54 protein-coding genes and 1 pseudogene (2 of these 55 only partly in view) are annotated in these 55,345 nt (G+C 73.6%); 22 read left to right on the top strand and 33 right to left on the bottom strand.

From position 1 onward, the window contains the following. On the top strand, positions 1-344 hold the 3' end of the coding sequence (locus AB0K17_RS08820; protein ID WP_365968194.1) for a PP2C family protein-serine/threonine phosphatase. Its footprint begins 712 nt before the window's first position; 344 of the gene's 1,056 nt are visible here — the last part of the coding sequence; its start codon lies off the left edge, out of view; its stop codon occupies positions 342-344. A gap of 13 nt (positions 345-357) precedes the next feature. Here AB0K17_RS08820 and AB0K17_RS08815 read toward each other — a convergent pair whose 3' ends face one another. Next, a complete protein-coding gene (locus AB0K17_RS08815) occupies positions 358-546 on the bottom strand; it encodes a hypothetical protein (RefSeq protein WP_365968197.1) in 189 nt (62 codons plus the stop codon). A gap of 142 nt (positions 547-688) precedes the next feature. Beyond that, positions 689-1,079 (bottom strand): annotated as a pseudogene (locus AB0K17_RS08810) (protein kinase); the annotation flags it as partial. 221 nt (positions 1,080-1,300) lie between these two features. Here AB0K17_RS08810 and AB0K17_RS08805 point away from each other — a divergent pair. Further along, positions 1,301-2,608: a phosphatase PAP2 family protein gene (locus AB0K17_RS08805; protein ID WP_365982582.1), complete on the top strand. Its 1,308-nt coding sequence runs from the start codon at positions 1,301-1,303 to the stop codon at positions 2,606-2,608. A gap of 13 nt (positions 2,609-2,621) precedes the next feature. Then, positions 2,622-2,843 carry a hypothetical protein gene (locus tag AB0K17_RS08800; protein WP_365982581.1) on the top strand — a complete coding sequence of 74 codons (222 nt, stop codon included), beginning with the start codon at positions 2,622-2,624 and terminating at the stop codon, positions 2,841-2,843. A gap of 185 nt (positions 2,844-3,028) precedes the next feature. Here the strand turns inward: AB0K17_RS08800 and AB0K17_RS08795 are convergent, their stop codons facing one another. From AB0K17_RS08795 to AB0K17_RS08745, 11 genes are all read right to left on the bottom strand, one after another. Next, complete coding sequence (locus AB0K17_RS08795; RefSeq protein WP_365982580.1) at positions 3,029-4,654, bottom strand: carboxylesterase family protein; 1,626 nt, start codon at positions 4,652-4,654, stop codon at positions 3,029-3,031. Positions 4,655-4,737: 83 nt separating this feature from the next. After that, entirely contained in the window at positions 4,738-6,762 is a 2,025-nt protein-coding gene (locus tag AB0K17_RS08790; RefSeq protein WP_365967861.1) for a histidine kinase, read from the bottom strand. Between the two features lie 11 nt (positions 6,763-6,773). After that, on the bottom strand, positions 6,774-7,421 hold the full coding sequence (locus tag AB0K17_RS08785; protein WP_365967936.1) for a response regulator transcription factor: 648 nt from the start codon (positions 7,419-7,421) through the stop codon (positions 6,774-6,776). Between the two features lie 97 nt (positions 7,422-7,518). Continuing rightward, positions 7,519-8,445 carry a VOC family protein gene (locus AB0K17_RS08780; protein WP_365967862.1) on the bottom strand — a complete coding sequence of 309 codons (927 nt, stop codon included), beginning with the start codon at positions 8,443-8,445 and terminating at the stop codon, positions 7,519-7,521. A gap of 20 nt (positions 8,446-8,465) precedes the next feature. Further along, positions 8,466-10,022, bottom strand: a complete 1,557-nt coding sequence (locus AB0K17_RS08775) for a GMC family oxidoreductase (protein WP_365967863.1) — start codon at positions 10,020-10,022, stop codon at positions 8,466-8,468. Continuing rightward, positions 10,019-10,597 (bottom strand): VOC family protein, encoded by a 579-nt coding sequence (locus AB0K17_RS08770; protein ID WP_365967864.1) that lies wholly within the window; start codon positions 10,595-10,597, stop codon positions 10,019-10,021. The genes AB0K17_RS08775 and AB0K17_RS08770 overlap by 4 nt, the downstream gene beginning before the upstream one ends. Then, positions 10,594-10,995, bottom strand: coding sequence for a hypothetical protein (locus AB0K17_RS08765; protein WP_365967865.1), 402 nt, complete (start codon positions 10,993-10,995; stop codon positions 10,594-10,596). The genes AB0K17_RS08770 and AB0K17_RS08765 overlap by 4 nt, the downstream gene beginning before the upstream one ends. Further along, on the bottom strand, positions 10,992-11,708 hold the full coding sequence (locus AB0K17_RS08760) for a cupin domain-containing protein (protein WP_365967866.1): 717 nt from the start codon (positions 11,706-11,708) through the stop codon (positions 10,992-10,994). Before AB0K17_RS08760 ends, AB0K17_RS08765 begins: the two co-directional genes overlap by 4 nt. Next, positions 11,701-12,903: a sedoheptulose 7-phosphate cyclase gene (locus AB0K17_RS08755; RefSeq protein WP_365967867.1), complete on the bottom strand. Its 1,203-nt coding sequence runs from the start codon at positions 12,901-12,903 to the stop codon at positions 11,701-11,703. Before AB0K17_RS08755 ends, AB0K17_RS08760 begins: the two co-directional genes overlap by 8 nt. A gap of 55 nt (positions 12,904-12,958) precedes the next feature. After that, positions 12,959-14,056 (bottom strand): hypothetical protein, encoded by a 1,098-nt coding sequence (locus AB0K17_RS08750; RefSeq protein WP_365967868.1) that lies wholly within the window; start codon positions 14,054-14,056, stop codon positions 12,959-12,961. Positions 14,057-14,249: 193 nt separating this feature from the next. After that, a complete protein-coding gene (locus tag AB0K17_RS08745) occupies positions 14,250-14,522 on the bottom strand; it encodes a hypothetical protein (RefSeq protein WP_365967869.1) in 273 nt (90 codons plus the stop codon). 351 nt (positions 14,523-14,873) lie between these two features. Here AB0K17_RS08745 and AB0K17_RS08740 point away from each other — a divergent pair, with 351 nt between their 5' ends. Then, on the top strand, positions 14,874-16,742 hold the full coding sequence (locus tag AB0K17_RS08740) for a hypothetical protein (protein ID WP_365967870.1): 1,869 nt from the start codon (positions 14,874-14,876) through the stop codon (positions 16,740-16,742). Between the two features lie 60 nt (positions 16,743-16,802). On the opposite strand, the gene AB0K17_RS08735 is transcribed toward AB0K17_RS08740, so the two are convergent. Further along, positions 16,803-17,942, bottom strand: coding sequence for an alpha/beta hydrolase-fold protein (locus tag AB0K17_RS08735; protein WP_365967871.1), 1,140 nt, complete (start codon positions 17,940-17,942; stop codon positions 16,803-16,805). Between the two features lie 111 nt (positions 17,943-18,053). Continuing rightward, entirely contained in the window at positions 18,054-18,740 is a 687-nt protein-coding gene (locus tag AB0K17_RS08730) for an HD domain-containing protein (RefSeq protein WP_365967872.1), read from the bottom strand. Between the two features lie 99 nt (positions 18,741-18,839). On the opposite strand from AB0K17_RS08730, the gene AB0K17_RS08725 reads away from it, so the two are divergent. Continuing rightward, positions 18,840-19,787 carry a helix-turn-helix domain-containing protein gene (locus AB0K17_RS08725; protein WP_365982579.1) on the top strand — a complete coding sequence of 316 codons (948 nt, stop codon included), beginning with the start codon at positions 18,840-18,842 and terminating at the stop codon, positions 19,785-19,787. Positions 19,788-19,806: 19 nt separating this feature from the next. Here the strand turns inward: AB0K17_RS08725 and AB0K17_RS08720 are convergent, their stop codons facing one another. From AB0K17_RS08720 to AB0K17_RS08705, 4 genes are all read right to left on the bottom strand, one after another. Further along, entirely contained in the window at positions 19,807-20,214 is a 408-nt protein-coding gene (locus AB0K17_RS08720; RefSeq protein WP_365982578.1) for a hypothetical protein, read from the bottom strand. Between the two features lie 90 nt (positions 20,215-20,304). Continuing rightward, positions 20,305-21,642 carry a hypothetical protein gene (locus AB0K17_RS08715; protein ID WP_365982577.1) on the bottom strand — a complete coding sequence of 446 codons (1,338 nt, stop codon included), beginning with the start codon at positions 21,640-21,642 and terminating at the stop codon, positions 20,305-20,307. A gap of 173 nt (positions 21,643-21,815) precedes the next feature. Beyond that, the gene (locus AB0K17_RS08710; RefSeq protein ID WP_365967876.1) at positions 21,816-22,016 is read right to left on the bottom strand and encodes a hypothetical protein; all 201 of its coding nucleotides are present in this window, start codon (positions 22,014-22,016) and stop codon (positions 21,816-21,818) included. A 111-nt stretch (positions 22,017-22,127) separates the two neighbouring features. Beyond that, positions 22,128-24,800, bottom strand: a complete 2,673-nt coding sequence (locus AB0K17_RS08705) for a LuxR C-terminal-related transcriptional regulator (RefSeq protein ID WP_365982576.1) — start codon at positions 24,798-24,800, stop codon at positions 22,128-22,130. 248 nt (positions 24,801-25,048) lie between these two features. Here AB0K17_RS08705 and AB0K17_RS08700 point away from each other — a divergent pair, with 248 nt between their 5' ends. Continuing rightward, entirely contained in the window at positions 25,049-26,635 is a 1,587-nt protein-coding gene (locus tag AB0K17_RS08700; protein ID WP_365982575.1) for an MFS transporter, read from the top strand. Next, positions 26,632-27,123, top strand: a complete 492-nt coding sequence (locus AB0K17_RS08695; protein ID WP_365982574.1) for an ion channel — start codon at positions 26,632-26,634, stop codon at positions 27,121-27,123. The genes AB0K17_RS08700 and AB0K17_RS08695 overlap by 4 nt, the downstream gene beginning before the upstream one ends. Here the strand turns inward: AB0K17_RS08695 and AB0K17_RS08690 are convergent. Further along, a complete protein-coding gene (locus AB0K17_RS08690) occupies positions 27,088-28,431 on the bottom strand; it encodes a diacylglycerol kinase family protein (RefSeq protein WP_365982573.1) in 1,344 nt (447 codons plus the stop codon). The genes AB0K17_RS08695 and AB0K17_RS08690 overlap by 36 nt on opposite strands. Positions 28,432-28,547: 116 nt before the next feature. Between AB0K17_RS08690 and AB0K17_RS08685 the strand changes: the two genes are divergently transcribed. After that, positions 28,548-29,474, top strand: coding sequence for a hypothetical protein (locus tag AB0K17_RS08685; protein ID WP_365967881.1), 927 nt, complete (start codon positions 28,548-28,550; stop codon positions 29,472-29,474). A 247-nt stretch (positions 29,475-29,721) separates the two neighbouring features. Here the strand turns inward: AB0K17_RS08685 and AB0K17_RS08680 are convergent, their stop codons facing one another. Beyond that, positions 29,722-30,288 carry a heme-binding protein gene (locus AB0K17_RS08680; protein WP_365982572.1) on the bottom strand — a complete coding sequence of 189 codons (567 nt, stop codon included), beginning with the start codon at positions 30,286-30,288 and terminating at the stop codon, positions 29,722-29,724. 156 nt (positions 30,289-30,444) lie between these two features. Between AB0K17_RS08680 and AB0K17_RS08675 the strand changes: the two genes are divergently transcribed. The 5 genes from AB0K17_RS08675 to AB0K17_RS08655 all read left to right on the top strand — a co-directional run bounded on the left by AB0K17_RS08675 (position 30,445) and on the right by AB0K17_RS08655 (position 35,322). Further along, positions 30,445-31,713 (top strand): histidine kinase, encoded by a 1,269-nt coding sequence (locus AB0K17_RS08675; RefSeq protein WP_365982571.1) that lies wholly within the window; start codon positions 30,445-30,447, stop codon positions 31,711-31,713. Then, a complete protein-coding gene (locus AB0K17_RS08670) occupies positions 31,710-32,339 on the top strand; it encodes a response regulator transcription factor (RefSeq protein WP_365967884.1) in 630 nt (209 codons plus the stop codon). The genes AB0K17_RS08675 and AB0K17_RS08670 overlap by 4 nt, the downstream gene beginning before the upstream one ends. A 76-nt stretch (positions 32,340-32,415) precedes the next feature. Continuing rightward, entirely contained in the window at positions 32,416-32,955 is a 540-nt protein-coding gene (locus AB0K17_RS08665; protein WP_365982570.1) for a DUF2231 domain-containing protein, read from the top strand. Positions 32,956-32,963: 8 nt separating this feature from the next. Further along, the gene (locus tag AB0K17_RS08660; RefSeq protein ID WP_365982569.1) at positions 32,964-34,058 is read left to right on the top strand and encodes a hypothetical protein; all 1,095 of its coding nucleotides are present in this window, start codon (positions 32,964-32,966) and stop codon (positions 34,056-34,058) included. 190 nt (positions 34,059-34,248) lie between these two features. Then, positions 34,249-35,322, top strand: a complete 1,074-nt coding sequence (locus AB0K17_RS08655) for an NAD-dependent epimerase/dehydratase family protein (RefSeq protein ID WP_365982568.1) — start codon at positions 34,249-34,251, stop codon at positions 35,320-35,322. 114 nt (positions 35,323-35,436) lie between these two features. On the opposite strand, the gene AB0K17_RS08650 is transcribed toward AB0K17_RS08655, so the two are convergent. Together AB0K17_RS08650 and AB0K17_RS08645 are read right to left on the bottom strand one after the other, a co-directional pair. Next, a complete protein-coding gene (locus AB0K17_RS08650; RefSeq protein ID WP_365982567.1) occupies positions 35,437-36,141 on the bottom strand; it encodes a response regulator transcription factor in 705 nt (234 codons plus the stop codon). Continuing rightward, positions 36,138-36,965 carry a histidine kinase gene (locus tag AB0K17_RS08645; RefSeq protein WP_365982566.1) on the bottom strand — a complete coding sequence of 276 codons (828 nt, stop codon included), beginning with the start codon at positions 36,963-36,965 and terminating at the stop codon, positions 36,138-36,140. The genes AB0K17_RS08650 and AB0K17_RS08645 overlap by 4 nt, the downstream gene beginning before the upstream one ends. A gap of 152 nt (positions 36,966-37,117) precedes the next feature. Here AB0K17_RS08645 and AB0K17_RS08640 point away from each other — a divergent pair, with 152 nt between their 5' ends. The 6 genes from AB0K17_RS08640 (at position 37,118) to AB0K17_RS08615 (ending at position 43,317) form a co-directional block, all read left to right on the top strand. Further along, positions 37,118-37,828, top strand: coding sequence for an ABC transporter ATP-binding protein (locus AB0K17_RS08640; RefSeq protein ID WP_365982565.1), 711 nt, complete (start codon positions 37,118-37,120; stop codon positions 37,826-37,828). Continuing rightward, on the top strand, positions 37,825-40,131 hold the full coding sequence (locus AB0K17_RS08635) for an ABC transporter permease (RefSeq protein ID WP_365982564.1): 2,307 nt from the start codon (positions 37,825-37,827) through the stop codon (positions 40,129-40,131). Before AB0K17_RS08640 ends, AB0K17_RS08635 begins: the two co-directional genes overlap by 4 nt. A gap of 217 nt (positions 40,132-40,348) precedes the next feature. Continuing rightward, positions 40,349-41,152, top strand: a complete 804-nt coding sequence (locus tag AB0K17_RS08630; RefSeq protein ID WP_365982563.1) for a hypothetical protein — start codon at positions 40,349-40,351, stop codon at positions 41,150-41,152. A gap of 26 nt (positions 41,153-41,178) precedes the next feature. Continuing rightward, positions 41,179-41,961, top strand: a complete 783-nt coding sequence (locus AB0K17_RS08625) for a hypothetical protein (RefSeq protein WP_365967893.1) — start codon at positions 41,179-41,181, stop codon at positions 41,959-41,961. A 63-nt stretch (positions 41,962-42,024) separates the two neighbouring features. After that, entirely contained in the window at positions 42,025-42,444 is a 420-nt protein-coding gene (locus AB0K17_RS08620) for a YciI family protein (RefSeq protein WP_365967894.1), read from the top strand. A 252-nt stretch (positions 42,445-42,696) separates the two neighbouring features. Continuing rightward, on the top strand, positions 42,697-43,317 hold the full coding sequence (locus tag AB0K17_RS08615; RefSeq protein WP_365967895.1) for a hypothetical protein: 621 nt from the start codon (positions 42,697-42,699) through the stop codon (positions 43,315-43,317). 558 nt (positions 43,318-43,875) lie between these two features. On the opposite strand, the gene AB0K17_RS08610 is transcribed toward AB0K17_RS08615, so the two are convergent. The 8 genes from AB0K17_RS08610 to AB0K17_RS08575 all read right to left on the bottom strand — a co-directional run bounded on the left by AB0K17_RS08610 (position 43,876) and on the right by AB0K17_RS08575 (position 50,941). Then, positions 43,876-45,219, bottom strand: a complete 1,344-nt coding sequence (locus AB0K17_RS08610) for a cytochrome P450 (RefSeq protein WP_365982562.1) — start codon at positions 45,217-45,219, stop codon at positions 43,876-43,878. Between the two features lie 19 nt (positions 45,220-45,238). Beyond that, positions 45,239-46,051, bottom strand: a complete 813-nt coding sequence (locus tag AB0K17_RS08605) for an alpha/beta hydrolase (protein ID WP_365982561.1) — start codon at positions 46,049-46,051, stop codon at positions 45,239-45,241. A 43-nt stretch (positions 46,052-46,094) separates the two neighbouring features. Then, entirely contained in the window at positions 46,095-47,690 is a 1,596-nt protein-coding gene (locus AB0K17_RS08600) for an FAD-binding protein (protein WP_365982560.1), read from the bottom strand. A gap of 186 nt (positions 47,691-47,876) precedes the next feature. Next, positions 47,877-48,374, bottom strand: coding sequence for an HD domain-containing protein (locus AB0K17_RS08595; protein ID WP_365982559.1), 498 nt, complete (start codon positions 48,372-48,374; stop codon positions 47,877-47,879). 7 nt (positions 48,375-48,381) lie between these two features. Continuing rightward, positions 48,382-48,939, bottom strand: a complete 558-nt coding sequence (locus AB0K17_RS08590) for a hypothetical protein (protein ID WP_365982558.1) — start codon at positions 48,937-48,939, stop codon at positions 48,382-48,384. A gap of 5 nt (positions 48,940-48,944) precedes the next feature. Continuing rightward, a complete protein-coding gene (locus AB0K17_RS08585) occupies positions 48,945-49,661 on the bottom strand; it encodes a 2OG-Fe(II) oxygenase (RefSeq protein WP_365982612.1) in 717 nt (238 codons plus the stop codon). 4 nt (positions 49,662-49,665) lie between these two features. Next, positions 49,666-50,175 (bottom strand): methylated-DNA--[protein]-cysteine S-methyltransferase, encoded by a 510-nt coding sequence (locus AB0K17_RS08580; protein WP_365967938.1) that lies wholly within the window; start codon positions 50,173-50,175, stop codon positions 49,666-49,668. Between the two features lie 130 nt (positions 50,176-50,305). Next, the gene (locus tag AB0K17_RS08575) at positions 50,306-50,941 is read right to left on the bottom strand and encodes a LysE family translocator (RefSeq protein WP_365982557.1); all 636 of its coding nucleotides are present in this window, start codon (positions 50,939-50,941) and stop codon (positions 50,306-50,308) included. 125 nt (positions 50,942-51,066) lie between these two features. Between AB0K17_RS08575 and AB0K17_RS08570 the strand changes: the two genes are divergently transcribed. The 3 genes from AB0K17_RS08570 (at position 51,067) to AB0K17_RS08560 (ending at position 54,232) form a co-directional block, all read left to right on the top strand. Continuing rightward, entirely contained in the window at positions 51,067-52,164 is a 1,098-nt protein-coding gene (locus AB0K17_RS08570) for a DUF5937 family protein (protein ID WP_365982556.1), read from the top strand. Between the two features lie 75 nt (positions 52,165-52,239). Then, positions 52,240-53,448 (top strand): FAD-dependent oxidoreductase, encoded by a 1,209-nt coding sequence (locus AB0K17_RS08565; protein WP_365982555.1) that lies wholly within the window; start codon positions 52,240-52,242, stop codon positions 53,446-53,448. 409 nt (positions 53,449-53,857) lie between these two features. Next, positions 53,858-54,232: a hypothetical protein gene (locus AB0K17_RS08560; protein WP_365982554.1), complete on the top strand. Its 375-nt coding sequence runs from the start codon at positions 53,858-53,860 to the stop codon at positions 54,230-54,232. Positions 54,233-54,316: 84 nt separating this feature from the next. On the opposite strand, the gene AB0K17_RS08555 is transcribed toward AB0K17_RS08560, so the two are convergent. Beyond that, the gene (locus AB0K17_RS08555; RefSeq protein WP_365982553.1) at positions 54,317-55,087 is read right to left on the bottom strand and encodes a glucosaminidase domain-containing protein; all 771 of its coding nucleotides are present in this window, start codon (positions 55,085-55,087) and stop codon (positions 54,317-54,319) included. Between the two features lie 15 nt (positions 55,088-55,102). After that, positions 55,103-55,345, bottom strand: the 3' portion of a protein-coding gene (locus AB0K17_RS08550; RefSeq protein WP_365982552.1) for a hypothetical protein. It continues 942 nt past the right edge of the window; only the last 243 of its 1,185 coding nucleotides appear in the window; its start codon lies beyond the right edge, outside the window — the gene reads right to left on this strand; the stop codon is at positions 55,103-55,105.

Genomic DNA, 55,345 nt, shown 5'->3' with positions numbered 1-55,345 from the left:
TCAAGCGCAAGGAACTGCTCGTCCTCGAACCCAGCGCTCCCTCGCCGCTGGTCGACCTCGCCGACCTCATCGGTGACAACTACAGCGTCGACACCTTCGACGTCACCCCCGGCGACCTGCTGCTCCTGTACACCGACGGTGTCACCGAGGCCCGCAACGGCACCGGCGACTTCTTCCCGCTGACCGCCTGGATGAGCCGGCAGTCCCCCGACCACCCCCGGCAGCTGCTCGACGCCCTGCACCGCGACCTCCTGCGCTACAGCGGGGGAGCCCTCGACGACGACATCGCCGCGCTCGGCGTGCGCCTGCCGGGGCCGCCGGAGGAGCCGGACGGAGCGCGGTGACGACGTCCGGCGCTCAGCCCGCCGCCGGCGGCATGGCTGCCAGGGCGGCCTGCGCGATGCCCCGGGCCCCGGTCTCGCAGGAGGCGTGCCTGGTGCTGTCCAGGAAGACCCGCACCGCGAGGTTGCCGTCGTTCTTCCGCTGCTCCGAGCGCTGCAGCTCCCACGTGACGGCGGCGCTGGGGGAGTAGTTCCAGCCGTCCATCCGGGGCTGGTCCCTGTCGTGCCAGGAGCACTCGGTCTTCGCGCTTTCCGTGTCCTCGAAGGTCCTTGTCCTTGCGCCGCTCCTCCCGCAGCGGGAGCCGGGCCACGGCCTCCGAGCACACCGGCATCGTCACGTACTTGTCCGGCGAGCCGATCAGTGCGCCCGTGCGGGTCAGCTTCGTGTCGTGGTCGGCCGCGCGGGCGATGCCGAAGTCGACGACCCGGACGCTGTCCTCGGTCAGGAGCACGTTCGAGGGCTTGAGGTCGCGGTGGACGAGCCCCGCCCGGTGGATCCGCGTCGACGACCGGCGCGGTGGAGGCGCCGGACACGCGCCGGGAGGCGTCCACCTCCCGCCGGAACCGGGAATGGAAGCCCGGGTCCTCCGCCAGATCGGCGTGCACCCGCTTGACGGCCACCAGCCGCCCGTCCGGCGCGACGCCGAGCAGGACCTGTCCCATGCCGCCCTGACCCGGCACCCCGACCGTCCGGAACGGTCCCACGTGCTCCGGCCCGTCCGCTCCCCGCGTGGCCACGCCGAATCCACCCTGCCCCGTAAGCTCGGTGGATCTTACTGAGAGCCCGCGCGAACCCTGCCCTCCGCCGCCCCGATAGCATGTTCGGACTCGCGGTGATCACCCTCATCGCCCGTACTCAGCCGGAAACGTGCTGCTCCAGCATGATGAACAACCATTTGTCCAACGTCTAGCAAACGGCCGAATAATTGACATCCATATCATCGCGAATAAATAACAGAATGACGGTCGCCGCCTGGCGCCAGCCGCGCGTAATTCTGTGGGCCGCTGTGAGTGTGGTGGCCCTCGGATTCGTCATCGCGCTGGAAATAGCCGCACGTCATTACGGCATGCGCGGGCCGATCACCAACCAGGCGCGCGAGGTGATTTTCGCTCCGAAATCCGGTCCGCTGCTCTACGGCAGCATGGCATTGATGATGGTGGTGCTGCCGTGGCGGCAGCGGTTCATCGCAGCCGGTGTCGCGGTCGGTATCGACGTCGTCTTTTTCTTGGTGCGGTGGGTTTTCGACGCCAAGATGATGTTCGGCAACGGTGCGTTGTGGGTGGTGCTGGGGTGTGCGGTCATCGCCGTCACACGCCGTACCGGCAGGGAACGCGCGCTGCTGCTCAAGGGCGTCGGGCTGGGTCTGCTGCTGGTGACCGGCCGTAAGACCGGTGACACGTGGCTGCTGATCACGTCGAAGACGCGTCCGATGGTCCTCGACCAGTACGTGGCGGTCGCCGATCACGCGCTGGGCAATCCGTCGTGGTTCGTGGGCCGGTTCGTCAGGGCCACCGGTCCGATCGGCGAACACCTCCTGGACTACGTCTACATCCAGCTTGCGGTGGCGGCGGTCCTCGTCTCGTTCTACCAACTGCGCAAGGTGGCGGCCGAGCGCCGTTTCCCGGCCCATCACCTGGTGCGGACCTTCCTGGTGATCGGCCTGCTCGGGCCGGCCATCTACATGATCTATCCGGTGGTCGGGCCGATCTTCGCCTACGGCGCCGACGGCGGGCACTGGGCCGTGGCCAACCTGTGGCCGGACACGGCGACGCCGGTGAGCGCGCCGCACCTCATGCCGTTCAACGACTTCACGCCGCGCAACTGCATGCCCAGCCTGCACACGGCGTGGGCCACCGCGATATTCATCCATTCCCGCAAGGGCCCGCGGCTGCTGCGCTTCTTCGGCGCGTTCTGGCTGATCACCACGCTGGGTGCGACGCTGGGATTCGGCTACCACTACGGCACGGACATCGTCACCGGCGTGGTCTTCACGCTCACGATCGAGGTGGCACTGCGCTCGCAGGCACGCGGCTGGGACCGGTCGGGAATCCGGCTGGCCCTTTATGGCGCGACCGTCTTCACCGCCCTCCTGCTGGCCTTCCGTTTCCTGCCGATGGAGATGGCCGGGAATCCGTGGGTGTTCGGGCCCCTCGTCCTTCTCGCGATGGCCTCGGTGATCTACGGCTACGTACGGACCACCAGGCAATGGGAACCGCGGACCACCGCACCGGTACGGCACCCGGAACCGCAACCCGAACTGGTGTGAACCACGGCCCGGTGTGACGCTGGAAGGGGAGGAGATCTCCGCAGGAAAGGCGGGAGCGGTCATGGCCGGGCTGTGGAAGAAAAAGCACCGGGCCGTCCACGAGCCGACCGCGCAGGAACGCGAGCGGCAGGAGCGGGCGGCGAAGGCCGAGAACGACCGGGAAATGGCGCGGGGAGAGGTCTACAGGCCCCCGCCCGAGCGGAACGTCCTCGGCTGGGACCACCGCCGCGACTAGGCCGTGTCCGGCGGATCACGCAGTGCCCCGCGCCCCTACGGGGCGCCGTGGTGGCGTGTGACGAAGATCCGCCGGACACGGCCTAGGGCACGGCACTGCGTCTGCGGGCGCGTCGCCGGCCGGTCGCGCCCACGCGGCGCAGCCGCAGATCGACACCGTCCCGCGCCCCTACGGGGCACTGCACGTCAGCGGACGGGGGCCGGGGCGCGGACCTCCGTCGCCGTCGGGCCCTGGGACGTCGGGCCCGGGACGGTCGCCCAGAAGTCGCACTGGTGACCCGCCTCGAAGTCGGTGCGCGGCGTGATCGCGTCCGGCGCCAGGGACATCGGCCGGTACGGGCCCGCCGCGACCGGCGGCCAGGCGTCGCCCGCCGGGGGCCGGCCGGCGACGAACCGGGCCCAGGAGGCCGTCATGGCCTGCGCCAGCCGCATCTGCGCCGGGTCGAGGCGGACGGGGTCCGCCGCCAGGTAGTCGAACAGGTACGGGATCTCCGCCCCGTGGTAGGCGCCCAGCGGGAAGCCGGGGTCGCCGTGGTAGAGGTCGGGCGCGGAGCGGTCGGCGAACTCGTAGCCGAAGACACCGCCCGGGGCCCCGGCGGCGAGCGACTGCGCGGCCCGGCGGGTGGGGCAGGCGACCAGGTAGTCGCCGAAGGCCGCGCCGAACGCCAGTCGGTAGTCGCCGCCGTAGCGCGAGCCCGGGTAGCGGGCCGCGACCCGCGGGCCGTCCAGTTTGAACAAGGTGGTGAGCACCACCGGGTAGGTGACGGCGTCCAGATGCACGCCGGCGGACTCCAGCAGCACCGAGCCGATGGTGCCCTCGTCGAGCGTGTTCCCCGTGAGCACCGGCACCGGGGCCCAGTGGCCCGCCGCGATGGCCTCGCCCGGTGGCTGTGGCAGCACGGGCGTGCCGGAGACCGGCCACCAGGGCGCGGCGCCGGTGGTCGGCACCTTCAGCAGCTGGGCCGCGGTCCTCGACCGCAGGCACGCCACGACGGCCGGGCCGGTGCCCAGGCAGCCCGCCCCCGTCGCGAAACCGGTGCCCGTGCTCTGCGCCTCGGCGAGCGGCCGGGAGGCCACCCCGCACGGCGCGCTCTGCACGAGGGCGCGGGCGAACAGGCCGCGCGCCGGCGGCGAGACGAGGTGGCCGCACACGCTCAGGCCGCCCGAGGACTGGCCGCCGGCGGTGACGCGGCCCGCATCCCCGCCGAAGGCGGCCGCGTTGGCCCGCACCCACCGCAGCGCGGCCTGCTGGTCCAGCAGACCGTAGTTGCCGGAGCCGGCGTCCGCGTCCTCGGCGGTGAGCCCCGGGTGGGCCAGGAAGCCGAAGGCGCCCAGCCGGTAGTTGGCGGTGACGACGACCATGTCGCCGGTCACGGCCAGGCGCCAGGCGTCGTAGTGGGAGGCCGACCCGGAGATGAACGACCCGCCGTGGAACCACACCAGCACGGGCCGGCCGGCGCCGCCCGCGGGCGGGGTGAAGACGTTCAGGTAGAGGCAGTCCTCGTTGGTGGACTCCTGCGTGCCCAGCACCGGGCGGGCCGGCTGGGCGCACGCCCCGGCGAAGCGGGTGGCGTCCCGCACGCCGCTCCAGGCGGCGGCCGGCTGCGGCGGCCGCCACCGCCGCTCGCCCACCGGCGGCGCGGCGAAGGGGATCCCCAGGAAGGCCCGGCCGTGGTCGCCGACCGTGCCGCGCACCTGCCCCCGGTCCGTGGTGACGACCGCGGGGTCCTCGGCGGGCGCCGGCGCGGCCGCGGTGAGAAGGGCGAGCAGGGCGAGGAGCACGGGCAGCAGCAGGCGGCGCGGGGTGGCCATGGCGGATGCCTACCCGTGGGCGGCAGGGGAACCCGCCGCCCGGACGGGGTACATGTGAACGGTCGTGCACCCGGTGTGCGCGCTCAGCCCGGGAACGGCCCGGCCACCGGCGGGAACGACGCGCGGGCCACCGCACCCCCGGCCTCGCCCGGCTCGAGCGTGAACCGTCCGCCCAGCTCGGCGGCCCGCTCCTGCAGGGAGCCGATGCCGACGCCGGTGCGCGGCGGGTCCTGCGGCGGCCCCCGGCCGTCGTCGCGCACCTCGATCGTGACCTCGTCGGGCACCACCCGCACGGCCAGCACCACCGCCCGCGCCCCCGCATGCCGGACGACGTTGTTGAGCGCCTCGCCGCCGATGAGGTACACGGCGACCTCGACGGCCGCCGGCAGGGCCGGCAGCGGGTCGGGCGCGAAGCGCACGTCCACCTCCAGCCGGTGCCGGAAGCGGTCCGCCAGCTGCCGCAGCGCCCCGCCCAGCCCGCCCCGGTCCAGGGCGGCGGGGGCCAGGCCGGCGGAGATCCGGCGCAGCTCGGCGATGGCCGCGCCGATGCCCTCCGAGGCGCTCTCCAGCGGCCGTGCGGCCGCCGAGCCCTCCGGCACCGCGTACCGCGCGCTGTCCACCTGCAACCGCGCCCCCGACAGGGCCGGTCCCAGGCTGTCGTGCAGGTCGCGGCGCAGGGTACGGCGCGCCTCCTCGCGGGCGAGGACCATGCGCTCGCGGGCGGCCCGCAGGTCCTCGTACAGCCGCAGCGAGGCCAGGGCGGGCGAGGCCTGGTCGGCGAGCGAGCGGAGCACCTCCCGGTCCTGCGGGTCCAGGGCCCGCTCCCCGGTGCGCGGCGTGACGTGCAGGCGGCCGACGACACTGCCCTCGAACGTCAGCGGGAAGCCGTCCGAACCGGGCACCGGCGCACCGGCCGTGGCCAGCGTCCGGGGCCCGCCGCGGGTGTCGACCACCACCGCGGCGCCCGGCAGGTGCAGGGTCGTCACCACCGTGTCGCACAGCAGCCGCGGCGCCTGCGCGGGCGCGGCCGCACCGCTCAGCCGCAGGGACAGCTCCCGCACCACCTGGTACGGACGGGCGCGGTCGCCGTAGTAGATACGGTCCACCGCCCGCAGGGCCAGGCGCGCGCACGGGTACAGCAGCGCCCCCAGACCCAGCCCGACGGCCTCCGCCGCCAGGGTGCCCCCGCCCGCCCTGCCCGGCACCGCGTACAGCGCCAGCAGGGAGACGCCGGTGAACACGGTGACCAGGCCGGCGGTCAGCAGCAGCGAGGCGAGCGCCTTGCGGGTCGCCCGGTCCAGCGGCCGGGAACGGTCGCGGCGGATGGCGTACACCGCGCAGAACGGCCACAGGGCCGCCACCGTGTACGCCAGGGACCACAGCGCCCCCCTCAGCGGCACGATGTGGTTGACGTAGACGATCACCAGCCACAGCACGTACGGCACGACCGGCACGATCTGGCGCGGGTCCGGGTCCCGCCACCACCGCACGACCATCACGGTCAGGCTCGTCAGCAAAATGCCCGTCATGGGCAGCACGACGGGCACATGGCCGGCCAGGAACGACCGCAGGTGCCCCCAGCCGTCGTGCAGCGTGGGATCGGGCAGCGTGTAGCTGCGCGCGGCGATCCGGTCGGCGAAGGCGTGCACCACGCTCCAGAGCGCCAGCAGCGCCACGTACGGGCGCCAGATCCGCCGGCGGGGCAGCTCGCCGCTCGGCAGGTACAGCGGCAGCACGTAGAAGGTGAAGGCCGCCATGGCGTAGGAGGACACCGAGAAGGCGGCCAGCGCGTCGCTGCCGGCCCGCGGGACGGAGGCGACCGAGGCGGCCAGCGTCGCGGCGTCCGAGACGACGTTCGCCGCCCCGGTCGCGATCAGCAGCGGGCCCAGCACACTGCTCGGGCGGTGGGCCGCCATGAACGAGCCCAGCAGGACCACGCCCGTCGCGGCAACCACCGACGGCCCCCGCTGGACGACGTACGGGGCCAGCCGCGCGTCGTGGAGGTGGGCCAGCGCCAGGACGGCCCACACCACGGCGGCGGCGACCGTCAGCCCGTACGTCCCGAAGGTCAGCGCGCGCCCGGTGCCCCCGGCTCCGCTCCCGGCCATGGCGCGGCCCGTCAGTCCTCGTCCCCCAGGCCGGCGTCCCGCGCCCGGGCCACGGCCTCGGCGCGGGTGGTCACCTGGAGCTTGTCGAAGACGTGCGTGACGTGGTTGCGGACCGTCTTCTCCGAGAGCACCAGCTCCCGGGCGATGTGCCGGTTGTCCAGCCCGCGGGCGATGAGCTGCAGCACCTCGGTCTCCCGCGCCGTCAGCGCCGGGAAGAGCCGCTCGGCGTCGTGCCGCCGGCCCTCCTGCAGCAGCGCGGTCAGCCGGGCCGCCGTCCGCGGGCCGAACACCGCGCCGCCGGCGGCCACCGTGCGCACCGCGTGCAGCACCTCGCCGGCGCCCGCGCCCTTGACGAGGTAGCCCCGGGCACCGGCCTGCAGGGCCGCCAGCAGGCTGCCGTCGTCGTCGGACATGGTCAGCATCAGCACCGGCAGCCCGGGGTGGCGCTGCGCCAGCTGCCGGGTGACGTCGATGCCGGAGCCGTCGGGCAGGGCCAGGTCCATGACGACGACGTCGGGACGCTCGCGGGCCACGGTCTCGAGCACCTCGCCGGCGGTGGCGGCCTCGGCGACGACGGTGGCGCCGCCCGTGGCCTCCAGGGCCGTCCGCAGGCCGTCGCGGAAGAGCGGGTGGTCGTCGACGATCAGGACACGGGGCATGGCGGCGTCCTCGTCTTGCGGTCTCACAGACCGACGCTAGCCGCCGCCCGGGGCGATCTCTCGTTTTGTTGCTCGCCCCGGGCGGCCGCGCGTGCGGTCAGCGGGCGGTGTGCGTGCCCGTCATCAGCGCCGCGAGGTCCTCGGGCGCGATCCACGAGGGCGGGGGCGGCTGTCCCCAGCTGAAGAAGCTCTCGTTGACGTCGAAGACCTCCGGATCCCACAGCTGGTCGTCGACGATGCAGTCCATGTCGGAGTAGTACTCGGTGAAGTTGCCCGCCGGGTCCTTGAGGTACCAGAAGAAGTTGGACCCGATGTGGTGCCGGCCGAACCCCCAGATGTGCCGCTCGGGATGGTCCTGAAGCATGGCCATCGCACCGCGCCCGATGTCGTCGACGTCGTCGACCTGCCAGGAGGTGTGGTGCAGGAAGGGCACCGGCGCCGCGAGCACCAGGATGTTGTGGTGGTCGGTCGAGCAGCGCAGGAAGGCCCCGGCGTCGCCGAGGGAGTCGCTGACCTTGAAGCCGAGGCCGTCGCCGAAGAACGCCGCGGTCGTCGGCGGCTCGGGGGTGCCGAGCACCGCGTGGCCCAGCTTGCTGGGCCGCACCGGGTGCGCGCGCAGGACGCCCGGGGCCCGGCCGGCGGTGCGCTCCTCGCGCCCGGGCCCGTTGTACGGGGTGGGCGGCGTGGCCGGCACCGCCGGGCGCGGCTCGACCTGCAGCACGGCGCGGGCGCCGGTGGCGGGGTCGGTGGCGGTCAGCCGCTCGCCGGGCCCGCGCACGGCGGCCACGCCCATGCGGCCCAGCCGGGCGGCGGCCGCGTCCAGGTCGTCGGGGTCGTCGACGCCGACGCGCATCTCGACCAGGCGGCGGGTGGGGGCGGGCACGATCCGCAGCTGGCGGCCCCCGTCGCGGGTGGAGAACCAGCCGTGGGTGTCCCGGCGCAGGCCGAGTTCGGCGTAGTAGGGGGCCGTTGCGGCGGGGTCGGGGACCCCGATGGTGACGGAGGACAGACGGTGCAGTGACATGACGGGCTCCTCGGACGCGTTCACGCCTGCAGCACGGCCAGGCGGGCCGTGCGCAGGGCCTGCGCGACGATGGTCAGGGTGGGGTTGACCGCGGCCGACGAGGGGAAGAACCCGCCGTCCACGACGAACAGGTTGTGCACCTGGTGGCTGCGGCAGAAGGGGTCCAGCACCGAAGCGGCCGGATCGCGGCCGGCCACCGTCGTGCCGCACTGGTGGCCGGTGTGCTCGATGCCCATGCGGTGGCCGAGCACCAGCGGGTAGCCGGCGCGCCGCATCATCCGCGCCCCCGCCCGCACCAGCTGCCGGTGGGCGCGGGCGCCGGCCGGACGCACATCGAGGACGATGCCCCCGCCGGGGCCGAGCAGCACGCGGTTGTCCGGGCTCGGCAGGTCCTCGGAGATCAGCCACCAGTCGACGCTGCGGTCCGCCACTTCCGCAAGGACCCGGCGTGGCACGTGCGGGTGGGCGGTGGCCATCGCGGCCGGGTGGACCTTGCCCATCAGCTGCAGGTTGCCCAGCGGATGGGGCGTGTGGGCCCCGGCGCGGTAGAAGTCGTTGACGGCGAGGGTCTTCTGGAAGACGACGGGGTTGCGGCTGCGCGGATCGACGGCCATCAGCATGCTGTTGTGGTGCAGCATCAGGTTGCGGCCCACCAGGCCGCTGCCGTTGGCCAGCCCGCCGGGGTGCGCACCGCTCGCCGACCGCAGCAGGAGCGCCGCGGAGTTGACGGCCCCGCAGGAGACGACGACCGTGCCGGCCGTGATGAGGACCGGGTGGCCGTTGCGAGAGGCCTCGACGGCGGTGACCGTGCGCCCGGTGGGGTCGGTGCGCAGCCGCGAGACGTACGTGTGCGTGAGCAGCCGTACGGTGGGGGAGCGCAGGGCCGGGCGCAGGGCGCGGGTCTCCGCGTCGCTCTTGGCGCCGACGCGGCAGGGGAAGCCGTCGCAGGTGCCGCAGCGCACGCATGTGCCGCCGTCGGCCAGGTCGATGCCCAGTTCGAGCGGGTAGGGGTGCAGTCCCTGGTCGCGCAGCCGGCGGTCCAGCTCCGCGATCACCGGCGCGTGGGCGACCGGCGGATGCGGGTAGGGGCCGGAGCGGGCGGGCTCGGTGGGGTCGTGGCCGGTGCGGCCGTGCACCCGGTACAGGCGCTCGGCCTCGGCGTAGAACGGCTCCAGCTCGGCGTAGCCGAAGGGCCAGGCCGGGGAGGTGCCTTCCAGGTGCTCGACCGCCGCGAAGTCGCTCTCGCGCATCCGCGGCAGGCTCGCCCCGTAGACCTTGGTCGTACCTCCCACGTAGTAGTGCGCGGCGGAGGTGAAGGGCCGGCCGCGGGCCGTGTGCCAGGGCTCGGCGTTGCGGTAGCGGCCGTCGCCGAAGACCGCCTGCGGCGACCAGTTGGCCGCCTCGCGGGGCAGGAACCCGCCGCGCTCGACCACCAGGACGCGGGCACCGGTGCGGGCCAGGGCCCAGGCCGTGCTCGCCCCTCCGGCACCGGAGCCGACGACCACGACGTCGGCCTCGTAGGCCGCGGCGTCGTCCCGGACCACGGGCGGGGTGCCGGGCCCCCAGATGCCGGTCACGGCCCTCTCCCGTCGTCCGGGGCCGGCGGCTGGAAGAGCCGTACGCCGGTTTGCCGCCGGTAGGGCAGGTCGTCCGGGGCGTGCACGAGTTCGAGGTGCAGGCCCCAGGGGGTGGTGAGGTAGACCCACCGGGTGCCGCGGATGGGCCCCTCGTCCACGCGCTGCGGCTCGCCGAGCATCCGTACGCCCGGGGCCGCGGTCAGGTGGCGGACGGAGGCGTCGAAGTCGTCGGTCCACAGGGCCAGGTGGTGTCCGCCGACGTCGCTGTTGCCGGGCATCCGCCGGCGCCTGCCGGGGCCGCTGTACGCGAACAGCTCGATGTTGAGGGTGGGGCCCAGGCGCAGCATTGCGATGTGCACGGTGCAGCGCCGGTGGACGCCGAGCTGCCGGTGCATCCAGTCGCCGCCCGGGTCGCCGATCGGTCCGGTGCGGTACGCCGTCTCGGCGCCCAGGACGCCGGTGAAGAACGCGACCGCCTCGTCGAGGTCGGGCACCGTGAAGGCGACGTGGTGGACACCGCGCACGCCGGGGACACCCGGGCGGCGGGTACGGGCAGTGGTGGCGGTGGAGGTCATGTCGGCTCCTTCGGGGCTTCGTTCCTCAGGTCGGGGCTGCGCGGCGGCAGGCCGCGGGTGACGGCCGGCGGGGTCAGGGTCAGGCACAGCAGCTCGGCGCCCTTCGGCCCGGCGCGCAAGCTCACCTCCTCGCCCCGGGGCGCCAGGAGCAGGTCGCCGTCGGTCAGCGGGTTCCGTGCGATGCTGGTGACGGTGACCGGGCCGCGCAGCACGTACCAGGCCGCCTCGGTGCCGGCGCGGCCGGCGAGGTCGTAGCGCGCGTGGGGCGCCAGGCCCACCCGGTCGACGGCCTCGCACTCGCTGTGCAGCATGCCGCGCCGGGCCAGGCAGCGGATGCGGACGCCCGCCCGCCCGCCGGCGAGGAGGACCGTTGTGTGCCGGCTCGCGTTGACGATCATCGCTGCTCCTCGGCGGGGACGGCCAGGACGGCGTGGAAGTACTCCAGGCCGTGGGCGCCGGCCCGCAGGCGGGCCCCGGTGCCCAGCGGCAGGGTCAGGCAGACCCCGGGGGCCAGCGGCACGCTCGCCCCGCCGGCCCGCGCGGTGCCGGCGCCGCCGGTGACGTACACGGTGTGCTCCGCGCCCGCGGAGTCGAAGTCGCCGGTGGCGCCCGGCGGCAGGCGCGTGACGCGCACGGTGCGCAGCGGGCCGCCGAGCACGGTGGAGGCGTCCAGCGGGCCGTTGCGGGACAGGTCGGGGACGACGGTGCTGCGGAGGTTGCCGGTGGCGTGCATGGCGGTCTCCTCGAAAGGGCGGGGCGCGGGGAGTTCGACGACGAGCCAGGACAGCGGCGTGCGGCCGGTGGTGCGCAGGCCGTGCCGGCTGCCGGTCGCCGTCAGGACGGTCGTGCCGGGCGCGACGGGCCGGGGCCGGCCGTCGAGGGTGAGCTCACCCGCGCCGGTCAGGACGAAGTACAACTCCTCGGTGCGCGTGTGCCGGTGCTCGCCGCTGACGCCGCCCGGGGGCAGCCACGCCCACTCGACGGCCTCCCAGCCGCCGTGCAGCCCGGTGCGCCGGGCCAGGCACGTCCAGCGGGAGTGGCCCTCGGCGGCGTGCACGCCGTACACGTCGGCCGGGTCGCCGATGGTGGCGACGACGACTGCCTCACGCATCGGGTGCCTCCCAGGCGTGCTCGTGATGGCCTCTCAGGACGCCGGCGGCGCTCGCCATCTCCTTCGGGGTGACGTCGTCGACGAACACGGCCCGGCCGATCCCGCGGGGCAGCGGCAGGCGCTGGCTGCCGTCGCGGTGACGGACCGTGTCGGCCAGCGCCTCGCCCAGCACCTCCGGCGTGCACAGCCGGTGCCACACGGGCAGCCCCAGGTCGCGCATCGTCGCGAGGACCCGGCGCCGCTCCGGCGGCCGCACCAGGCCGCGTCGTTCGGCGATGACCGTGGTCAGGGCCATGTCCAGGCAGACGGCCTCGCCGTGCAGCAGCTCGGGCAGGGCCCGCATCTCCAGGGTGGGGCTGAAGGAGTGGCCGTAGTCGACGATCCGCTCCAGGTCGTGCTCCCACAGGTTGCCCTGCAGCTCCTGCAGCATGCCGTGCACGGCCCGGCGCAGGACCTCCCGGGCCGCCCCGTCCTGGAAGCGTCCGGCTATCAGCCGTGCGCCGTACCGTTCCAGCAGGCGGAACAGGGGCTCGTCCTTGATCAGGGCCATCTTCAGGATCTCGGCGGCGCCGTTGCTGACGTGCCGCCGGTCGAGGGTGCGCAGGAAGGCGGGGTCCAGCAGGGTCTGCGCGGCGGGGTGGTAGCTGCCGAGCCGGTTCTTGTACGACCCGAAGTTCACCCCCGTCTTGGCGCCCACGCCCGCGTCGACCAGCCCGATCAGCGTGGTGGGGACGCGGACGTAGGGGGTGCTGCGCCGGTACAGGCTGCAGGCCAGGCCGACGACGTCCATCAGCACGCCTCCGCCCACGGCGGCGACGGGCTCGCTGCGGCGGGGGACGCCGAAGCGGTCCATCGCCTCCACCACGGAGAAGACCGCGTCCATGGTCTTCAGCCGCTCGTGGGCGGGCAGCACATGGACGGCGTGCTCCAGGCCGCGGGCTGCGCAGTAGGCGCGGATGCGCTCGCCGTACAGCGCGTCGACCGTGCTCTCGACGACGAACAGCCGGCGGGCGGGCGCCGGGCCGCCGGCCGGTGCCCCGGCCCGGGCGAGTGCGGGGTTGGCGGGGTCCAGCAGGCCCGGCGCGAAGCCCACCTCGTAGCGGACGGGCTTGGCGGTGCTCACGGTCCAGGAGCGGACGGGCTCGCCGGAGGTGAACAGGCCGTGGCGGGCGGGGGAGATCGGGGCGGAGGTCACGATGGTCTCCTTCACGCAAGGCAGGGGTCCGGTCGGGGCCGGGAGAAAACGTCCCTCACCACGCTGGCCGTCCCGGCGTCCCGGGCACATGAGCCGGCGGTCCCGGCCGTGTCCCGGCCGCCGGTCCCGGCACCGCGGCCGCGGCCGGGGCGGTCGCCGCCAGGCCCGAGCGCAGCACGTCCGGGCCGAGCTGGGTGACCGTGCGGCCCGCGTGGACGTGCGGCCGGCCCAGGCCCTCCAGCAGGACCATGCCGACCGCGTCCGTGCCCTGCTGCTGCCACAGGGCCCGCAGGACGTCGTCCGCGGTCAGGGGGGAGGGCAGGACGGCGGGGGCGCCCCAGCGGGCGAGCAGGTCGTGGTGGGCGCGTTCGTCGCCCGCGCCCAGCAGCCCCAGCTCCCGGGCGCACCGGGCGGCCACCAGCATGCCGAGCGCGACGGCGTCGCCGTACCGCAGCGCGCCCACGCCGAGCAGGCGCAGCGCGCCGGCCACCGCATGCCCGTACCGCAGCACCCCGGCAGGTCCCTCTTCGAGTGGGTCGTAGCAGGTCAGGGCGGTACGGGAGTCGGCGCACAGGACGAGGAAGCAGGCCAGGGCCCGCCGGTCGTACCGGCCGTCGGGGCGCAGGCGGGCGCACACCTGGTCATAGGAGGCGGGGCACACCGACAGGACGTTGCGCACCACGGCGTACAGCCCCGGCCGAACGGCGCCGGGTGCCAGCGTGTCGAGGAACTCCAGCTGCGCGCGGACCAGCGCGGGCACCGGCCGCGGCCCGGCCGGGCCGGCCAGCGACAGCGCGGTGTCCGTCATGGCGGGCAGCGTGGTGGGCAGCAGCACGGGCCGCCGGCCGGAGCGGGCCGCGGGTGCGGCGGCGGCGTCGAGGACGCCGGTGCCGCCCAGGGCGACGACCACGGAGCCGGACGGCATGGCGGAGGGGTCCGCCGTCGTCAGGAGGCGCGTGGGCGCGGCGGCGCGCAGGAGGCGGCCGACGCGCTCGACGTGGGCCCCGGGGACGCCGGGGTCGGTCAGCAGCACGAAGCGTTCGGCCGCCAGGCGCGTGAGGACGCCGGACAGTTCGTCCCACGAGGCGGGCCCGGCCCGCACCTGCAGCGGGAAGGACGCGAGGCCGGAGCCAATGCTCCGGTCGAGGGTCACGGACGGAAGCGGGGAGGTCATCACGGGACTCGCAGACGGGCCGTGGCCCGAGGAGGTCGTCGCCCGAAGGGCATTGCCCTCCCACCGTCGGCCGCCCCGCGCCCCGGGCACATGAGGCCCCGGCCCCGTCACCGCCCCGTCCGTGTCCCGGTCCGCCGCCACGGGCGGCAGTGTCACAACCCGGGCGGGAGCCTCAGAACTCGTCCTCCATGGCGGTGTCGCAGGCGGCGCACACCCGGTCGGCGTACTGCGGGGGGTACCAGGAGTCGGCCGAGGGCTGCCACGGGGTGCTCTTCATGTCGAAGGTGTCCCGGCCGCAGAACGTCCGCGGCCCGGCGGAGGACGACCCCGGGGCGGTGGGCGCCGCGTGCACCACGTGGGGAGTGGCGGCGTCCTCGCCGGTCGCGTCCGCGTCCGCCGCGGTCACCGGCCGGTCGAACTCGTAGACGATGACGATTCCCTTCATGCGTCCACCGTAGGGCGGCCGGCGGGAACGGCCGGGACGCGCGCCGGGCCGGCGGCCGTTGCCTTGTGCGAACTCCCGTACGAGCGCGTGGTGTGTTTCCGGACAGGGCAAGGGAAATGCGCCCCGCGCGGAAACGGTTGGGCGGGGCGTTTTGGCCATGGGCCGGAGCTGCACGGTGCGTGCACGGCGTGGAGGAGCGTCCTGCGTGCCGCCTGTGCCACCGGTCTTTGCCGGATAACCGGTTACGGGTCATTGGCGGGTTCACGGCGCTGTGTGCGGCCGCAAGGCGACGTAGCGTCACGCCGACGGTCGCGCCACAGCGCGACGCGCGCATCGAGCGGAGGTCCCGGAATGTCGGTATTCCCGTACAGGCAGTCGTTCGACGGCACCGCAACGCCCGCCGACTGGAAGCTGCTGGGCTCGGCACGGATGACGGGCCAGGGCTGGCTCAGCCTCACGCAGAACCGGACCTTCCAGGCGGGCACGGCGCTGTACGACCGCGCCTTCCCCAGCGACAACGGGATCTCCGTGCAGTTCGACCTCGCCGCCTACGGCGGCAGCGGTGACGTCGCCGACGGCATGTCGTTCTTCCTGATCGACGGCAGCACGGAGACCGGCGCGGGCGGCCCCGGCGGTGCGCTGGGCTACGCCAGCTACCACAAGGGCCAGGCGGACAAAAAGCCCGGCGTCACCAAGGGGTACGTGGGCATCGGCATCGACCAGTACGGGTCGTTCTCCAACCCGACCCAGGCCGGCGACACCGGGCCGGGGCAGCGGCCGAACCACGCCGTCATCCGCGGCTCGGGCAACGGCTACGACGGCTACCGGTACCTCGCGGGAGCCGCTCTGCCCACCCTCAGCCTCTCGCGGCAGTCCCCGACCCGCGTCCTGCTGTCGATCATCTCCAAGAAGGTGACGGTCGCGGTGCGCGAGGGCAACAACTGGCGGGCGCTGATCGAGAACTACGATCTCGGCGCCGCCACGGGACAGGTCCCGCTACCGGCCACGCTGAAACTCGGGCTGTCGGCCGCCACCGGCGCGGTCACCAACAACTACGAGGTCCGCAACCTGGAGGTCACCCTCCCGGCGGACGTCCCGCTGCACATGGAGGGCCCGCAGACGCTGCAGGCCGGCTCGCCGATCGGATACACCATCAAGGTGCGCAACAACGGCCCCAACGCCGTGCCCGACGCCCGCGTCCACGGCAAGATCCCCAGCGAGGTGACCGGGGCGGCCTTCGGGACGTTCGTGTTCACCGGCGGGGCGAGCGCCGGGCAGGGGAGCATCCAGGACGGCACGTACACCCAGCTGCTCACCCTCCCCGTCGGCGCCACGGTCACCATGCCGCTGAACGGCACGGTCAAGGAGGGCGTCACCGGCAGCATCACCTGCGACGGCACGGTCACCTCGGAGACCGTCGCCAACACCTCCACGCACTACTCCGATTCCGTCACCACCACGGTGACCGCGCCGCCGGCCCAGGCCGACGTGCCGCTGACGATGACGGGCCCGGCGAGCGCCGACGCGGGCAAGCCGGTCACGTACCGGATGACGCTGGTGAACAACGGTCCCGCCGCCCTGACCACGGCCAAGATCACGGGCACGACCCAGCAGCTCGGCGACGTCCACCTGGACGCCACCCGGGTCTCCGGCGGCGTGGTTGCCGAACAGGGCACGGTGTCGGGTGCCACGTTCACGCAGCCCTTCTCGGCCTTCCCCAAGGGCGGTCAGGCGGTCGTGCTGCTCACCGGAACCATCAACCGCAGCTACACCGGAGACATCACCACGACCTCGGAGAGCGACACCGGCACCGTCGGCAACACCTCGCCGCACAAGAAGGGCTCGGTCACCACCAAGGTCGGTCCCCCGCAGACCGACATCACCTACACGCAGACCGGACCTTCCCAGCAGAGCTGGCCCGCGGGCTGGGAGGGCTTCGTGTGGACGTACAACTTCAAGCTCAAGGCGACCGAGCAGCGGATCTGTGAGTGGACGCTCCGCTTCGACGTCACCTCGCCGGGGAGCATCTTCAACCAGGGAGGCAACCCCGACCACTGGTATACGGTCACCGACAACGGCGCCGACGGCACCATCGCCATCCAGTCGCCGCGGACGGGGCACTGCATCGAGCCCCACTCCGAGCTGGCCGTGACGGTGTGGGTGTTCAACAAGAACAGGACCGACGGCGTGATCACCAACGTCCGGGCGTACGCGACCTGATGCCGCGACCCGTATGTGCCCGCCGCCTCCCGGGCGGCGGGCACGTACGGCTGCGCGGTGCTACCGCCGCACCGGCGCCGTGGAGGCGGGCGGCTGGTGGCCCTCCACGGAGAGCCGGCCGCTGAGCCACCTGAGGGCCGGCGGGATCTCGCGGCGCCAGGTGTTGAAGTTGTGGCCGCCGCGGTCGAGGGTGATGGAGGAGACGCGGGCCGGGTGCTTGACCTTCTTGATGAACTGCTGGGTCGGCCGGTAGTTCGACTCGCCCTGGTGCGAGGTCGTCACCAGGAACGAGGTCTTCCCCTGTGGCAGGTGGTCCAGGGACCACAGCAGATCGGATCGTTTCTCCTCTTTCTTGTTCCCATGGAACAGATCGCCGGAGTCCGCGTCGATCTCCGGCTTGTAGTCCGCCGACAGACCCACTCCGGCCGCGTACGTCTCCGGGTGCTGCAGCGCCATCTTCAGGGCGCAGTAGCCGCCGGTCGAGTCCCCGACGATGGCCCAGCCGTGCGGCGAGGCGCCGGTGCGGTACGTGCTCGCGACCGCCTTGACGACGTCCGTGCCGAAGAAGGTCTCGCTCTGCGGGCCGCCGGGCACGTCGATGCACTGGGTGTTGGCCGCCGAGACCGTTGGCCGCATCATCACCAGGATCATCGGCTGCATCCGCTTCTGCTTGGCCTGCGTCCATGCCGTCTTGGGGTAGCGCAGGCCCTTGACCAGGTTCTCCGCCGCGCCCGGATAGCCCGTCAGGACCACGGCGGCGGGGAACCTGCGCTGCTCGTTGCCCTTCTGGAAGTACTCCGGCGGCAGATAGACGTACGCCTGGGCGGCGCTGCCCGAGCGCTCGCCGTGCACGACGACCTTCTCCACCACGCCGCCCACCCGCGGCTTGCTGCCGCCGGGCACCTCGGGGGCCTGCCGCCCGAGGACCTGCACGGCCGTGCCGCCCCCCGGCGCCGCCTTCACCGGGGGCTTGGTGCCCGCGAGGTCCGCCCACGAGTCGTAGATCAGGAAGTTGCGGTTGGCCGCGAGGGCGACCGAGGAGAACAGCAGGGCCTGGCCGAGGACGAGCACCGCCACGCGCCCCAGCACATGTCTCCAGGTGTGGCGCCCCAGCCGTGGCCACAGCCACACGGTGAAGGCGAACATCAGTACTGTGCACGCAGCCGTGCACAGGAGAAGCGTGCTACTCGTCAGGCCCATGGATGAGCTGTTCCCTCTGTGCTTGCCGTTCCGGCCTGGACGCATCCGTCCAGAGCACTGCCATTCGGTGTGCACCAGGCTAGACAGCCGTTCACGGCAAAACGTTCCACCTCATGCTTGTGGCCTGCCCGACGCCGCCTGTGCGGGCCGGTCGCCCCAACCGGCCTGCGCGATCAGGTCGTACCAGTCGGGCAGGGCGCCCTGCGGCAGGTGACGGCGCAGCAGCTGACCGGGGAAGCCCAGCGGGCCGGCCTTGGCAGGGTCGGCCAGGGCCTGTCCCACGATCAGGTCGGTCAGCGCGTAGGCCAGGTCGTCGCGGGGATAGGCGGCGTGCACCCGCTCCGCGAACCCGTCCGGCAACAGCTCCCGGCCGTGCCCGAGGACGTCGGTGCCGATCCCCAGATGGGCCAGCTCGACCTCCGGGCCCTTGCGGCAGGCGATGCCCTCCGAGGTGTGCAGGGCCACGGCGTCCCACACCACGGCCGCCCGCTCCTCGCTCGCACCGTGCTCGCGCAGGAAGCGCACGGCCAGGTCGGCGCCGTCCACCTCGAAGCGCTGATGGCCGTTGCCCTGCTCGGACAGGCCCAGGTCGTGCAGGACACAGCCCAGGAAGACCAGCTCGTCGTCGAAGTCCGCCCCGGCCGTCCAGCCGCGGCGGTCGGCCACCGCCCGGGCGAAGAGGTAACTGCGCACGCTGTGCCGGAAAACGACCGCCGGCTCGACCTCGCGGGCGTAGCGCAGGGCGTGGCCGGCGAGATCCGTGCCCGGCAGGTCGAAGTCGTCGAGGACGGGGGTCATGCGGAGGGCTCCTTACGTGATCGGGTGGTTCCTCGATCCTGCGGCCTTGCCGGACCCCCGCCCAGTGGCACGAATGCCGACCTGCGCTAAATTCTGGCCATGACTGTGGTGGCCGTTCTCGCACTCGACGGCGTCGTCCCCTTCGAGCTGTCCGTCCCCGGACAGGTCTTCGGCACCGCCAACCAGGCAGCGGGCCGGGTGCACTACGACATCCGCGTCTGCGCCCCGGAGGGGAGCGCGGGAACGTCGCCCGAGCACGGTGCCTTCCGCCTGCACACCCCCTACGGGCTCGACGTCCTGGAGGAGGCCGACACGGTCGTCGTCCCCGCCCACGCCGGCTTCCTGGACCCACCCCCGGGCGCGGCCGTGGAGGCGCTGCGGCGTGCGGCGGAGCGCGGGGCCCGGCTGGCGTCGGTGTGCGTCGGTGCCTTCACCCTGGCCGCCACCGGAGCCCTGGACGGCCACCGCGCCACCACCCACTGGAGGTACGCCGGCGAACTCGCCCGCCGCCACCCGCGGATCGACGTCGACCCCGCCGTTCTCTTCGTCGACCACGGCTCCCTGATCACCTCGGCCGGGGTGGCCGCGGGCCTCGACCTGTGCCTGCACCTGGTGCGCCGCGACCTCGGCGCGGACCTCGCGGCGGCCACCGCCCGGCGCACCGTCATGCCCCTGCAGCGCGACGGCGGTCAGGCCCAGTACATCGAACACCCCCTGCCGCCCGCCGACCCCGGCGCCCTCCAGCCGGTCCTGCGCTGGATGGAGGACAACCTCCACCGCCCCCTCACCCTCGCCGACATCGCGAGCCGCGCGAACGCCAGCGTCCGCACGCTCAACCGCCACTTCCGGTCCCAGACCGGGACCACCCCGCTGCAGTGGCTGCTGCGCGCCCGCATCCACCGGGCCCAGCAACTGCTGGAGACCACCGCGCTGTCCGTGGCGCACATCGCCGACCGCACCGGCTTCGGCTCCCCGACGACCCTGCGCCACCACTTCACCCGCCACACGGGCACGTCCCCGCAGGCCTACCGCGCGACCTTCCGGTAGGGCGGGGACGTCCCGTGGTTCACGCCTTGTGGCGTACGACGCACAGGCCCCAGATCACGAAGGCGGCCAGGGCGATGACGACGAGCGACCACAGCGGGTAGTAGGGCAGCGAGAGGAAGTTGGCGAGCAGGACGAGTGCCGCGACAGCGATGCCCAGCACTCTGGCCCAGGTGGAGACCTTGAAGAGGCCGACGCCCACCATGACCGCCGCAATGCCGAGGAAGAGGTGCACCCAGCCCCAGCCCGCCACGCTGAATTTGTAGACGTAGCTCGGTGTGCTGACGTACACCGCGTCGTGAACGATGGCCGAGATGCCCCGGAAGATGTTCAGGAATCCCACGATCAGCATCATCACGGCCGCGAACACCGTCAGTCCCGCCGCTGCCGCAGCGGACCTGTCGGTGTGGGGATCGAGCGAGGACGACATGGCCTGTCTCCTTTGTTCGGCTCGTTGGTGGCTCGGTTGCGGGAAATCAGTGCAATGCCTCCAGCGTCGCGATGGCGAGCGGCCGGCGCCTCACACGTTGCGGGTGACCGTGCCCGGCGTGCCCCCGTCCGTGCCGTTCGCCGTCCCGTTCGCTGTGTCGTTCGCCGTGCCGGCTGCCGCCAGGACGGCCAGGACGGCGAGCACGGCGACGGCGATGAGCAGGACCAGGGCCACGCAGGCCGCCGTCGGGTAGTTCCACAGCACCAGGGCCAGGACGGCCCCGGCGATGACGATGCCCGTGGTCCAGGGCCGGTGCCCCTGCAGCCAGCGGCCCGTCGCGCCGGTGCGCAGGCCGCTGCGGGCCATCGCCCGGCCCGTGGCGCCGGTGCCCCGGGCACTGACCGAGCGGACGAAGCGGGCGCCGCGCCCGGGGCCGTACAGGTACCCGGCCACCGCCGTGATCACCGCGATCACCAGGACGGTGCGGGTGCTGCTGCGCAGGAAGCGTACGAACGTGTCGTAGATCGAGGCGGCCGCATCGGGCGGCAGGGCCGAGGGCGGGACGGAGTCGAGGTAGACGCGCCGTGCGATCGCCAGCCCGACCAGGAGCACCAGCATCATCACCCCGATGCCGATGGCCGCGCTCATCATCGCCACCCGGTGTGCGGGAGCACTCCACACGGCGACGGCGGCGAGGACGATCGTGACGACGGGCAGCCAGGTGCCCAGGGTGTCGAGTAACTGCATGGCGTTCTGCGCGTCATCGAGCTTGTCGGTCCGGAACAGGGTGACCGACTTGTCGACATCGGGGATGGCCGAGGCCTTCTGGTAGCCCTCGTCGACCAGCTTCTGCTTGACCTTGTCCACGACGGTGCCCAGGTCGAGGACGACCGCGTCGCCCTTCGCCCGCACGGCGCTGTTGCCCTCGCCGGTGAGCGTCTTGACGACGGCGGCGTGGGCCCTGCGGTTGGCGCCGTCCCAAGCCTGCGCGAACTGCTCGCTCGTGACGACCTTGTTGACCACGTCGTGGACCGCGCCGGTCATGGCGTTCCTGAGCGGACCGGCGAGCAGGTGCGACTTGTCGACGACCGGGGGCGGGGCGTTCGTCTTGGCCAGGGCGTTGCCGAGGGCGTCCGTGATGGCGTTCACGTCCACGTTGTCCATCACCCGTGCGGTGAGCCGGTCCGTCACGGTCTTCTGCACGGAGGGGTCCTTGGCCAGCGGCGCGACGGTCTGCACATAGCGGTCGGTGTCCGATACCTGGGTGTGGGCCCAGGTCGCCACCACCGCGAGCGGGGAGAGCACGAAGGCCACGACCAGCAGCACCGCGGTCACGGCATAACGCAATCGCCGGTGCCGCAGGTGTTCGCGGTCCCGCAGCCGCCGGTACTCCTGGACCTCGGCGGGGCTGAGCGGAGGTTCGGTCATGGCCCATTCCTTTCGCCGTGACGTGACAGGGTGCTCCCGTGCCCCGCGCGCGGGATCACCCGCCGGGGGTGAGGGGGCCGGATGCCGCCAGGGCACGTCCGGCGGATCGCGCAGTGCCCCGCGCCCCTACGGGGCGCCGTGGTGGCGCGTGACGACGATCCGCCGGAGACGGCCTATTCCTCCGGCAGGCGCCGCATCTCCTCCACCCGCAGGCCGAGGTCCTGGAAGCGCAGGAGGAGCCCGTACAGGTGCGCCTCGTCCATGACCCTGCCGATGCACAGCGTCTGCCGGGGCGCAGGGCGGAGGTCCAGTTCCGGGAACGTCTCCGCCAGGAGGCGGGAGACGATGCCGTTCACGCGGAATTCGTAGCGCATGTCGATGCCGCTCCCACTGCCGGTCCGGTCGCCTTCCCCCTCACCGTGCGCGCCGGAGACGCGCCCCCGCACCACCCGCAACAGGTGGCACGCCACCGGCGTGCAGGACCGTCACAGCAGCCGCAGTTCCCTGCCGCGTTCCACCGCGTCGCGGCGCCGGGACACGCAGAGCTTGCGGTAGACGCTGCGCAGGTGGGTCTTCACGGTGTTGACCGACAGACCGAGCTCGGCCGCGATCTCGTCGGCGGACATCATCCGTTGCACACAGGCGAGCACCTCGCGTTCGCGGGCGCTCAGCGGTTGCAAGGGGCCGGGGAACGGGGAGCCGCTGCCCGGTGCCCGCTCGGTGAGCCAGCCGCTGCGGGCCCGCAGCGCACCGGCCCCGCCGGACCGCTCCAGCAGGTACGGCAGCCAGGGGCCCGCCTCGATGAAGGGACGGCGCAGCCGCTCCGGCCGGGCGGCGTCCAGCGCGTCGCCCACCAGGCGCTCCGCCGCCGCCTTCTCGCCGTGCGCCACTGCCGCCTGGGCCCGCAGCAGCCGGGCGGCCACACGGTCCGGCAGGCCGGCGTGCGCGGTGTTCTCCGCGCGCGCCAGCAGGGCCAGGGCACGGCCGGTGCTCCCCATGGCGAGGCGGGAGCGGGCCAGGGCGACCAGGGCCGCCGCTCCGGTGCCGCCGCGCAGGGCGGCCACCGCCGCCAGGTGGTCCCCGCGGGCCTGGGCCACGCCGGCGCGGGCGAGGGCCAGCTGCTGGGCGGGCCAGTGCTCCTCCTCCGCTGCCCGGCCGGCCAGGGCCGCCGCGGCGGCTTCCCACCGTCCGTGCGCCAGCTCGAAGCGGCAGCGCAGGACGGCCTCCTGGGTGCGCAGCAGGGGGTCCGACCGGGTGTCGGGGTACAGGGCGGCCTCCTCGGCGCGGCGGCGGGCGGCCTCGGCGTCCCCCTGCGCCAGGGCCGCGGCGGCCAGGGCGAGGAGCCCCGTGCCCGACCGGTGGCCCGCGGGCAGGCCGTGCCGGTCGGCGACTGCCAGGGACTCCAGCGCGTGGTCCTCGGCCGACGTCAGGGCGCCGTCGGCGCTCTCGGCCAGTGCGAGCAGGCCGAGGCACGTGTGCCGCAGGTGCACGGCCGTTCCGGGCGGGCAGACGCCGACGGCCTCGGCGAGCGTCCGGCGAGCGGCGTCGAGCAGGCCGCAGCCGAGGAGGCTGCGCGCCCGCCCCCGCAGGCGCAGTGCTTCCAGGGCGGGGTGCGCGCCGGGGTGCTCGGGCGCCGGCCGGGGCGTCAGGTCGGCGGCCACGGCGGCGGCCTCCTCGCCCGCCGCCGGCCCCTCGCACGGCCCGTACGGCATGCTCAGAAGGCGCAGCAGTGCGAGGGTGAGGCGGAATTCCGGCGTCACGGCCTCCGGCCGCCCCTGCCGTGCGGCGTCCTCGGCAGGGCGCAGGCGTGCCCGGCATCCCGGCCCGTCGTGCCGGATCAGCCGGCACGCGGCCGCCACGAGGGCCGGCTCGGCACCGGGGACGGAGGCGGGCAGGCAGGAGAATGTCTGTTCGATGCGACTGGTCTCCGGTTCGGCGAGAAGGTCCGCCACCAGCAGCCCCCGTACGGCCTCCGAGGCGGCGCGTCGCCACTGTCCGGCCTGCACCGCGTGCTCCAGCGCCTCGGCCGGCCGTCCGGCCGAGGCCAGCAGGTGCGCGGCACGCCCGTGCAGGCGCGGCACGAGCGCGGGATGTTCGATCTGCAGCCGCCTGCGGAGCACCCCGGCGAACAACGGGTGGAAGCGGTAGCCGTCCGTGCCCGGCACGATCTCCAGGAAGACGCTGTCCCGTCCCAGCCGCTCCAGCACCCCCTCTGCACCCGGGCGCCCGGTCAGGGCGTCCACCACCGCGGGATCGACCCGGTCGAGGATGCTGCTGCGCAGCAGCAGCTCCCGCACGCCCGCGGGCTGTGCGTCGAGCACCTCCGTGAGCAGGTAGTCGCTCACCGCCCGCTCCGAGGCGGCGAAGGACCGGACGAAGGCGGCCGGATCCCCGGCGTCCTGCAGGGCCACGGCGCACAGCCGCAACCCCGCGGCCCAGCCCTCCGTGCGCCGCGCCAGCCCCTCGACGACCTCGTCCCGCACGGCGTCGTCCCGCACGCCCAGGCCGTGGGCGCGCAGCAGCGCTGCCGTCTCGTCCGGCGTGAAGGCCAGCGCGGCGCCGCGGATCTCGGTGAGCCGGCCCTCGGCCCGGTAGCGGTGCAGCGGCAGCAGGGGATCCACCCGGCTGCTCACGACCAGCCGGAACCGCGGCCCGGCGTGTGCCAGGAGGAAGTCCAGCCCGGCCGGCACCTGGCGGCCCGTCACCTTCTCGAAGCCGTCGAGCACCAGCACCACCGGCTCCGCCAGGCCCTCCAGTGCCGCCGCGAGCCGTACGAGCAGCGAGGACGCGACCCGGCCGGGGCAGGCGGGCACCGGCAGCCCGGACAGGCGCCCCGGCACGGCCCGCCGCAGCGCCTCGAGGACGTAGCTCCAGAAGACACCCGGCGCCCCGTCACCGGGATCGAGCGTCAGCCAGGCCACCGGCCCGGGCGCCGCGCCGGCGCGCGACCATCCCGCGCACGCCGCGCTCTTGCCCGCCCCGGCGGGGCCGGTGACCAGGGTCAAGGGCCCCTGCGCAGCCGCGCTCAGAGCATCGGTCAGCCGCGGCCGGGTGACGAGCGCGGGCGCCACCACGGGCGGCGCGAACTTCGCCGCGAGCAGCGGATCACCGGACCAGGACAGCACCGATCCCTGCGCCGGCCGCTCCGTCGCGGGCATGGCCTCACCACCGTGGGGAGACGACCCGGTGCCGGGCCCATCCGTCCGTCCCGGTCCGGGCCGCCTCATGTGACCGCTCAGCCTCCATCGTCACCGCCCCGGGCGTTGATCGCACCCCTGCCACCCGGGTCCCGCACTGCGGTCCGGCCGGGTGACACCCGCACGCCCAAGGCACCGGCTCGCCGCCGCGCCGTCCTAAGGTGCCAACGAGCGGCCGCCCGCGCACCGGACGGCGGGAAGGCGCAGGCGTGAAGAGATGGCGGGCCCTGGCAGTGCTGGGGACGGCACAGTTCCTGATGGTCCTGGACACCTCGGTGATGAACGTCTCGATCAGCAAACTGGTCGAGGACTTCGACACCGAAGTCACCGCGATCCAGGGCGTCATCACCCTGTACACCCTGGTCATGGCCGCCTTCATGATCACGGGAGGCAAGCTCGGGGACGCCTTCGGGCGCCGCCGCACCTTCGCCGCCGGGCTGGTGGTCTACGGGGCGGGATCCGCCGTGACGGCCCTGGCACCGGCCCTGTGGGTGCTGGCCCTGGGCTGGTCGGTCGTCGAGGGCCTGGGCGCCACCCTGGTCCTGCCGGCCCTGGCGGCCCTCGTCGCCGGGGCCTACCGGGGCCGGGAGCGCTCGGTCGCCTACGGCGTCATCGGCGGCCTCGCCGGCGCCGGCATCGCCGTCGGACCGCTCCTGGGCGGCTGGGTGACGACGTACCTGACCTGGCGGCTGGTCTTCGCCGGGGAAGTCGTCCTGGTCGTCGTCATGCTCTGCCTGCTCTCCTGGGTCCCGGACGTCCCTCCGGGCCCGAGGACCGCACTCGACCACGTGGGCGTCGTGCTCTCCGCGGCCGGCCTCGCCCTCGTCGTCGTGGGCGTCCTGCAGAGCAGCTCCTGGGGCTGGCTCGAACCCCGCAACCCGCCCTTCACCGTCCTCGGGTTCTCCCCGACGCTGTTCGCCATCGGCGCCGGGGCCGTCCTGCTGTGGCTGTTCTGCTCCTGGGAACGCCGGCGGCAGGCCCGCGGCCGCGAACCGCTGGTGCGCCTGGCGCTGTTCGCCAACCCGCCCCTGCGCTCGGGACTTTCCATGCTCCTGTGCCAGAACCTGGTGCTGCTGGGCCTGTTCTTCGTCATCCCGCTCTACCTGCAGGTCGTGCAGGGCCTGAACGCCTTCCAGACCGGCCTGCGCCTGCTGCCGGTGTCGGTGACCATGCTGCTGTCCGCCATGACCGGCCCGCTGCTCGGCCGGATCGCCGCCCCGCGGACCGTGGTGCGCTGCGGCCTGCTGGTGCTGATCGCGGCGGCCGTATGGCTTCTGGCGACCATCGAGCCCGAGATCGACAACCTCTCCTTCGGCCTGGCCATGGCCGTCCTCGGCATCGGCATGGGCCTGCTCGCCTCGCAGCTGGGCAACATCGTGCAGTCGGCCGTGGGGGAGCAGGAGCGCAGCGAGGTCGGCGGCCTGCAGTACACCGCGCAGAACCTCGGATCGTCCGTGGGCACCGCGCTCATCGGCTCCTTGCTGATCGGCGCCCTGGTGCACGCCTTCACCACGCAGATCGGGAACAACCCGACGATCTCGGAGGCCGTACGGCACCAGGCCGGTGTTGCCATGGAGGCGGGCGTGAGCTTCGTGAGCACCGACCAGGTGCGCGCCACGGCCCAACGCGCCGCCCTGCCCCCGGCCGAGGCGGACGCGCTCGTCGACTCCTACGCCACCGCACAGCTGCACAGCCTCAAGGCCGCCGTCCTGGCGGCCGCCGCCGTCCCGCTGCTGGCCTTCCCGTTCACCCGCCGGCTGCCCGCCGGACGCCCGGCCGCCGGCGCGGGCCGGTGAGCGCGGCCCTGCGGCCGCTGGCCACGGCCACCGGGCTGGTCCTCGCCTACTACCTGCTGCCCTTGAACCGGCGGTTCGAGGGCAGCGCCGCCGTGGGCCTGGTGCTGGGACTGGCCGGGGTGACGGCCCTGTTCATGTGGCAGATCCGCAGTATCCTGCGCTCCTCGCGGCCCCGGCTGCGGGCCGTGGAGTCCCTGGCCGCCACCGTGCCGCTGTTCCTGCTGCTCTTCGCGGCCACCTACTACCTCACCGAGCAGGCCAGGCCCGGCAGTTTCACCGAGCCGCTCACCCGCACCGGCGCGCTCTACTTCGCCCTCACCGTCTTCAGCACCGTCGGATTCGGCGACATCACCCCGCACACCGACGCCGCACGGATCATGACGATGGTGCAGATGGCCGGCGACATCCTGCTGCTGGGCGTCGCCGCGCACGTCGTCGTCGGCGCCGTGCAGTCAGCGCTCGGCCGCGCTCCCGCCGGGCGCGGCTGAGGCGGGGGCGCGGCCGAAGGCCAGCTGCAGCAGCCGCCGCCACTCCAGCCGCGGTCGCGGTGGCGGCACGCCCGGGCGCGTGCGCGGCACCCGTACCCGCAGGGCGCCCGGCTGCGTCACGCACCGCACGGGCGTGGGGAGATCGAGCGCCTCCCCGTCGACGCCGACGCGTACCTGCGGGGCGTCCGCGTCGACCACCACCTCATGACAGGTCAGGACGGCCAGCCCGGGCGCGCGCCGGCCGCGCAGCAGCTCGGCCGCCTGCACCGCGGTGTCGACCGTGATGCCCAGCAGCCCCAGCACCCCGCCGTCGAGCCGGTCGCGCCGCCCCAGACCGGCACGGTCGCCCACCCGGTACGGGTTGTTGCTGACCAGCACCGCCTGCGGCGCGTCGAGGCGCACGGCGCCGGCGGTGACCGTCAGGCGCGGCCCGCGATGGTGCGTGAGCACCTCGGGCAGCAGCTGCAGGACGGTGCCGGCCTTGTCGTCACGGTACGCCGGGCTCCGTACGACCTCCGCGTAGGCGCCGAACGAGGCGTTGTTGACGAAGACGCGGCCTCCGACGCGCGCGAGGTCCACGCGCAGCTCCACCGCGTCGGTGAGCGCATCGAGGCCGCGCGACGGGTCGTCACGGTCGAGCCCGAGGTCCAGGGCGAAGTGGTTGCGGGTACCGGCCGGTACCACCACGAAGGGCACCCCGTGCTCCGCCGCCACCCCCGCCACCAGTGCCTGGGTGCCGTCACCGCCGGCCACGCCCAGCAGGTCGGCGCCGCGGGCCAGGGCGTCACGGGCGCACCCGGCCACGTCCACGGGGTGCGGCGCGGACAGCACCTCGACCTCGGCGCCGAGCGCCCGGGCCCGCTCCACCAGCGAGAACCGGCCGACCTTGCCGCCGCCGGAGCGCGGATTCATCACGAACCAGGGATGCCGCGGCGCAGGAACACGCCGCCCCGCGGACACCGGGGCATCCGCCCGCAGCGCGGCCCACCCCGCCACGGCCGCCAGCACCCACAGGCCCAGCGAGAGCAGGACCAGCCACAGCAGCCCGGCCGCCACGTACGCCGCGAGCACCGCCACCGGCCCGGCCACGCCCAGCACCACCGCGATGCCCCGCACCGCGCCCCGGCGGCTCAGCGCCCACCAGGCCGCCGCCGCCGTGAGCGCCGACCCCACCAGCCCGACGGCCACCAGCACCAGGGCCCCCGCACCGGCGACGGACACCAGCAGCACCACCGCCACCACGACCGCTGCGACCGCCAGGCGTGCGGACCGGCGCCGTCCTCGGTGTCCGTGCGGGGCGACGTGCACGGCGACCCTCCTCGCGTGTGCGCGACCGTGCCCCCATGGTCGCCCCCGCACAGGCCGCCGCGCTCACCCGCAACGGGTGAGGCGATGCCCGGGCGACGGCGCCGACGGTGGGGTGTGTGGCGGACGAGTCGGTGACGGTGGAGGCCCAGGCCCTGCTGCCGATGATCTGGGCCGACCCCCAGCACATGCCCGAACAGCTGGCCCTCTTCGCGGTCCGCAGGTTCGGCCCGCGGGCCGCTGCGGCCACGGCCCGCCGCAGGCGGCGCAAACCCCACGCCGGGCACGACGAGCTCGCCGGGGACGCCGTCGCCCACGGCACCCGGACGACCATCGTCGACGGCGCCGTGCTGGGAGGGCCGTTCGTCGTCCTCGTACCGCTGGCCTTCGTGGCCGCCCTGCTGTCCCAGGCCGCAATGGTGCTGGAGGTGGCCGATCTCGCAGGCCACGACCCCCGCAGCGAGCAGCGGGCCGCCGACCTGCTCGTGCTGCAGGACGTCCACCCCTCGACCGGGGCGGCCGCGAAGGCGCTCGCCGAGGTGCCGCGCCATCCGCCGGGAGGCAGGGGCCGGCTTCCCCGGCGGACCCGCTGGTCCCTCGTCGTGCGGATGGCGGCGCTCCTCGGCATCACGGGCGGCGGCGAGAAGCGCAGCAGGCCGCGGCGGATCCTGTCGACCGCCCTCGTCGTGGCGCTGTTCCTGCTGGGCATGGTGCTGCCCCTGATCTGGGTGCCCGCGCTCGCGCTGATCTACCGACAGAACACGCTGCGCCTCGGGGCGAAGGCCGTGCGGTACTACACCCCGTCCGCCGCCGGCGACGCGCTGCGGCACCGAAGGCCCCTCACCCACGTCCCCAGGGCCGCGGGCGTCCTCGCCGTCCTGCGCCTGCTGGCCCTGACGCTGGTGCCCGTCGCAGCCGCCGCCGCGGTCGCCCTGGCGGGCGAGCGGATCGCCGGCGGCTTCTGGGGCACCGCCGTGATCGTCCTCGTCGCGCTGTCCCTGCTCGTGGCAGGACTGTGGTGGGCGCGCCGCCGGCTGCGGGGGTGACCCGCTGCGGCAGGCGGCGCGTTCTCGTCTCGCCGCCGGCGCACCCGACGGCGCCCGCCTGCGCAACCCCGCCTACAACAGGTGCCTGACCATCGCCCACGGCAACTGGTGGGTCGGGGCCGCCGTCCTCATGTGGGACTGCAACCAGGGCAGCAACCAGCTCTGGCACACCACCTGACGGCTCGCGCCCGGCACCGGCGCAGCGGCCCGCCGGCGGACTTTTGCCGGCGGGCCGTGTCATGCGGACCTACTGGCCGAGCGCTGCCGCGCCGGCACGGGCGAACTTCTCGTCGAGATCGCCACTGGGAGCGCCCGCCACACCGATGCCCGCCACCGGCGCGCCCTTCGCCTGGACCGGGACGCCACCGGGCAGGAACAGGGTGCCGGGAATGTCCTTCAGATTCGGGGTCTGCGAGAGGCGGCCGACCAGCACGGAGGTCGGGGCGTTCCAGGAGACGGCGGTGAACGCCTTCTTCTCGGCCGAGGCGTACGACTGCGGTCCGGCCCCGTCACCGCGCAGCGTGACGATCGTGTTGCCGTTGCGGTCGACGACGGCGACGGAGACCTTCTGGCCCTCCTTGGCGGCGGCCTCCAGGCCCGCCTGCGCGGCCCTGGTGGCCGCGGCGACGGACAGGTGGGCGGACTGCACGAGGTTCCCCTCGGCCGCATCGGCCTTCACCGTGGTCTTCGTAGCGGCGGTCTTCGTAGCGGCCTCGGGGGCGGCGGCGCTGGCGGCGACCGCGCCGACGGTCGCGGCGGTGCCGGCGGCTACGAGGGCGGCCGTGGCGGCGAGGAGCTTCTTCTTGGTGTTCATGGCTCGATCCTCCGGCCGCCACCGGGGCGTGGACCTCGACCCGGCGGCTGCTCCTCGCGAGCGCAAAGGCCGACCTCCGTGTCGTCCGATCGGTTGATGCGAGGATGGGCCCCGCAGGCGACCATGGGCGTGAACATGCAGGTCGAGGAGGGTTCGATGGCAAGGACAGGGACGCCGGCACGGGCCGGCGCCGCTTTCGTGCCCGCGCCCGCCGGCACCCCGGGCCCCGCCGCGCAGGAGGCCGCCGCCTCCGGCGAGCGCCGGCTGCGCCTCGTCATGCACGCCGCGTTCTTCCTCCTCCTCGGCGCCTCGCTGGCGCGGTTCCTGACCCGGCACCCCGGCGAGCCCCGCACCCCGTGGATCATCGGGCTCTGCGCCGGGCTGGCCCTGCTGTACGTGCTCGGCCCCGCACCGTTCGCCCGCACCGCCCCGCGCCGCCTGGTGTGGCTGGGCGCGGTCGTGGCGGTCTGGATGGTGCTGGTGGTCCTCGCGCCGAGCTTCGCCTGGTGCGCGGTGCCGCTGTTCTTCACCGGCCTGCACACCCTGCCGCCCCGCACGGCCCTCGCCCTGGTCACCGTCCTCACCGCCTTCGTCGTCGGCGCCCAGCTCAAGCTCTCGCCCGGCGGCTTCGACCCCAACCTCGTCCTCGCGCCGCCCGCCGTCGCCGCCATCGCCACCGCCGTCTTCGTCCACATGCGCCGCCAGTCCGACCACCAGCGGCGGCTGATCGAGGACCTGATCAGCACCCGGCGCGAGCTGGCCGCCACCGAGCGCCGCGAGGGCACCCTCGCCGAGCGCCAGCGCCTGTCCATGGAGATCCACGACACCCTCGCCCAGGGCCTGTCCAGCCAGCAGATGCTGCTGCAGGCGGCCGACCGGGTCTGGACGACGGACCCGCAGACCGCCCACCGGCACGTCCGTACCGCCGCCTCCATCGCCGGCCGCAATCTTGCCGAGGCCCGCCGCTTCGTGCGCGACCTCGCCCCCGCCGACCTCGCCGGCGGCGGCACCCTCCAGCAGGCGCTGCGCGCCCTGGCCGCACGCGAGGCGCAGGAGAACAAGGGCCTCGCCGTCCGCTGCCACATCGAGGGCACGCCGGCCCGGCCGCTGCCCGAGCGCGTCTCCTCCGCGCTGCTGCGCATCGCCCAGGGCGCCCTGGCCAACGTCCGCGAACACGCCGGCGCCACCACGGCGACCCTCACCCTGACCTTCCTCGGCGACCAGGTGGTCCTCGACGTCGCCGACGACGGCCGCGGCTTCGACGCCCGGGCCGCCGGCGCGCCCGGCGCCCGGGGGCACGGACTGCCCGCGATGCGCGCGAGGGCCCGGCAGCTGGGCGGCGTCCTGACGCTCGAGACGGCGCCCGGCGAGGGCACCGTCCTGTCCGCCGCCGTCCCCCTGCACCCCACGGACACCACGCCATGACCCCAGCCCCCGTCCGCGTCCTGCTCTGCGACGACCACGCCGTCGTCCGCGCCGGCCTGCTCGCGCTGCTCGGCAGCGAACCGGGCTTCGAGGTGGTCGGCGAGGCCGGCAGCGGCGAGGAGGCGGTGGCCGCGGCCGCCCGGCTGCGGCCCGACGTCGTGCTGATGGACCTCCAGCTCGGCCCCGGCATCGACGGGGTCGAGGCCACCCGCCGCATCGCGGCCACCGGCACCCACGTCCTGGTACTGACCACGTACGACACGGACGCCGACATCACCCGCGCCATCGCCGCGGGCGCCACCGGCTACCTGCTCAAGGCCGAACGCCCCGAGGAGCTCTTCGCCGCCCTCCACGACGCCGCCCAGGGCCGCACCGCGCTCTCGCCGCCCGTCGCCAGCCGCGTCATGAGCCGGCTGCGCGGCGCCGCCCGCCCCGCCCTGACCGCCCGCGAACTCGACATCCTCGCCCAGCTCGCCCAGGGCCTGGGCAACCGCGACATCGCCCGGGCCCTGTTCATCAGCCAGGCCACCGTCAAGACCCACCTGGGCCGCATCTACGACAAGCTGGGCGTCGACACCCGGGCGGGCGCGGTGGCGGTGGCCAAGGAGCAGCGCCTGCTGCCCTGAGCGGTCCGGGCAACCGGCCGCGACAATGGCGGCAGGGGACCACCCGCGCAACGGCCGGGAACGTCAGGAGGCCGCCATGCTCACCGACGCACAGCGGAGGGCGAAAGCGCCGGTCAGCGCCGTCCTGGCCGGCCCGTACGGGCATCCGCTCCATCCGATCCTGATCACCGTGCCGATCGGCGCATGGGTGGCGAGCCTGGTCTTCGACATCGCCTCCCACCTCACAGGCGACCCCGGCTTCCTCACCCACGGCTCCCAGTGGCTGATCGCCCTGGGTGTCATCGGCGCCCTCGCCGCGGCGCTGGTGGGCCTCCTCGACCTGCGGGTCATCCCCTCCGGCACCTCGGCGTTCCGCGTGGGCGTCACCCACATGGCCCTGAACCTGCTCGTGACCCTGGCCTACGCCGGCGACTTCGCCTGGCGCCGCGCCGCCCAGCCGCCCGCACAGGCCGTACGGCCCGCGATGCTCGCCCTGTCCGCCGTCGCCCTGGCCCTGCTCGGGATCTCCGGCTACCTCGGTGGCAAGCTCGCCTACCGCTACGGGGTCCGCGTGGCCGACGAGACCACCCAGGCCGAGGGCTACACCGGCCACGGCGCAGCCGATCAGGGGCCGTAGGAGGCGCGGTGAAGCTGTCGTTCCTCGACCCGCTCTACGAGCAGCCGGGCCCCTGGGCGAGCGTCTACCTGGACACCTCCCAGGACATCGACGACCCCGAGCGGGCCATCGCCCTGCGCTGGCGCCACCTGCGCGAGGACCTCGTCGCCGGCGGCGCGGAGCGCGAGACCCTCGACGCCCTCGCGGATGTCCTGGGCGCCGACCGCGAGGTGGCCGGGCGCCACGGGCAGGCCCTGTTCGCGGCACGCGGCCGGCTCGTCCTCGTCGAGGAACTGCCCGAGCCCCCGCGGCGCGACGTCGCGCGCTTCGGCCCGCTGCCGCACGCCCTGCCCCTGGCCGTCCACCACGCCCCCGAGATCCCCTACGCCGCCGTCGCGCTCGACCACCTGACGCAGGAGCCCGAGGAGGTGCTCGTGGAGGTGGAGAGCGGGCGCTGGCCCATGAGCAGGGTCGTCCCCGGCCCCGCGGCCACCCACCGGGTCCCGGCCGGCGACTGGCCGCAGCAGGCGCCCGACATCGCCCGGCACCTGGAGGAACTGGCCGCCGGCGGCGACGCCGAGGTGATCGTCGTACGGGCGGGCGCACAGGCCGAGTGGGCGCGCGGGGTGCTGGTGGGCCGCCTGCCCCGGCGCGTCCGCGACCACCTGATCACCGTACGGAGCGAGGCCACCGCGCAGGAGATGCCGCCCCGGCCGGGTCCGGGCCGGGCCCTGCTCGAGGAGGAGCTGGGCGGCCTGCTCGCCGACCGCCCGAGCACCGGCGACCACCGGCTCCTCGACCGCTACCGGGCCCAGCGCGCACAGCGGCCCGAGGCGTCCGACGGCCTGACCGCCGTCGCCGCCGCCCTGCAGCAGGGCCGGGCCGAGGCCCTGCTCGTCACCACCCCCGTGAGCCTGTCCGCCCCCGTCTGGACCGGCACCGAGCCCCACCGGATCTCCCTGTCCGCCGAGGAACTGCGGGCCTTCGGCGAACCCACCGTGCGCCGGGAGACGGCGGAGGACGCCCTGCTGTGGGCCGCCGTCGGCACGGGCGCCGAACTCGTCGTCGTCCCCCACGACACGCTGCCCCTGCACGATGGCGTGGGCGTGCTGCTGCGCTCCTGACGGAGCAGGAGAGCGGAATGCGTCTGTACCACTACCGGCCCGCCGGCCCCGCCGAACGCGCCGTCCTGCACAAGCTGCGCACGCCAGACGCGCCATCTGCTTAGGCACGGGCACAACGGATACCCGGGTACCGGGAAGCCGGGGCGTACCGGGAAGCCGGGACGTACGGGCCGCGACGCACGGGAGGGCCATGAGCACCGCAGCAGCGGGCACACGCGTGATCGTCACCGGGGCCACGGGCAACCTGGGCACGGGCATCGTCCGTGCCCTGGCCGCCGACCCCGCGATCGCGTCGGTGACGGGACTGGCCCGGCGGGTGCCGACGTGGCTGCCGGAGCGGACCACCTGGGTCGGCGTCGACCTCGGCGACGAACGCACGGACCTCGGCGAGCTGTTCCGCGGCGCCGACGCGGTGATCCACCTGGCCTGGCTGTTCCAGCCCACGCACACCCCGGCCCTGACATGGCGCACGAACGTCCTCGGCAGCCTGCGCGTCCTCGACGCCGTCGCCGCCGCCGGTGTACCCCTGCTCGTCCACACCTCCTCGGTCGGCGCCTACTCGCCGGGCCCCAAGGACCGCCACGTCGACGAGAGCTGGCCGACGCACGGCTGGCCGGGAGCCGCCTACACCCGCGAGAAGGCCTACTTGGAGCGGGTACTGGACGCCTTCGAGCAGCGCCACCCCGGCGTACGGGTGGTCAGGATGCGTCCGGCCTTCGTCTTCCCGCGCGCCGCCGCCGTCGAGCAGCGCCGGCTCTTCGCCGGCCCCCTGCTGCCCCGGGCGCTCGTCCACCCCGAGCTCCTGCCGTTCGTCCCGGACGTCCCGGGCCTGCGGTTCCAGGCCGTGCACACCGCGGACGTCGCCGACGCCTACCGGCTCGCTCTGCACCGGGACGTACGGGGATCGTTCAACCTGGCCGCAGGCCCCCCGATCGACGCCGAGGTCCTCGCCGGCATGTGGCGGGCCCGCGTACGACGCGTACCGCTGCGCCTGCTGCGCCCCGCGCTGGCCGCCGCATGGCGCCTGCACGCGGTGCCCGCCTCCCCGGACCTCTTCGACGCCGTGCTGCGCCTGCCGCTGATGGACTGCACGCGCGCCGCACGGGAACTGGGCTGGCACCCGCGGTTCACCGCCGTCGAGGCGGTGGCGGAGTTCGTCGAGGGCCTGCGGGAAGGCACCGGCGGCCCCACACCGCCACTGGCGGCGAGGCCCCCGGGAGGCAGGGCACGCGAGTTCCGCACGGGCGTCGGCACCCGGCCCTGAACGAAAGGACGCAGCCATGCAGGGCGAGGCGCCCCCGTCGAGGCCGACCGCCACCCGGCCACGGCCGCCCTCGCGGGCAGCGCTCCCCCCACGGTGGTTGCCCCTGCCGTACCGTTACCGCCTCTGGCGAACTCTTCCGGCGGCGTCACCCGGAGAGACAAGTCCCGTCTCGTAGGCGACGACGACGGCCTGGGCGCGGTCGCGCAGGGTGAGTTTGGCGAAGATCCGGGCCACGTGCGTCTTCACCGTCGCCTCACTGAGCGTCAGCATCTGCGCCAGTTCGCTGTTGGACAGACCCCGGCCCATGAGCGTCAGGACTTCGCGCTCCCGCTGCGTCAGGGCGGCCAGGTCGCGGTGGGCGTCCGGGGCCGGCGGCGGGGTCGCGGCCCCCGCAAAGCGCTCCACCAGGCGGCGGGTGATCGAGGGCGCGAGCAGTGCATCGCCGGTCCGGACCAGACGTACCGCGGAGGCGAGGTGTTCGGGGGTGACGTCCTTGAGGAGGAAGCCGCTGGCGCCGGCGGCGAGGGCGGCGTAGACGTAGCGGTCGAGGTCGAAGGTGGTCAGCATGATCACCCGGCAGTCGGGGACCTGCGCAAGGACGTGGCGGCCGGCCTCCAGGCCGTCCATGGTGGGCATCCGGATGTCCATCAGCACGACGTCGGGCCGCAGCTCGCGCGCCGCTGCCACCGCCTCCACCCCGTCGGCGGCCTCGCCCACCACGTCGATTCCGCGGGCGGTCAGGATCAGCCGGAAGCCGGTGCGGACGAGTTCCTGGTCGTCGGCGACGACGACGCGGGGGGTGGGTTCGGTGGGCGTCATGGCCGGTCCAGGGGGATCCGGGCGCGGACGCGGTAGCCGCCGCCGAGGCGGCGGCGGGCGTCCAGGTCGCCGCCGTAGACGGCGACCCGCTCCCGCAGGCCGAGCAACCCGCGTCCGGCTCCGTCCGCCCGGTCGGTGGCCGGGCCACCGGGAGACGCGGAACCGCCGGCCACCAGGACGCTCGGCCCGCTGTTGAGGACCTCGACCCGCAGGCAGTGATCCGCGTAACGCACCGTCACCTCCGCCTTCGCCGTGCTCGCGTGTTTGAGGGCATTGGTCAGCGCCTCCTGGATGATCCGGTAGGCGGTGACATCGATGCCGCCCGGCAGCGGGCGCGGTTCCCCGGAGATCCGTACGTCCACGGGCAGGCCGGCGAAGGCGAACCGGTCGATCAGCGGGCTGAGCCTGCTCAGGCTCGGCTGTGGTGACAGATCTGCACCGTAGGGCTCGTCGTCGCCGTTCTGCTCGGGGGCGAGCAGGCCGAGCAGGAGCCGCAGCTCGGTCATCGCGTTGCGTCCGGCGCTCTCGACGGCGCTCATCGCAGCCGCGGCCTCGTCCGGCAGGGTGGCCAGCACCTCGCGGGCGGCACCGGCCTGGACCACCATGAGGCTCACGTTGTGGCTGACGATGTCGTGGAGGTCCGCCGCGATCCGGGCCCGCTCGGCGTCGACGGCGGTCCGTGCCGCGCTCTCCCGCTCCCGCTCCAGCAGCCAGCCGCGCTCCTCGATCGCCGATCGGTGACGCCGCCGCACCCGGACGAGGGCCACGCCCAGCCAGCCGGCGGCAGCGCACGCCGCCACCAGCGCGATGACCAGCCATCCCACCCCTGAACTCCACACTCCGTCAGCCTCGCAGCCCCGCCCCGTGGTCCGCATCATCCCCCGGGTCCAGCTCCCTACATCCCCGGGATGACGGGCCCGTACGGTTACATCCGGGGTGGGACGCCGCCCCGTCCCACCGATCCTAGGTTCGTGCCATGACTCATGATCCCGGCAGTTCACAGCAGGTCGTCGTGCGGCTGGACGGTGTGCACAAGGAATACGGCGACGCCAAGGCCCTGGACGGCATGTCCCTGGAGATCCGCGCGGGGGACGCGGTCGCCGTGATGGGGCCCTCCGGCTGCGGCAAGTCCACCCTGCTCAACATGGTTGCGGGCCTGGACCGGCCCACATCCGGCACCGTCGAGGTCCACGGCCAGGACCTCGGCACGCTGAACGAGACCGGGCTGGCCCTGTTCCGGCGGCGGCACATCGGCATGATCTTCCAGTTCTTCAACCTCATCGACGACCTTCCGGCACTGGACAACGTGGCGCTGGCCGCCCAGCTGACCGGGACCTCGGCCCGGCAGGCGCGCCGTCGTGCGCTGGAACTCCTCGACGAACTCGGCATCGCCGACCGCAAGGACACCTATCCGGCCGCGCTGAGCGGCGGGGAGCGCCAGCGGGTCGCGGTGGCCAGGGCACTGATGAACCGTCCGGCCCTGCTGCTGGCCGACGAACCGACCGGTGCCCTGGACAGCCGCTCGGGCGAGCAGGTGATGGACCTGCTCATCGACCTCAACCAGATCGGCCAGACCCTTTTGATCGTCACCCATGACCCGCATCTGGCCACCCGCTGCGCCAGCCGTCTGATCGAGGTGGCCGACGGCCGGGTGGCCCGCGAGAGCGTGCTGGAGCCGACCGCATGAGCGCCGTCTGGTCGGCCGCGCGCGCGACCGTGAAGCGCCGCAAGGTCCAGACGGCTGTCATAGGACTTGTCGTGCTGTGCTCCACCACGACCGTCCTGCTCGCGCTGGCCCTGCTGAGCGCCGCCTCGGCCCCCTTCGACCGGGCCTTCGGCCGGCAGCACGGCGCCCATGCGGTGGCGGCCTTCGACCGGACCAGGGTCTCGGACACCCAGCTGGCGCGCACCGCCGGACGGCCGGGTGTCCAGGCCGCCGCGGGGCCGTATCCCCAGGCCACCGTCGACGTACCCGCACAGTGGCTGTGGGTCCCGTCCGGCCCCCTGACGGTTGTGGGGCGCTCCGATCCGGCGGGCACCGTGGACCGCATCCGTCTGCTGGAGGGCCGCTGGGCCACCGGGCCCGGTGAGATCGTCGTCGACTGGCCCGGCAACGGCACCCCGGGGCCGGACAAGCTGGGTACGAAGCTCACGGTGCGCGGTGCCCCGGCCTTCACCGTCGTCGGCTTCGCCACCAGCATGAGCAAGTCCGCCGGCGCCTGGGTCGCACCCGAACAGATGGCCGCGCTGAACCCGTCCTCCGTCCAGATGCTCTACCGCTTCACGAAGTCCTCCACCGACCGGCAGATCCGCGACGGTCTGTCGGAGGTCACCGCAGGGCTGCCCCCCGGCTCGCTGACCACCACACAGTCCTACCTCACGCTCAAGCGGGCCTTCTCCGCGGTGGCCGATACCTACCTCCCGTTCATGACGGTCTTCGGCGTCCTCGGCCTGCTGGTCTCCGCCCTGATCGTCGGGAACGTGGTCAGCGGGGTGGTCGTCTCCGGGTACCGGCACATCGGGGTGCTCAAGGCGCTGGGCTTCACGCCGAACCAGGTGGTCACGATCCACCTCACGATGGTCTCCGTACCCGCGGTCGCCGGCTGTGTCGTCGGCACCCTGGTCGGCGACGTGCTGTCGCGTCCCATCCTGCGGGACGCCTTCAGCGGAATCGAGACCGGCAGCGCCTCCATCGGCGTCGGTCCCTGGGTGTACGCCGTCTGTCTGCTGGGCATGCCCGCCCTCGTCGTTCTCGCCGCGCTGGCCCCCGCGCTCCGCGCGCACCGGCTCTCCGCGGCCCGGGCGATCAGCGCGGGCAACGCACCGCGGACCGGGCGCGGGCTGCGCATCCAGCGGGGGCTCGGCGGCACCCGGCTGCCGCGCGCCGTGAGCCTGGGCCTGGGCCAGCCCTTCGCCCGCCCGGGCCGCACCCTGATGACCCTGGCGGCCATCGTCCTCGGCGTCACGACCGTGACGCTCACGACCGGCCTGACCAGCACCATGGTCGCGTTCGGGAAACACGGCCAGGGCAACGGCGCCACCCGGGTGAACGTGGAGGCGGGCAGGCCCGGGCTCGGCCAGCAGGCCCCGAAACTGAGTGATCGTCAGATCGAGGCACGGCTGCGGTCCCTTCCCGGGGCGGACCTGGTGACCGCCCGCGCCCTCACCACGGTGCGCCTGGCCGGGTACACGCAGACCGCCTTCGCGGACTTCTACCGCGGGGACACCGAGATGTACGACTCCGAGATCGTCAAGGGACACTGGCCGCACGGACCGGGCGAAGCAGCCGCCGCGCCGGCGTTCCTGAACCAGCACGGGCTTGCGGTCGGCGACCGGATCACCCTGTATCTGAACGGCAGGCAGGCGCGCGTCACCCTCGTCGGCGAACTCGTCGAAGGCCACGCCCGGGCCGTGGAATCCACCTGGGAGACCCTGGCCGAGCTCGACCCGGACCTGCGGGCCATCGAGTACACGGTCGAACTCGCCGACGGCGCCGACGCCGAGGCGTACGGCAGAGCGGTCAAGGCCTCCGACCCGGGCCTGTATGTGCTGCCCGGCGACGCGACCAACACCACCACCACGACCGTCGTCGGCTTCTCGGCGGTGTTCACCGTGCTGCTGACCGTCGTCGCGGCCCTGGGCGTGTTCAACACGGTTCTGCTGAACACCCGGGAACGCCGCCGCGACCTGGGCATGCTCAAGTCGATCGGCATGACGCCGCGCCAGGTCACGGTGATGACCGTGACGTCCGTGGCGGGGCTGGGCGCGGTCGGCGGGCTGCTGGGGATACCCCTCGGTATCGCCGCGCACCGGCTGCTCGTGGACCACGTGGGAGTGGTCGCGTTCCCGGAGTCCATGAAGGACGTCTGGCACGCGCCGGAGCTGGTCCCACTGGCCCTGGCGGGGGTCGCGATCGCCGTCCTCGGCGCGCTGATCCCGGCCCGCTCGGCGGCGCGGCTGACGATCGCCAAGGTGCTGCACAACGAGTAGGCCGTCCGGCAATCGCCGGCGCACGCCTCGGCGCCGGCGAGGCGTCGGTCGCGACCCGACCGCGCGTGAGCGGCCGTGCGCGGTCCGAACGGGCGAGGTGCGGCGTGCCGTGCGGCGGGGTGGCCGGGGCGGACGCATGATCGATGGATGGCGGCCTCCACCGGCCGCGGTCCAGACCCGGCCCCGGCCCCGGCCCGAAGGTCTTGAAGGAACAGCGGTGCAAGAGCGTACGGAGCCCGCAGATTTCGCCCAGGACGTGGCCCGGCTGCTCCAGATGTACGAGCGGGCCATGGAGGACGCGGCCTGCCTGCCCCTGCTTCTCGCGCCCGTGTCCTGCCGCCCGTCGCGCTGGCGGCTGCTGCGCCCGGTCAGCCGCCTTCCCCGGGTGACGCTCGGCACGCGCATGCTCGTCGTCCGCCACGTCGAGCGGTCGCTCAAGGCGCTCGAACGCCACTGCAACCTGCGCGAGGCGCTGGAGGAGCTGTCCCCGGACGAGGCGCGGGCGCGGGCTGCGATCGCGGCGTACCGGCGGTCGTTGCCGGACATCCATCCGGTGCTGACGGTGATCAGTTTCTTCGTGCCGGCGCTGATCCTCGGCTCGGTCCTGATCAACCTCGTCAACGTCGTCCATCTCGCGGGCAGTGAGCTGACCAGGGCGTCGCCCCGGGTACGCGCGTCCTTCCAGGGCATCAGCAAGGAATCCATCAGCCTGCTCACAGGGGGTGGCGGCGGGGACCTGCCCCGGCAGATCAGCGACGCGTTCACGCTGGGGATCGCCGGGTTGGGCGTGCTGGTACTGACGTACTTCATCACGGGTTTCGTGACGACCCGGCCCTTCGCCTCGGCGTTCCGCCTCAAGCGTCAGCTGCTCTGCCTGGCGGATCAGACCGAGCTGACGTACCGCGACTGCGCCGCCAGCTGGTTCGTCAACAAGTCGGTGGGGGCCTACGCGCAGGAGCGCCTGGTGTTCGCTTCGGTCGGCAAGGGCAACCGCCCTCCCGAGCGCTCCGGGACGTCCTGATCCTTGCCTTCCCCGCCGCCTGCCTGGTGGCGCTGGCGCTGTTGTTGCAGCCTGCCATCATCGCCGATCTCTCCTCCCTGGCCGGACACCGTCCGAGCCCGGATGAATCCCCTCTGGATTCCCTGGCCATTGACCTGTCCTTCGTCGTGTGGTTCTTGTCCGTCTTCGCCCTGCGGTTCCACTGGCTGAAGTCCGCCCGCCGGGGGCGCAAGGAGGCCACCGACGAACCACCGTCGGTCGCCGTTGCCGGTGGCGCCTACATCGAGAAGAGGCCGCTGAGCGAGGCGGCGGCCTGGCCGCTCGCCCTGGCCCCGCTCGTTTGGCTCGTCTTTCCGCTGGCGGGGGCCATCGCGTTCTACCGCCTCGTGCTGACCGACGACAGACTGCGCAGGGCGGCGGCCGCGCCGCAGGACGAACCCCGGCGCGGCCACCCCTGCCTCACGGCGCTCGCCTTCGCATCGGTCCTGTTGACTCCGCTGGTCGTGTGCTTCCGGCTCTGGCGGATCGCCGGCCCGGCAGGCCGGCAGCACCGGCTTCTCGCCGCCGCGTCGTGCCCCGTGCTGGTCGTCTTCACCTGGGTGCTCGCGTGGTCCGATTCCGTCGCGGTGTCGTACGGCTGCTGGATGGGCGCGGCCGTCCTCTACGCCTGCCTGCTGGTGGCCTACCAGCGGCGCCAGAACGATCTGGTCCGGTCGCTTGGTGTCCCGGTTGCCTACGGTCGGTGCGAGCAGGAGGCCGGAAGCCGGGCGTACGCGCGGAAAGGACGCCGGGTCCGAAAAAACTCGGACGGCGATGTCGAGAACCCGTGACCGGCTCCGTCCCCGGGGTGAACGCGACCACAATGGGTCGCACCAGCACCCAGGAGAACCATCATGGCCAAGTACTTGCTGCTCAAGCACTACCGCGGCGCTCCGGCAGCGGTCAACGACGTACCGATGGACCAGTGGACGCCCGAGGAGATCTCGGCCCACGTGCAGTACATGCACGACTTCGCGGCCCGGCTGGAGAAGACCGGCGAGTTCGTCGACGGGCAGGCGCTCGCCCCCGAAGGGATGTGGGTCCGCTACGACGGTGAGGGGCGCCCGCCGGTCACCGACGGGCCGTTCGCCGAGACCAAGGACCTCATCGCCGGCTGGATGGTGATCGACGTCGACACCTACGAGCGCGCCATCGAGCTGGCCGGGGAACTCTCCGCCGCTCCCGGGGCGGGCGGGAAGCCGATCCACGAGTGGCTGGAGGTACGCCCGTTCCTGGCCGCGGAGCCCAGCACCACCGAGTGCCCTCATCGATGAACGAGGCCCTGCTCGGGGCGCCGTGGTGGCCGCGTAAGGAAGATCCGCCGGACGCGGCCCAGCCGGTGCAGCGTCGTCACGGGCGCTCCGGACCCGTCCGGCGACCTGTCCGGGCGCCGCGTTGACCAGGCCGGACAGGCGCGCCTGTCCGGGACAGCCGCAAGCCGTTGCCTTGTGCCCGACATCCCCGGAGGCTGCGTCGTGTCCTGCCGACAGCGGACACGTCGAGCCGACACGAAGGGAAACGGGAACATGCGGAATTGGAAAGCGGTGTCGCTGACCGCGGTGGCCGGCGCCATCGCGCTGACGGGGGTCACCGCACCCGAGGGTCACGCGAGCACGGCGGGGGCGAGCGGGGGCGCTCTGTCCGCCGAGGTCGTCGCGACCCTCGACACGATGAAGGCGACCCACGACCTGACGCCCGCGGACCGTGCCGTCCTGCGCAAGCACCCCGAGGTCGCCGCGCAGATCCTCGACCCCGCCTCCGCCAGGGTGTCCGAAACCGTGCGCCCGGTCACCCTGCGGGGCATCACCTGCAAGACGTACAACCGCTACATCGCCTATTCCACGCTCCTGGGCGCCAAGGCGTTCGACTGGCACCACGAGATATACATCTGCCCCAAGGGCGCCAAGGGCGTGCACCGTGTCTCGCGACGCCAGTACGTCACCAACCGGGACACGAACTTCTACCTGCGCGCCCCCCAGCAGAACGACGAAACAGGCCAGGACACGCAGTGGTACTCGTCCGCCTACACGGGCGTGGTGGAGAACTGCGTCATCCACTACGGCTGCGTCGGTGAGCGGTACCCGTACAGCAAGTTCGTGGTCAACGGCGGGACGGGGCACGTCGACTACTACTTCCGCAAAGGCTGAAACGGCCACGGGCTGCCCCCGGGCCGTCCACCGGAACCCGGCCGGCGGCCCGGGGGCGTACGGGCCTCCGGGCCGCCGGCCGGTGAAGGCCCCGTAGCCCGCGATGATGCCGTCCACGCGGGCGTCGCCCAGCAGTTTGTCGACGTACCACGGGTCGTTGTAGGTGGTCGTCCAGGAGAGCGTGGCGGCGAGCCGGCCGGCGGCGCGGTCGCCGGCGCCCTTCGCATGGCGCTGGTCGGCTGCTGCCGCTGGCCCCGGCGCCGCGTATGCCGGGGTCGTACCGAGCAAGGTGGCGCCGATGATCCCGCACAGGGCCGCCCATAACGCCAGGACCGCCCGCGGGCCGGCGCCACGGTGAAGGTGAGTGGTCAAGAAACCTGCTCCTTGATGACGGTGTCCGGTAGGGACGGCCCGAGCTTGCGGGGCCGTCCCTACCGGCCGCCACAAACGCCGGGCAATCCGGGACGCCGGAACGCGAAAACAGGTGTTGACCAGGGGAGACATGGGCTGCCCGGAACGCGGGAACGGAACGCCCGGGCGCCTGGCGGCACCCGGGCGCTACGCCGGCGTCCGCGGGCCGACGGTCATGCGGATGTCGTCGGCCGCCCACAGGACGAACCGCTCGACCGGCGTGACCTCGTGGCCCGGCACGGGCTGCAGGCGCAGGCGCTTGAGCAGGACGGCCAGGACGAGTTCCGCCTCCGCCATGGCCAGGGCGGCGCCCTCGCAGCTGCGCGGTCCCAGGCCGAAGGGGACGTACGCCAGCCGTGGCCGCCGGGCCACCTCGTCCGGCGCGAACCGCTCCGGCAGGAACCCTTCCGGGTCCGGCCAGTACGCCGGGTTCATGTGCAGGGCCCAGAACGGGTAGAAGACCGTCGTCCCGGCCGGGATCTCGTGCGCACCCAGCCGCAGCGGCGCGGTCGTCTCGCGTGCGCCGTACGGGCCGGGCGGGAAGAGCCGCATCGCCTCCTTGAGGACCATCTCCAGGTACGGCAGCCGTCGCAGGTCGGCGTACGCGGGTGCCGCCCGGTCGCCGAGGACGCGGTCGAGCTCGGCGGTGACGCGTTCGGCCACCTCGGGGTGGCGTCCCAGCAGGTGCAGGGTCCACGAGACGGCCACCCCCGTCGTGTGGTGGGCGGCCAGCATCGTCATCATCACCGTGTCGCGGATCCGCACGGGCCGCTCACCGGCCTCGACGAGCGCGCCGATCAGGTCGCTGCGGTCGGTGCGGCCGCCGGAGCGGTGTGCTGCGACCACCCGGTCGACCATCGCCCGCAGGAGGGCGAGCGCCTCCCGCGCCCGCACGGCATGCTCCTGATCGCCCGGACCGCCCTGCCCGCCCGGCGCCGGCACCCGGTAGAGCCGGCCCAGGTACTCGGTGAGCACCTCCTCGAACGCGGCGACGGCCGCCTGCGGATCCCCGGCCTCGCCCCCCAGCGCGTACACGCCGATCATCCGCAGGGACAGCGTGGTGAGGTCCTTCTGCAGGGCGACGGGCCGCCCGGTGCCGCCCTGCTGCTCCCAGTGGTCGGCCAGTTCGGTCGCCAGCTCGGTGAAGCGGGCGAAGTGCCGTTCGTGGGACGGGCGTCCGGCCAGCACCGACAGCAGCACACGCCGCCACGGGGTGTGCTCCGCGGCCGGCAGCACCTGCAGGTTGCCCGCCTCGAAGAACGGCTCCAGGAACGCGAAGAGCCGCTCCGGCCGCTTGTCGAGGTGCGCCGTCGCCTCCAGCAGCACCGGATCGGCCACCGAGACGGCCCGCTGCGCGCCCGGCAGCTGGAACCGTACGAGGGGCCCGTACGCGGCGTGCAGGTGCAACTGGTACGCGTGCAGCCCGCCCGCCGCCGCGACGGCCCCGGCACCGCCGTCCGCACGGGGCGCGGGGCCGGGAATGTCCTCCATGACTGCTCTCCTCACTGCCTCAGACGCCGAACACCCCGCGCAGTGCCGCGGCAAAGTCCGCCGGGTGCGTCAGGTACCCCACGTGCCCGCCCGGGAAGTCGGTGATCCCGGCCCCGACGTGCAGGGCCAGGGCCTCGGTCGTCCGGTGCAGGAGCGTGCGCGGTCCCTCGCCGCCGACCACCAGGGTCAGCGGCGCCGCCCGCAGCGCCTCGACGTCCGGCCGGAAGCGGACGAAGGAGCGCAGCTCGTACGCCAGGGCCGTCTCCGCGTTGGCGTGGATGCGCGCCAGCATCTCCCGGACGGGCTCCGGGAGATGCTCGGCGGGCTCCGGGGGCCCCTCCACGCCGACCGCCGCGGCGAACCTGCTCAGCGCCGCCTCGATGCCCTCGCGCCGGTACTGCTCGTACACCTCCTGGAAGAACCCGTGCCAGCGGTCGGCGTCGGGCAACAGGTCGATCACGAACGGCTCGTGGGCCACCAGGGCCCGCACCCGGTCCGGGTGCCGGGTCAGCAGGTCCATGCCGACCATGGCGCCGTAGCTGGTGCCCAGCACGTACGCCGGTTCGCCGGCGGCCACCTCGTCGAGCAGCAGGCGGGCGTCCTGGGCGTGCTGCTCGATCCACTGCGCCTCGGGCGGCCCGGTCAGGCGGCTGTGGGAGTTGCCGCGCGGATCGTAGGTGACGACGGTGCAGACCTCGGCGAGCAGGCGGGCCAGCGGCGCGTACATGGCCGCGTCGCCGTCACCGCCGTTGACGAGCAGCAGGGGCGGACCGGATCCGCGGACCGTGTACGCGATCTCGGCGCCCGGCACGGGCAGCACAGCTGTCTTCATGACAGTCCAGGGTGTCGGGCGAACAGGGGTGGGGGCAATGGCCTCAGCGGGGCGGGCGGACGGACAGGGCGTGGCGGAACTCGTCGCGCGGGTCCCAGTGCGCCTTGACGCGCTGCAGGCGGGCGTAGTGGCCCTTGTAGTAGAGGGTCTGCCACGGCGTCCCGGAGGTGTTGAGGGCGGGGTCGGCGAGGTCGGTGTCGGGGTAGTTGACGAAGGACCCGTCGCTGACCGAGCCGGGTACGGGGACGCCGCCGCTGTCGGCGTACACCTCCCGGTACAGCTCGCGCACCCACCTCAGGCAGGGCTCGCTGTCCTGCGGTGAGCTGTCCCAACCGGTGAGGTAGACCGCCTTGAGGACGGAGTCCCGCTGGGCGACGGCCGTCGCCTCGACCGGGACGGTGTTGACCTTGCCGCCGTAGGAGACGAGCCACACCGAGCCGTACAGTTTGTCGCCCGCCGCACTCGTCAGGTGCTCGTGCAGGACGTCGATCTGGCGGTCCGTGAAGCGTTTGCGCAGGTAGCCCGCCTTGGCCTTGAAGGACGCAGGCGCGCTCTCCGAGACGTTCGCGTTCGCCTGCAGCCAGGGCTGCTCGCGCTGGCCCACCGTGGGCTGCGCCCCCACCCCCCGGCCGACCGCGGCGAGGTAGTCGTCCAGGAGCCGCCGGGCGCCGGAGCCGGTCGCGTCCGACTGGCCCACCAGGTCGACGGTGCCGGCCTTGCGGCTGTTGATCATCAGCACGCTGAACAGCCCCGCATAGGGCGAGTCGGCCGCACTGTTGTTCTCGTGCCAGCTGCCGTGGTTGCGCACGAGCCGGGCGAAGGAGCGCGCGTCCAGGTCCTTCCACGACCAGGAGGCGGAGAAGCTCAGCACGGACGCCGGGGGCCGGGGCAGCAGGCGGGCGGGATCCGACCCGGTGGCCGCCGGGTCGCGGAACCAGTACCGGGTCACGACACCGAAGTTGCCGCCCCCGCCACCGGTGTGCGCCCACCACAGGTCGCCCAGCGCACCGGTGGACTCCCGGGTGGCCACGACGCTCGACGCCTTGCCCGAGGCGTCCACGACCACGACCTCGACCGCGTACAGATGGTCGACCGACAGTCCGTACCGGCGCGAGAGGGCACCGTAGCCGCCCCCGAGCACATGACCGCCGATCCCCACTTCGGCGGTGGCCCCCGCCGGGATGGTCACACCCCACTCGGTGAACAGCCGCCGGTACACCTGACCGAGCAGCGCACCCGGCTCCACCGCGAACGCCCGCCGCGCCGCGTCGTAGGAGACGGCGTTCATGGGGGAGAGGTCGATGAGGGCCCGCACGGACGGATCGTCCACGAAGCCCTCGAAGCAGTGCCCGCCACTGCGCACGGCGATGCGCTTCCCCTCGCGCACGGCCTGCTGGACGGCCCGGATGACCTGCTCGGTGGTGGCGGCCACGCGCACGTAGTCGGGTCTGCCGACGAAGCGGGCGTTGCTCCCGCGCCGGGTCAGGGACGGATAGCGCGCGTCGTCCGGGCGGACGGTGGCGGGGCCGGACGGGGACGCCGCTACGGCGGCCGGTGCCGCCACCGCCTCGGGGGCCGCCGTCGCCACGGCGGCCGCCCCTAACGCCGCGGTGCCCGCGAGCACCCCGCGTCGCGTCATGCCCGCATGGCTCGGAGTCGAAGAACTGTGCATGCCCCAACAGTGGTCCACACCACGTGGGGGGACATCGTCCGCAGGGGCTGGAGGGATCTCCCACCGAGGGAGTAGGGGAGGTGGTCCCCAAGGAGGATCGGGCTGCTGTCGCCGCAGGTCACCGCGCTGCTTCAGGTGACGGGCCGCGAACGGTCAAGGGAGTTCGGGCAGGAGGTGGGGATTGACGATCCGCAGGATGGCCTCGACGTCCTCGGCGTCGGCGGCCGGCCACAGCACCGCGCGGGCCCCCGCGTACTTCGCCGCGAGCCGCTCGCGCCGGTCCGGCGGGAGGTGGGCGGCCCGGTCGGGGCGGCTGTTGTGCGCGTTGTCCGCGATCTTGACCAGGACGGCGTCCGGGTCGTGGGCGATGCGCCGGATCTTCTCCTCGTAGGACACCCCGGGCTCGTCGGTGACGGCCTCCACCACGGCCACCACCCGGTCCGGGACACCCGCCGCCCGCAACGCGTCCGCCGTCCACTCCGTGTCCTCCAACACGTCGTGGAGCAGCCCCGCCATCTGCAGCTCCGGTCCGAACGGCGCGAGGCCGGCCGCAACCGCGCGCACGTGCTCGACATAGGGGGCGCCGGCCTTGTCCACCTGTCCGGCGTGCGCGCGCTCGGCCAGACGGTCCACCGCGGAGAGGGTCGTCATGCTCCCATCATCGCCCAGGAGGGAAGCGGGTCACCCAACCGGCCCGCACTTCCCACGTACCGCCGTCGGCCAGCGCACCGCGCAGGCCGTTCAGCGTGCCCGGACCGGCCAGGGCGGCGACCCGCGCATCGCCCAGCGACCCGAACGCGTACGTGCGCGACGGCTCCCAGTCCGTGCTGTGCCGCAGCCGCCGCGCGAGCTGGACGAAACCGGCCGGCGCGCCCGCCACCACCCACGCGTCCGGCAGCTGCGCCGTCATCCGGCGCGCCGCACGCAGCCACGAAGCCGCCGACTCCGGCCAGGTGACCGTCGCCAGGACCAGCCCGCCCCGCGCCTGCCACGCACCGGCGAAGGCCGCGGCGGCGGCCGTCGGGACGTCGTCCCGCCCGTGGCCCACCACCACGCTCGCGATGCGGGGACGGGACGCGGCCAGCAGGCCCAGCAGGGCGGCCAGTTCGGCGGGGGTGTGCGGGGCGGGCACCGGCAGCGGCCCGTACGCCTCGTGCTCCTGCGCGCGGACCAGGGGCGAGCCCCGCTCGTCGGATCCGGCGTCGTGGCGAGTCATCGATGTCACGACGCGTCGTGGAAGACCAGGCCCAGCGCATGGCGCCGGCCCGAGCGGACCGTGCTCACCCCGTGCCGCACCACCCCCGCCGACCAGCCGCGCTTGGTGCGCACCGGCCGGTCGCGCGTGGTGAAGACCAGCCCGTGCCCTTGCGCCAGGGCCGTCGTGGTGCCCCGGGACTGGGCCCGGGGGCGCTGTTCGACCAGCAGGAACTCCCCACCCGTGTAGTCCGTGCCGTACGCGTCCAGGCCGACGACCACCTGCAGGGGGAAGACCATGTCGCCGAAGACGTCACGGTGCAGGGCGTTCCAGTCGCCCGCCTCGTAGCGCAGCAGGATCTGCGCCGAGCGCTCCTGACCGGCCCCGTGACACATCGCCAGCCACGCGTCGAGGTCGTCCGGCCAGGGCGCGGGCCGGCCGAGCCGCTCGGCCCAGTCGCGGGCCACGGCCAGCAGCGGCGGGTACAGGGCCTCGCGCAAGGCGGCGACGAGCGGATGCAGGTCATGCGTGAAATAGCGGTACGTCCCCGACCCGAAGCGGTGCCGGGCCATGTCGACCGTCGTACGGAACAACTCCGTCCGCTCGTACAGGCCGGCGATCTCCCGGCACTGCGCGTCGCTGAGCAGCCGGGACGTCAGGGCACAGCCGTGCGCGTCCAACTCCTCGGCGACGCCCACCCAGTCGGTGGCCGCAACCCGCCGGCGGACCTGCTCGGGCGGCATGGCCTCAGACACCGAGGGTCATGCCTTCGAGCGCCAGCAGCATCTGCTTGCGCTCCAGGCCCCCGGCGTAGCCCGTCAGCGACCCGTTGGCGCCGATCACCCGGTGACAGGGCCGCACCACCAGCAGGGGATTGGCCCCGATCGCCGTACCCACCGAACGGGCCGCGCTGCGCGGCGCACCGATCGCGTCCGCGACTGCGCCGTAGGTGAGCGTCGTGCCGTACGGAATGGCGTCCAACGCCGCCCAGACCCGCCGCCGGAACTCCGAGCCGGAGGGCACGTACGCGATGTCGAAACGGGTCAGCTCCCCCGCGAAGTACGCGCCCAGCTGCTCCGCAACGGCGGCGAACGCCGCATCGTCGCGCACCCAGCCCGCCCCCACGGAGGCACCACCCTTCTGCCCGGGCACGGACAAAGAGGCCAGCGCCGTACCGCCGGGTGCCGAGGCCACCCGCTCCCCGGCCAGCAGCAGCTCGCCCAGAGGGCTGTCGATCGTCGTGAACAACATGGTCATCATCGGCCTTCACAGAGTGCTTCCAGTGTCCCGAAGTCCACTGTGCCCCCTCCCGACACCGGGCACCGGCGGAAATCGGACATCGCCTTCGCGCAGACCGGGGCGTCGGCCGGGCGCCGGCCGGGCGCCGTCAGTGCTGGGTGGTGGCGACGGCGAGCCCGAGGCCGATCAGTGCGATGCCGCCCGCGCCGCCGATCATCGACAGACGGCGTTCGGAGCCGGCGAGCCAGCTCCGGGCGGCCGACGCGCTCAGGCCCCAGGCCGTGTCGCAGATCAGGCCGATGCCGGCCGGGATCAGACCGAGGAGCATCATTTGCAGCGGGATACGACCGGCCTCGTGATTGACGAACTGCGGCAGGACCGCGGCGAAGAAGATCAGGCCCTTGGGGTTGGTGGCCCCGACGAGGAGGCCGTCCAGAACGGTGCGCAGGTCGCTGCGTCGCTCGTCCGCCTGAGCCGTCAGACCGGTGCGCAGGCAATCACGGTGGCGGAACGCCTGCACGCCGAGATGGACGAGATAGGCAGCGCCGGCCAGCTTCACCACTGTGAAGACGGTGGCCGAACTCTGGGCGAGGCTGCCCAGACCCAGGGCGACGGCGAGGACGAGGGCGTAGCAGCCCAGAAGGTTGCCCACAACGGTGGCGAGCGCGGTACGGCGGCCATGGGCGAGGGCGCGGCCGACGACGAACAGCACGCTCGGGCCGGGGATCACGATGACGACGAGGGACATCGCGGCGAACGCGAGAAGGCTTTCGGTGCTCACCATGGGCCGGTACTTCCTGATCTGTGCTTACGTCGAGCGGGTGACCTGCGCAAAGACGGTGCGCGGTCTGCCCTTGAGCCTGATCGACACGGCCGGATCCGATCAACTGATTGTGAAATCCTGCAATCGTGATCACCCTGCGCTTCACGGAGACGGCCGAGGAGGACATCGCCTTCTCCGTCTCACCCTTGCTCGAAGCCGTCCACTCCTGGCACGCGCTGACCGACCCCGGGCACCATGCCCTGCACGTCCCGTGGGTGCGGCGGTGCCGCCGGCTGCCCGACGCCCTGCGCCGGCGGATGCGCGAGCACGGCTTCGTGGTGGCCGACTACATCCCCGCGTTCTTCGAAAGCCGGGCGGGCGATCACGACGCGGACTTCACCGACCAGCTCGCCGCCGTACGGGCGGTGCCGCCCGCCCTGCTGGCCGCCGACCTCGCCCGGACCCTCCTCATCGCCACCCGGTACGCCGGATGCGACCTCGTCGAGGACCCCGCCACCCGCGACGCGGTCCTCGCCGAACTCCACCGGACCGACCCCGACCGGGCGTCACGCCTGAGGGGCATCCTCACCGACCCCGTCCCCGTCCTCGACGACACGCTCGAGGTCCTGGAGGACTACTGGAGTGCCGCCTTCGCCGACGAGTGGGAGCGCATCGAGCCCTCCCTCTACGAGTCGATCGCCCAGGCGGGAGCCCGGATCGCCCACCAGGGCCTGTTCCCGATGCTCCGCACGCTGGTCCCGCAGATCCGCATCGACCCGGCCCGGCGGACACTCCGGCTCGACCGCCCGCACGAGCACGACATCGCCGTCACCCGCGAGCGCCCCGTGACGTTCACCGCCAGCCACTACGTCTGGCCCCACGTCCGCCTCACCTGCGAGACCCCCTGGCCCCTGCGGATCACCTACCCGGCCCTGCCCCTCGCCCCCGCCTCGGCCGCCCGCCCCGCCAGCCAGGAAGAGATCCTCACCACGCTGCGGGCCCTGGCCGCCGCGCCACGCCTGCAGATCCTCACCCACCTCGCCGCCCAGAGCCGCACCACCCAGGAACTCGCCACCCTTCTCGGCCTGTCCCCGTCCGTGACCTCCCGCCACCTCCAGCAGCTCACCCAGGCAGGACTCACCACCACCCGGCGCGAGGGCTACTACGTCCTCTATTCCCTCGCCCCCACCCGCCTCGACCAGATCGCCACCGCGCTCACCACGCTCGTCGCCGCCCCGCAGTGATCTGACTCACAGGCTGTCACAGCGGCTGTCGGCGCGGCGTCTTGTGGTCGAACAGCGGAAAACGGAGGAGGCACCATGGCCGGTAACACGCATGTGGTCGTGATCGGTGGCGGATACGCGGGCGTGATGGCCGCCAACCGGCTGACGCAGCGCGACGACGTGACGGTGACGCTGATCAACCCGCGCCCGGGCTTTGTCCACCGGGTCCGCCTGCACCAGCTGGTGGGCGGGTCCGATGACGCGGTGGCCGCCTACCGGGATGTCCTGGCCGGGGGCGTCCGGCTGGTGGTCGACACGGTGACCCGGATCGACGTGGCCGGGCGCAGCGCGACGCTCGCGACCGGCGGCGCGCTCGACTACGACTACCTGATCTACGCCGTGGGCAGCGGCAGCGCCGGCCCGGGCGTGCCCGGGGCGGCTGAGTTCGCCTACCCGCTCGCCACCTTCGAGGAGGCGCAGCGGCTGCGTGCGGTTCTCGACGTCGTACCCGTGGCGGCTCCGGTGACGGTGGTCGGCGCCGGCCCCACCGGCATCGAGACCGCCGCCGAGCTGGCGGAGACCGGCCGCGCGGTGACCTTGGTCTGCGGCGGCGTTCTCGGTCCGTACCTGCACACCCGCGGCCGACGCTCGGTGGCGAAGCGGCTGGCCGAACTCGGTGTGACGGTCATCGACGGCTCCGACGCGAAGGCGACGGCGGTGACCCGCGACGCCGTACGGCTCGCCGACGGCCGTGAGCTGCCGAGCGAGGTCACCGTCTGGACCGCCGGCTTCGGTGTTCCCGACCTGGCCGCGCGCAGCGGGCTGAGCACCGACGCCGTGGGCCGCCTCCTGACGGACGAGACGCTGACGAGCGTGGACGACGCGCGCATCGTCGCGGCCGGGGACTCGGCGGTACCATCCGGCCTGCCACTGCGAATGAGCTGCCTGAACGCGACGCCGCTGGGTGCACGGGCCGCCGACACCGTGCTCAGCCGACTTTCGGGTGAGCAACCGGAGAACCTCCACCAGTCGATGTACGCCCAGTGCATCAGCCTGGGCCGGAGCGCGGGCATCTACCAGTTCGCCAACAGGTCCGATGTCGCGGTGGGGCTGCACATCGGCGACGGCCTGGGCGCCAGGATCAAGGAACGGATCTGCAAGGGCATCCCCGAGCACCTGGCCAGCGAGGCGCGCAAGCCGGGTTCGTTCAGCCTGCACCGCATGCCGGGAGGTGTCGTCAAGCGTCGGCAACAGCTGCGCGCCCACCGTGCCGGGACACCGACCGCCGCGGGCAGGGCAGCCTGATCGTCGGCCGGCCGCCGCCGAGCTGCAACCGTGCAGTTCCAGCACACCTTGGTACGGCTGCCGGCCGTTCGCAGCCCGTGGATGCGCACGATCAGCGCGAACCGGATGGTCTCGCATCGATTGGGGAGGAGGGCGGCGATCAGGCCGGTGACGTCCATGCGTTGCCCAGAGCGGAGCTCGCCGGCAGGGCCGGGCACGGTGCTCCAGAGCATGCCGCCTGTCAGCGTCCGCGCCTGCCGAGGCCCCGATGGCGGCGCTCCGCGGTTTTCGGCGTGGCGGAGCGGGCGGTAGGTGTCGGTCAGCGCGCCGTCACCGTTGGAGTCGCTGGCGGGTTGCACCTCCGAGGCCAGGACCCGGTGAAGCGGAACGGACTCCGGTACGCGAGCGCTCTCGGCGTTATCGTGGCTGCATGGACGAGAAGCGAGCGCTTCGCGTCGTGGACGCGCTGCGGCAGCGGGGCACGGATGCCCACCTGGCCCGCGAGGGCGTCTACCGGATCGGTGTGCGCGTGGTCCTGCATGACGGCCGTGAGGCCCTCTGGGACACGGACGACACGGCCGGCCTGGAAGCACAGGTCATGCGGGACGGCGTCCTGGTCGGCTTCGTGCCGTGCATCGAGGGTTCCGAGGACTTCGACGTCGACCGGACCGTCGATGCGATCGTCCGGGCCGACTACGACCAGCCGATCGCCCGCGAGCGGCCCACGGCCCCACCGCCGTCCGCCCCACTGCCCCGGGAAGGCGGCGTCTTCTGCCGCTTCCTCGGTGGCTTCCGAGAGCACTGAGCCGTCTCGGGCCTACCGCGGCGGGGACAGCGTGCACATCCCAGCACGGGGCCGGCAGTGCGCCGCCGCGAGGGACGGGACGAGTCACAGTCCGGATTGGTCAGGCGAGGCGCCGGCGTCGGCCCCCGCTTCCGTGCCTGCGTCTGTGCTCGCATCCGCGTCGGTTCCGGCGTCGGTTCCGGAGTCCGTGCCGGCGTCTGTTCCCGCATTCGTGCCAGTCTCTGTCTCCGCATCCGTCCCCGGGTCTGGTCCAGAATCCGTACCTGCGTCCGTTCCTGCGTCCGTTCCCGCGTCTGCCGCCCCCGCGTCTGCCGCCCCCGCATCTGTTCCTGTGCCCCCGTCCTGCGGTGCGCCGGCATCACCGGCGGGCGTGTCGTACTTCAGGAACCCGTTCTGCTGGATGATGGCGACGAGGGTGTCTGCGTACCGGGGGTCAGTGGCGTAGTGACCGGCTGCCACGGCTCGTGCGAAGGCGATGCCGTCGGTGGTGCGGAATGCCGGGGCGTAGTTGGAGTTGTTGCGCAAGAATGCGCCGTGGTCGCGGAACGAGTCGGTCATGGAATCGTAGGAGCGGAAGTTCGCCTGGACCGTCGTGTCCTGTCCGTTGATCACCTCGCGGGTGGGCAGGGCGACGAATCCGGTGGCGATCGAGCCCCATGTGACCTTGCCGTTCACGGTCTGCGCCTTGATGCCGAAGTAGTTGTTGGCATTGCCCATATGGTGTGCGCCCCAGCCGCTTTCCAGGATGGCCTGGGCCAGGGTCACCGAGGCCGGGACCTGGAACTCTGTCTGGGTCGCACGGGCGGCGTCGATGGCTTCGTTCAGGAACTGCTGCTGAGCCGGGGTGAGCGTCATGTCGTCGCTCCTTGTCTAGGAAGGGCTTGCCGCCGGTGGGTCGGCCGGAGGCAGCACCGGCAGTGGGGCGCACAGGGCTGCGACCACCTGCATGCCCGCGTGGGTGTAGGACTTCGTTCCATCGGTCCCGGGGGATGCCTGTGCCCCTGCCAGTGAGAGCGGGCCGATGGCGCTCGACGGGGCCGACAGGGCGTTCTCGGCGTCGGGGGACCAGTTCGCGACCACGGAGAGGTTACGCACCACGATCAGTGCTGCTGG

The organism is Streptomyces sp. NPDC049585, from assembly GCF_040675615.1.
Classification (GTDB): Bacteria; Actinomycetota; Actinomycetes; order Streptomycetales; family Streptomycetaceae; genus Streptomyces; species Streptomyces luteosporeus.
The sequence above is the reverse complement of the archived record's forward strand: the minus strand, read 5'-3'. Positions and strand labels throughout refer to the sequence as shown.

Coding starts and splice junctions, on each gene's coding strand:
- AB0K17_RS08815 (WP_365968197.1), bottom strand. CDS start 546: ATGGACGGCTGGAACTACTCCCCCAGCGCCGCCGTCACGTGGGAGCTG.
- AB0K17_RS08805 (WP_365982582.1), top strand. CDS start 1,301: ATGACGGTCGCCGCCTGGCGCCAGCCGCGCGTAATTCTGTGGGCCGCT.
- AB0K17_RS08795 (WP_365982580.1), bottom strand. CDS start 4,654: ATGGCCACCCCGCGCCGCCTGCTGCTGCCCGTGCTCCTCGCCCTGCTC.
- AB0K17_RS08790 (WP_365967861.1), bottom strand. CDS start 6,762: ATGGCCGGGAGCGGAGCCGGGGGCACCGGGCGCGCGCTGACCTTCGGG.
- AB0K17_RS08785 (WP_365967936.1), bottom strand. CDS start 7,421: ATGCCCCGTGTCCTGATCGTCGACGACCACCCGCTCTTCCGCGACGGC.
- AB0K17_RS08780 (WP_365967862.1), bottom strand. CDS start 8,445: ATGTCACTGCACCGTCTGTCCTCCGTCACCATCGGGGTCCCCGACCCC.
- AB0K17_RS08770 (WP_365967864.1), bottom strand. CDS start 10,597: ATGACCTCCACCGCCACCACTGCCCGTACCCGCCGCCCGGGTGTCCCC.
- AB0K17_RS08765 (WP_365967865.1), bottom strand. CDS start 10,995: ATGATCGTCAACGCGAGCCGGCACACAACGGTCCTCCTCGCCGGCGGG.
- AB0K17_RS08760 (WP_365967866.1), bottom strand. CDS start 11,708: ATGCGTGAGGCAGTCGTCGTCGCCACCATCGGCGACCCGGCCGACGTG.
- AB0K17_RS08745 (WP_365967869.1), bottom strand. CDS start 14,522: ATGAAGGGAATCGTCATCGTCTACGAGTTCGACCGGCCGGTGACCGCG.
- AB0K17_RS08740 (WP_365967870.1), top strand. CDS start 14,874: ATGTCGGTATTCCCGTACAGGCAGTCGTTCGACGGCACCGCAACGCCC.
- AB0K17_RS08735 (WP_365967871.1), bottom strand. CDS start 17,942: ATGGGCCTGACGAGTAGCACGCTTCTCCTGTGCACGGCTGCGTGCACA.
- AB0K17_RS08730 (WP_365967872.1), bottom strand. CDS start 18,740: ATGACCCCCGTCCTCGACGACTTCGACCTGCCGGGCACGGATCTCGCC.
- AB0K17_RS08725 (WP_365982579.1), top strand. CDS start 18,840: ATGACTGTGGTGGCCGTTCTCGCACTCGACGGCGTCGTCCCCTTCGAG.
- AB0K17_RS08720 (WP_365982578.1), bottom strand. CDS start 20,214: ATGTCGTCCTCGCTCGATCCCCACACCGACAGGTCCGCTGCGGCAGCG.
- AB0K17_RS08715 (WP_365982577.1), bottom strand. CDS start 21,642: ATGACCGAACCTCCGCTCAGCCCCGCCGAGGTCCAGGAGTACCGGCGG.
- AB0K17_RS08710 (WP_365967876.1), bottom strand. CDS start 22,016: ATGCGCTACGAATTCCGCGTGAACGGCATCGTCTCCCGCCTCCTGGCG.
- AB0K17_RS08705 (WP_365982576.1), bottom strand. CDS start 24,800: ATGCCCGCGACGGAGCGGCCGGCGCAGGGATCGGTGCTGTCCTGGTCC.
- AB0K17_RS08680 (WP_365982572.1), bottom strand. CDS start 30,288: ATGAACACCAAGAAGAAGCTCCTCGCCGCCACGGCCGCCCTCGTAGCC.
- AB0K17_RS08675 (WP_365982571.1), top strand. CDS start 30,445: ATGGCAAGGACAGGGACGCCGGCACGGGCCGGCGCCGCTTTCGTGCCC.
- AB0K17_RS08670 (WP_365967884.1), top strand. CDS start 31,710: ATGACCCCAGCCCCCGTCCGCGTCCTGCTCTGCGACGACCACGCCGTC.
- AB0K17_RS08665 (WP_365982570.1), top strand. CDS start 32,416: ATGCTCACCGACGCACAGCGGAGGGCGAAAGCGCCGGTCAGCGCCGTC.
- AB0K17_RS08655 (WP_365982568.1), top strand. CDS start 34,249: ATGAGCACCGCAGCAGCGGGCACACGCGTGATCGTCACCGGGGCCACG.
- AB0K17_RS08650 (WP_365982567.1), bottom strand. CDS start 36,141: ATGACGCCCACCGAACCCACCCCCCGCGTCGTCGTCGCCGACGACCAG.
- AB0K17_RS08640 (WP_365982565.1), top strand. CDS start 37,118: ATGACTCATGATCCCGGCAGTTCACAGCAGGTCGTCGTGCGGCTGGAC.
- AB0K17_RS08635 (WP_365982564.1), top strand. CDS start 37,825: ATGAGCGCCGTCTGGTCGGCCGCGCGCGCGACCGTGAAGCGCCGCAAG.
- AB0K17_RS08620 (WP_365967894.1), top strand. CDS start 42,025: ATGGCCAAGTACTTGCTGCTCAAGCACTACCGCGGCGCTCCGGCAGCG.
- AB0K17_RS08615 (WP_365967895.1), top strand. CDS start 42,697: ATGCGGAATTGGAAAGCGGTGTCGCTGACCGCGGTGGCCGGCGCCATC.
- AB0K17_RS08610 (WP_365982562.1), bottom strand. CDS start 45,219: ATGGAGGACATTCCCGGCCCCGCGCCCCGTGCGGACGGCGGTGCCGGG.
- AB0K17_RS08605 (WP_365982561.1), bottom strand. CDS start 46,051: ATGAAGACAGCTGTGCTGCCCGTGCCGGGCGCCGAGATCGCGTACACG.
- AB0K17_RS08600 (WP_365982560.1), bottom strand. CDS start 47,690: ATGACGCGACGCGGGGTGCTCGCGGGCACCGCGGCGTTAGGGGCGGCC.
- AB0K17_RS08595 (WP_365982559.1), bottom strand. CDS start 48,374: ATGACGACCCTCTCCGCGGTGGACCGTCTGGCCGAGCGCGCGCACGCC.
- AB0K17_RS08590 (WP_365982558.1), bottom strand. CDS start 48,939: ATGACTCGCCACGACGCCGGATCCGACGAGCGGGGCTCGCCCCTGGTC.
- AB0K17_RS08585 (WP_365982612.1), bottom strand. CDS start 49,661: ATGCCGCCCGAGCAGGTCCGCCGGCGGGTTGCGGCCACCGACTGGGTG.
- AB0K17_RS08580 (WP_365967938.1), bottom strand. CDS start 50,175: ATGACCATGTTGTTCACGACGATCGACAGCCCTCTGGGCGAGCTGCTG.
- AB0K17_RS08575 (WP_365982557.1), bottom strand. CDS start 50,941: ATGGTGAGCACCGAAAGCCTTCTCGCGTTCGCCGCGATGTCCCTCGTC.
- AB0K17_RS08565 (WP_365982555.1), top strand. CDS start 52,240: ATGGCCGGTAACACGCATGTGGTCGTGATCGGTGGCGGATACGCGGGC.
- AB0K17_RS08560 (WP_365982554.1), top strand. CDS start 53,858: ATGGACGAGAAGCGAGCGCTTCGCGTCGTGGACGCGCTGCGGCAGCGG.
- AB0K17_RS08555 (WP_365982553.1), bottom strand. CDS start 55,087: ATGACGCTCACCCCGGCTCAGCAGCAGTTCCTGAACGAAGCCATCGAC.